The organism is Brevundimonas sp., from assembly GCF_041648055.1.
Taxonomy (GTDB): Bacteria; Pseudomonadota; Alphaproteobacteria; order Caulobacterales; family Caulobacteraceae; genus Brevundimonas.
Genome location: NZ_JBAZPS010000004.1, coordinates 110074 through 164556, shown reverse-complemented (window position 1 = coordinate 164556; position 54483 = coordinate 110074). Strand labels below are relative to the sequence as shown.

Annotated in this window: 59 protein-coding genes (2 of these 59 cut by a window edge); 24 read left to right on the top strand and 35 right to left on the bottom strand. The window is 66.7% G+C overall.

Features of this window, described 5'->3' with window-relative positions:
- From WC585_RS10605 to WC585_RS10590, 4 genes are all read left to right on the top strand, one after another.
- Nucleotides 1-17, top strand: the end of a protein-coding gene (locus tag WC585_RS10605) for a DnaJ C-terminal domain-containing protein (RefSeq protein ID WP_373257950.1). The gene continues 916 nt to the left of window position 1, outside the view; the window shows 17 of its 933 coding nt (coding positions 917-933); the start codon falls outside the window, past its left edge; it ends in the stop codon at nucleotides 15-17.
- Entirely contained in the window at nucleotides 17-1213 is a 1197-nt protein-coding gene (locus WC585_RS10600) for a phosphoserine transaminase (protein WP_373257949.1), read from the top strand. The genes WC585_RS10605 and WC585_RS10600 overlap by 1 nt, the downstream gene beginning before the upstream one ends.
- Before the next feature lie 82 nt (nucleotides 1214-1295).
- Complete coding sequence (locus tag WC585_RS10595) at nucleotides 1296-2591, top strand: adenylosuccinate synthase (RefSeq protein ID WP_373257948.1); 1296 nt, start codon at nucleotides 1296-1298, stop codon at nucleotides 2589-2591.
- Between the two features lie 73 nt (nucleotides 2592-2664).
- Nucleotides 2665-3471: a response regulator gene (locus tag WC585_RS10590; RefSeq protein ID WP_373257947.1), complete on the top strand. Its 807-nt coding sequence runs from the start codon at nucleotides 2665-2667 to the stop codon at nucleotides 3469-3471.
- A 44-nt stretch (nucleotides 3472-3515) separates the two neighbouring features.
- Here the strand turns inward: WC585_RS10590 and rpoH are convergent, their stop codons facing one another.
- The 3 genes from rpoH to WC585_RS10575 form a co-directional block, all read right to left on the bottom strand.
- Nucleotides 3516-4403, bottom strand: a complete 888-nt coding sequence (gene rpoH / locus WC585_RS10585) for an RNA polymerase sigma factor RpoH (protein ID WP_373257946.1) — start codon at nucleotides 4401-4403, stop codon at nucleotides 3516-3518.
- A gap of 206 nt (nucleotides 4404-4609) precedes the next feature.
- Entirely contained in the window at nucleotides 4610-4918 is a 309-nt protein-coding gene (locus WC585_RS10580) for a GNAT family N-acetyltransferase (protein WP_373257945.1), read from the bottom strand.
- Between the two features lie 12 nt (nucleotides 4919-4930).
- Nucleotides 4931-5971 carry an RluA family pseudouridine synthase gene (locus WC585_RS10575; RefSeq protein ID WP_373257944.1) on the bottom strand — a complete coding sequence of 347 codons (1041 nt, stop codon included), beginning with the start codon at nucleotides 5969-5971 and terminating at the stop codon, nucleotides 4931-4933.
- A 118-nt stretch (nucleotides 5972-6089) separates the two neighbouring features.
- On the opposite strand from WC585_RS10575, the gene WC585_RS10570 reads away from it, so the two are divergent.
- Nucleotides 6090-6734: a DUF2799 domain-containing protein gene (locus tag WC585_RS10570; RefSeq protein ID WP_373257943.1), complete on the top strand. Its 645-nt coding sequence runs from the start codon at nucleotides 6090-6092 to the stop codon at nucleotides 6732-6734.
- A 23-nt stretch (nucleotides 6735-6757) separates the two neighbouring features.
- On the opposite strand, the gene fba is transcribed toward WC585_RS10570, so the two are convergent.
- The 4 genes from fba to gap all read right to left on the bottom strand — a co-directional run bounded on the left by fba (nucleotide 6758) and on the right by gap (nucleotide 10576).
- A complete protein-coding gene (gene fba / locus WC585_RS10565) occupies nucleotides 6758-7843 on the bottom strand; it encodes a class II fructose-bisphosphate aldolase (protein ID WP_373257942.1) in 1086 nt (361 codons plus the stop codon).
- A gap of 83 nt (nucleotides 7844-7926) precedes the next feature.
- Entirely contained in the window at nucleotides 7927-9123 is a 1197-nt protein-coding gene (gene pgk, locus WC585_RS10560; RefSeq protein ID WP_373257941.1) for a phosphoglycerate kinase, read from the bottom strand.
- A 2-nt stretch (nucleotides 9124-9125) separates the two neighbouring features.
- A complete protein-coding gene (locus WC585_RS10555) occupies nucleotides 9126-9560 on the bottom strand; it encodes a hypothetical protein (protein ID WP_373257940.1) in 435 nt (144 codons plus the stop codon).
- A gap of 8 nt (nucleotides 9561-9568) precedes the next feature.
- The gene (gene gap / locus WC585_RS10550) at nucleotides 9569-10576 is read right to left on the bottom strand and encodes a type I glyceraldehyde-3-phosphate dehydrogenase (RefSeq protein ID WP_373257939.1); all 1008 of its coding nucleotides are present in this window, start codon (nucleotides 10574-10576) and stop codon (nucleotides 9569-9571) included.
- Nucleotides 10577-10804: 228 nt separating this feature from the next.
- Between gap and WC585_RS10545 the strand changes: the two genes are divergently transcribed.
- Entirely contained in the window at nucleotides 10805-12043 is a 1239-nt protein-coding gene (locus WC585_RS10545) for a S41 family peptidase (protein ID WP_373257938.1), read from the top strand.
- Nucleotides 12044-12052: 9 nt separating this feature from the next.
- On the top strand, nucleotides 12053-13348 hold the full coding sequence (locus WC585_RS10540) for a S41 family peptidase (protein ID WP_373257937.1): 1296 nt from the start codon (nucleotides 12053-12055) through the stop codon (nucleotides 13346-13348).
- Here WC585_RS10540 and purT read toward each other — a convergent pair.
- Genes purT through tkt form a run of 3 tightly spaced genes read right to left on the bottom strand, consistent with a single transcriptional unit; the run spans nucleotide 13319 to nucleotide 16918 of the window.
- Entirely contained in the window at nucleotides 13319-14515 is a 1197-nt protein-coding gene (purT, locus tag WC585_RS10535) for a formate-dependent phosphoribosylglycinamide formyltransferase (RefSeq protein WP_373257936.1), read from the bottom strand. The genes WC585_RS10540 and purT overlap by 30 nt on opposite strands.
- Before the next feature lie 3 nt (nucleotides 14516-14518).
- A complete protein-coding gene (locus WC585_RS10530; protein WP_373257935.1) occupies nucleotides 14519-14911 on the bottom strand; it encodes a VOC family protein in 393 nt (130 codons plus the stop codon).
- A complete protein-coding gene (gene tkt, locus WC585_RS10525) occupies nucleotides 14912-16918 on the bottom strand; it encodes a transketolase (protein ID WP_373257934.1) in 2007 nt (668 codons plus the stop codon).
- A gap of 97 nt (nucleotides 16919-17015) precedes the next feature.
- Between tkt and WC585_RS10520 the strand changes: the two genes are divergently transcribed.
- Both WC585_RS10520 and WC585_RS10515 read left to right on the top strand, forming a co-directional pair.
- Nucleotides 17016-17288, top strand: a complete 273-nt coding sequence (locus tag WC585_RS10520; RefSeq protein WP_373257933.1) for a hypothetical protein — start codon at nucleotides 17016-17018, stop codon at nucleotides 17286-17288.
- The gene (locus tag WC585_RS10515) at nucleotides 17288-17596 is read left to right on the top strand and encodes a cell division protein ZapA (RefSeq protein WP_373257932.1); all 309 of its coding nucleotides are present in this window, start codon (nucleotides 17288-17290) and stop codon (nucleotides 17594-17596) included. Before WC585_RS10520 ends, WC585_RS10515 begins: the two co-directional genes overlap by 1 nt.
- A gap of 6 nt (nucleotides 17597-17602) precedes the next feature.
- Here WC585_RS10515 and WC585_RS10510 read toward each other — a convergent pair whose 3' ends face one another.
- Nucleotides 17603-17977, bottom strand: coding sequence for a PH domain-containing protein (locus WC585_RS10510; RefSeq protein ID WP_373257931.1), 375 nt, complete (start codon nucleotides 17975-17977; stop codon nucleotides 17603-17605).
- Between the two features lie 434 nt (nucleotides 17978-18411).
- Here WC585_RS10510 and WC585_RS10505 point away from each other — a divergent pair, with 434 nt between their 5' ends.
- Both WC585_RS10505 and WC585_RS10500 read left to right on the top strand, forming a co-directional pair.
- Entirely contained in the window at nucleotides 18412-18963 is a 552-nt protein-coding gene (locus tag WC585_RS10505; protein WP_373257930.1) for a 5-formyltetrahydrofolate cyclo-ligase, read from the top strand.
- A gap of 5 nt (nucleotides 18964-18968) precedes the next feature.
- Nucleotides 18969-19793 carry a YmdB family metallophosphoesterase gene (locus WC585_RS10500; RefSeq protein ID WP_373257929.1) on the top strand — a complete coding sequence of 275 codons (825 nt, stop codon included), beginning with the start codon at nucleotides 18969-18971 and terminating at the stop codon, nucleotides 19791-19793.
- A gap of 3 nt (nucleotides 19794-19796) precedes the next feature.
- Here WC585_RS10500 and WC585_RS10495 read toward each other — a convergent pair whose 3' ends face one another.
- From WC585_RS10495 to purL, 3 genes are read right to left on the bottom strand one after another with little or no spacing between them, the layout of a single operon-like run.
- A complete protein-coding gene (locus WC585_RS10495; RefSeq protein ID WP_373257928.1) occupies nucleotides 19797-21386 on the bottom strand; it encodes an alkaline phosphatase in 1590 nt (529 codons plus the stop codon).
- Nucleotides 21387-21437: 51 nt separating this feature from the next.
- Entirely contained in the window at nucleotides 21438-21878 is a 441-nt protein-coding gene (locus WC585_RS10490) for a DUF305 domain-containing protein (protein WP_373257927.1), read from the bottom strand.
- 2 nt (nucleotides 21879-21880) lie between these two features.
- On the bottom strand, nucleotides 21881-24088 hold the full coding sequence (gene purL / locus WC585_RS10485) for a phosphoribosylformylglycinamidine synthase subunit PurL (protein WP_373257926.1): 2208 nt from the start codon (nucleotides 24086-24088) through the stop codon (nucleotides 21881-21883).
- A gap of 124 nt (nucleotides 24089-24212) precedes the next feature.
- On the opposite strand from purL, the gene WC585_RS10480 reads away from it, so the two are divergent.
- Nucleotides 24213-24572, top strand: coding sequence for a SnoaL-like domain-containing protein (locus WC585_RS10480; RefSeq protein WP_373257925.1), 360 nt, complete (start codon nucleotides 24213-24215; stop codon nucleotides 24570-24572).
- 19 nt (nucleotides 24573-24591) lie between these two features.
- Here the strand turns inward: WC585_RS10480 and WC585_RS10475 are convergent, their stop codons facing one another.
- Nucleotides 24592-25389: a hypothetical protein gene (locus WC585_RS10475; protein ID WP_373257924.1), complete on the bottom strand. Its 798-nt coding sequence runs from the start codon at nucleotides 25387-25389 to the stop codon at nucleotides 24592-24594.
- 126 nt (nucleotides 25390-25515) lie between these two features.
- Here WC585_RS10475 and WC585_RS10470 point away from each other — a divergent pair, with 126 nt between their 5' ends.
- Entirely contained in the window at nucleotides 25516-25734 is a 219-nt protein-coding gene (locus WC585_RS10470) for a hypothetical protein (protein ID WP_373257923.1), read from the top strand.
- Nucleotides 25735-25740: 6 nt separating this feature from the next.
- Here WC585_RS10470 and purQ read toward each other — a convergent pair whose 3' ends face one another.
- The 5 genes from purQ to purC are packed head-to-tail and all read right to left on the bottom strand — an operon-like array spanning nucleotide 25741 to nucleotide 28094.
- Nucleotides 25741-26403, bottom strand: coding sequence for a phosphoribosylformylglycinamidine synthase subunit PurQ (gene purQ, locus WC585_RS10465; protein ID WP_373257922.1), 663 nt, complete (start codon nucleotides 26401-26403; stop codon nucleotides 25741-25743).
- A gap of 40 nt (nucleotides 26404-26443) precedes the next feature.
- Nucleotides 26444-26923 carry a YbhB/YbcL family Raf kinase inhibitor-like protein gene (locus tag WC585_RS10460; RefSeq protein ID WP_373257921.1) on the bottom strand — a complete coding sequence of 160 codons (480 nt, stop codon included), beginning with the start codon at nucleotides 26921-26923 and terminating at the stop codon, nucleotides 26444-26446.
- Between the two features lie 48 nt (nucleotides 26924-26971).
- The gene (locus WC585_RS10455; protein ID WP_373257920.1) at nucleotides 26972-27103 is read right to left on the bottom strand and encodes a hypothetical protein; all 132 of its coding nucleotides are present in this window, start codon (nucleotides 27101-27103) and stop codon (nucleotides 26972-26974) included.
- Complete coding sequence (purS, locus tag WC585_RS10450; RefSeq protein WP_373257919.1) at nucleotides 27100-27336, bottom strand: phosphoribosylformylglycinamidine synthase subunit PurS; 237 nt, start codon at nucleotides 27334-27336, stop codon at nucleotides 27100-27102. Before purS ends, WC585_RS10455 begins: the two co-directional genes overlap by 4 nt.
- Nucleotides 27336-28094, bottom strand: coding sequence for a phosphoribosylaminoimidazolesuccinocarboxamide synthase (gene purC / locus WC585_RS10445; RefSeq protein ID WP_373257918.1), 759 nt, complete (start codon nucleotides 28092-28094; stop codon nucleotides 27336-27338). Before purC ends, purS begins: the two co-directional genes overlap by 1 nt.
- A gap of 271 nt (nucleotides 28095-28365) precedes the next feature.
- Between purC and WC585_RS10440 the strand changes: the two genes are divergently transcribed.
- A complete protein-coding gene (locus WC585_RS10440; RefSeq protein WP_292174980.1) occupies nucleotides 28366-28689 on the top strand; it encodes a DUF1476 domain-containing protein in 324 nt (107 codons plus the stop codon).
- A gap of 75 nt (nucleotides 28690-28764) precedes the next feature.
- Here the strand turns inward: WC585_RS10440 and WC585_RS10435 are convergent, their stop codons facing one another.
- The 4 genes from WC585_RS10435 to purB all read right to left on the bottom strand — a co-directional run bounded on the left by WC585_RS10435 (nucleotide 28765) and on the right by purB (nucleotide 32029).
- Complete coding sequence (locus tag WC585_RS10435; RefSeq protein WP_373257917.1) at nucleotides 28765-29370, bottom strand: fasciclin domain-containing protein; 606 nt, start codon at nucleotides 29368-29370, stop codon at nucleotides 28765-28767.
- A gap of 82 nt (nucleotides 29371-29452) precedes the next feature.
- Nucleotides 29453-30010, bottom strand: coding sequence for a DNA-deoxyinosine glycosylase (locus WC585_RS10430; protein WP_373257916.1), 558 nt, complete (start codon nucleotides 30008-30010; stop codon nucleotides 29453-29455).
- Nucleotides 29997-30728, bottom strand: coding sequence for a 2OG-Fe(II) oxygenase family protein (locus WC585_RS10425; protein WP_373257915.1), 732 nt, complete (start codon nucleotides 30726-30728; stop codon nucleotides 29997-29999). The genes WC585_RS10430 and WC585_RS10425 overlap by 14 nt, the downstream gene beginning before the upstream one ends.
- Complete coding sequence (gene purB / locus WC585_RS10420) at nucleotides 30728-32029, bottom strand: adenylosuccinate lyase (RefSeq protein WP_373257914.1); 1302 nt, start codon at nucleotides 32027-32029, stop codon at nucleotides 30728-30730. Before purB ends, WC585_RS10425 begins: the two co-directional genes overlap by 1 nt.
- Nucleotides 32030-32084: 55 nt before the next feature.
- On the opposite strand from purB, the gene WC585_RS10415 reads away from it, so the two are divergent.
- Nucleotides 32085-32753 carry a glutathione S-transferase gene (locus tag WC585_RS10415; protein ID WP_373257913.1) on the top strand — a complete coding sequence of 223 codons (669 nt, stop codon included), beginning with the start codon at nucleotides 32085-32087 and terminating at the stop codon, nucleotides 32751-32753.
- Here WC585_RS10415 and WC585_RS10410 read toward each other — a convergent pair.
- From WC585_RS10410 to WC585_RS10400, 3 genes are all read right to left on the bottom strand, one after another.
- On the bottom strand, nucleotides 32750-33214 hold the full coding sequence (locus tag WC585_RS10410) for a hypothetical protein (protein ID WP_373257912.1): 465 nt from the start codon (nucleotides 33212-33214) through the stop codon (nucleotides 32750-32752). The two genes, WC585_RS10415 and WC585_RS10410, sit on opposite strands and share 4 nt — an antisense overlap.
- Nucleotides 33215-33704: 490 nt before the next feature.
- Nucleotides 33705-35411: a lytic transglycosylase domain-containing protein gene (locus WC585_RS10405; protein ID WP_373257911.1), complete on the bottom strand. Its 1707-nt coding sequence runs from the start codon at nucleotides 35409-35411 to the stop codon at nucleotides 33705-33707.
- A gap of 155 nt (nucleotides 35412-35566) precedes the next feature.
- Nucleotides 35567-36355, bottom strand: a complete 789-nt coding sequence (locus WC585_RS10400; protein ID WP_373257910.1) for a uracil-DNA glycosylase family protein — start codon at nucleotides 36353-36355, stop codon at nucleotides 35567-35569.
- A 198-nt stretch (nucleotides 36356-36553) separates the two neighbouring features.
- Here WC585_RS10400 and WC585_RS10395 point away from each other — a divergent pair, with 198 nt between their 5' ends.
- The 7 genes from WC585_RS10395 (at nucleotide 36554) to WC585_RS10365 (ending at nucleotide 44754) form a co-directional block, all read left to right on the top strand.
- Complete coding sequence (locus tag WC585_RS10395; protein ID WP_373258021.1) at nucleotides 36554-38206, top strand: electron transfer flavoprotein-ubiquinone oxidoreductase; 1653 nt, start codon at nucleotides 36554-36556, stop codon at nucleotides 38204-38206.
- A 56-nt stretch (nucleotides 38207-38262) separates the two neighbouring features.
- Entirely contained in the window at nucleotides 38263-40137 is a 1875-nt protein-coding gene (locus WC585_RS10390; RefSeq protein ID WP_373257908.1) for a tetratricopeptide repeat protein, read from the top strand.
- A 4-nt stretch (nucleotides 40138-40141) separates the two neighbouring features.
- Nucleotides 40142-41014 carry a 4-(cytidine 5'-diphospho)-2-C-methyl-D-erythritol kinase gene (locus tag WC585_RS10385; RefSeq protein WP_373257906.1) on the top strand — a complete coding sequence of 291 codons (873 nt, stop codon included), beginning with the start codon at nucleotides 40142-40144 and terminating at the stop codon, nucleotides 41012-41014.
- A 34-nt stretch (nucleotides 41015-41048) separates the two neighbouring features.
- Nucleotides 41049-41963: a hypothetical protein gene (locus tag WC585_RS10380; RefSeq protein WP_373257905.1), complete on the top strand. Its 915-nt coding sequence runs from the start codon at nucleotides 41049-41051 to the stop codon at nucleotides 41961-41963.
- 69 nt (nucleotides 41964-42032) lie between these two features.
- Entirely contained in the window at nucleotides 42033-43235 is a 1203-nt protein-coding gene (locus WC585_RS10375) for a glycine C-acetyltransferase (RefSeq protein ID WP_373257903.1), read from the top strand.
- Nucleotides 43236-43246: 11 nt separating this feature from the next.
- Nucleotides 43247-44284, top strand: coding sequence for an L-threonine 3-dehydrogenase (tdh, locus tag WC585_RS10370; RefSeq protein WP_373258020.1), 1038 nt, complete (start codon nucleotides 43247-43249; stop codon nucleotides 44282-44284).
- A gap of 23 nt (nucleotides 44285-44307) precedes the next feature.
- Complete coding sequence (locus WC585_RS10365; RefSeq protein WP_373257901.1) at nucleotides 44308-44754, top strand: opioid growth factor receptor-related protein; 447 nt, start codon at nucleotides 44308-44310, stop codon at nucleotides 44752-44754.
- Here the strand turns inward: WC585_RS10365 and WC585_RS10360 are convergent.
- Nucleotides 44751-45758 (bottom strand): DNA topoisomerase IB, encoded by a 1008-nt coding sequence (locus WC585_RS10360; RefSeq protein WP_373257899.1) that lies wholly within the window; start codon nucleotides 45756-45758, stop codon nucleotides 44751-44753. The two genes, WC585_RS10365 and WC585_RS10360, sit on opposite strands and share 4 nt — an antisense overlap.
- 90 nt (nucleotides 45759-45848) lie before the next feature.
- On the opposite strand from WC585_RS10360, the gene rlmJ reads away from it, so the two are divergent.
- On the top strand, nucleotides 45849-46670 hold the full coding sequence (rlmJ, locus tag WC585_RS10355) for a 23S rRNA (adenine(2030)-N(6))-methyltransferase RlmJ (RefSeq protein WP_373257898.1): 822 nt from the start codon (nucleotides 45849-45851) through the stop codon (nucleotides 46668-46670).
- Between the two features lie 7 nt (nucleotides 46671-46677).
- Here the strand turns inward: rlmJ and WC585_RS10350 are convergent, their stop codons facing one another.
- Nucleotides 46678-46980: an antibiotic biosynthesis monooxygenase family protein gene (locus WC585_RS10350; protein ID WP_373257896.1), complete on the bottom strand. Its 303-nt coding sequence runs from the start codon at nucleotides 46978-46980 to the stop codon at nucleotides 46678-46680.
- A gap of 73 nt (nucleotides 46981-47053) precedes the next feature.
- Between WC585_RS10350 and WC585_RS10345 the strand changes: the two genes are divergently transcribed.
- On the top strand, nucleotides 47054-47782 hold the full coding sequence (locus WC585_RS10345; RefSeq protein ID WP_373257894.1) for a type 1 glutamine amidotransferase: 729 nt from the start codon (nucleotides 47054-47056) through the stop codon (nucleotides 47780-47782).
- Here the strand turns inward: WC585_RS10345 and WC585_RS10340 are convergent.
- The 6 genes from WC585_RS10340 to WC585_RS10315 all read right to left on the bottom strand — a co-directional run.
- Nucleotides 47779-48717 carry a homoserine kinase gene (locus WC585_RS10340; RefSeq protein WP_373257892.1) on the bottom strand — a complete coding sequence of 313 codons (939 nt, stop codon included), beginning with the start codon at nucleotides 48715-48717 and terminating at the stop codon, nucleotides 47779-47781. The genes WC585_RS10345 and WC585_RS10340 overlap by 4 nt on opposite strands.
- A gap of 3 nt (nucleotides 48718-48720) precedes the next feature.
- Nucleotides 48721-50478 (bottom strand): homoserine dehydrogenase, encoded by a 1758-nt coding sequence (locus tag WC585_RS10335; protein ID WP_373257890.1) that lies wholly within the window; start codon nucleotides 50476-50478, stop codon nucleotides 48721-48723.
- 293 nt (nucleotides 50479-50771) lie between these two features.
- The gene (gene leuB, locus WC585_RS10330) at nucleotides 50772-51872 is read right to left on the bottom strand and encodes a 3-isopropylmalate dehydrogenase (RefSeq protein ID WP_373257888.1); all 1101 of its coding nucleotides are present in this window, start codon (nucleotides 51870-51872) and stop codon (nucleotides 50772-50774) included.
- Nucleotides 51872-52456 (bottom strand): 3-isopropylmalate dehydratase small subunit, encoded by a 585-nt coding sequence (leuD, locus tag WC585_RS10325; protein WP_373257886.1) that lies wholly within the window; start codon nucleotides 52454-52456, stop codon nucleotides 51872-51874. The genes leuB and leuD overlap by 1 nt, the downstream gene beginning before the upstream one ends.
- Nucleotides 52449-53912: a 3-isopropylmalate dehydratase large subunit gene (gene leuC, locus WC585_RS10320; RefSeq protein WP_373257884.1), complete on the bottom strand. Its 1464-nt coding sequence runs from the start codon at nucleotides 53910-53912 to the stop codon at nucleotides 52449-52451. The genes leuD and leuC overlap by 8 nt, the downstream gene beginning before the upstream one ends.
- Nucleotides 53899-54483 carry the final stretch of a 2-isopropylmalate synthase gene (locus tag WC585_RS10315; protein ID WP_373257882.1) on the bottom strand. The gene runs 648 nt beyond the window's last position, so 585 of the gene's 1233 nt are visible here — the last part of the coding sequence; the start codon falls outside the window, past its right edge — the gene reads right to left on this strand; its stop codon occupies nucleotides 53899-53901. Before WC585_RS10315 ends, leuC begins: the two co-directional genes overlap by 14 nt.

Genomic DNA, 54483 nt, shown 5'->3' with positions numbered 1-54483 from the left:
AGCCGTGGCGCGAGTGATGCCGAACAAGCCGAATGTGAAGCCGGAACGGCCCTGGTTCTCGGCGGGGCCGACGGCCAAGCGGCCGGGCTGGTCCAGCCAGGCGTTGAACCACGATCTGCTGGGCCGAGGCATCCGCGCGCCGGAGGTGGTGGCGCGGTTCGCGCACGGGCTGACGCTGACGCGCGAGCTGTTGCAGGTGCCGGAGGACTGGGTGCTGGTCTATCTGCCGGGGTCTGACACGGGCGCGGTCGAGGCGGCGCTCTGGTCCATGCTGGGCGAGCGGCCGGTGCAGGTGCTGGCGTTCGAGAATTTCGGCCAGGTCTGGGCGACCGATATCCGCGATCACCTGAAACTGGAGCCCGAGGTGATCGAGGGCCCGTGGGGACAGTGGCCGGATGTGTCGGGGATCGATCCGGCCAAGGATCTGGTCTTTCCGTGGAACGGGACGACGGCGGGGGTGAAGGCCCCGAATGCGGACTGGATCGCGGACGACCGCGAGGGTCTGGTGATCTGTGATGCGACCTCAGCGGCGTTTGCCATGGCCTTGCCGTGGGACAAGCTGGATGTCGTGACCTTCAGCTTCCAGAAGGCGCTGGGCGGTGAGGCCGGGCTGGGGGTGGCGGCGATGTCCCCCAGAGCGGTGGAGCGTCTGGATCGCTATGCGCCGCCGCGGGCCGTGCCGAAGGTGCTGAGGCTGAGGACCGGCACCCCCTCCGACCCTGCGGGCCACCTCCCCCAAAATGGGGGAGGAGAAGGCTTCGACCGGGCGCTGGCGTCGGGGTCGATGATCAACACCTTCTCGGTCTGGACACTGGAAGACTGGATCGACGCCGTGGAGTGGGGCCTGGCGATCGGGGGTCTGGACGCCCTGATCGCGCGGACAGACGCCAATGCGGCGGCGCTTGATGCGTGGGTTCAGAAGACGGCCTGGGTCGACTATCTGGCGGAGGACCCGGCGACGCGGTCGACGACATCGGTGTGTCTGAAGATCGTGGACGAGCGGGTCGCGGCGTTGGATGGGTCGGCGCAGCATGCCCTGGTGCTGAAGATCAAGGCGCTGCTGGAGGCCGAGGGCGCGGCCTTCGACGTCGAGAGCCATCGCAATGCGCCGGCGGGTCTGCGGATCTGGTGCGGCTGCACGGTCGAGACGGCGGATGTCGAGGCGCTGACGCCGTGGCTGGACTGGGCGTTCGAGGCGGCGCTGGCGGAATAATCCGCGCACGGGAGGACATCCCCCGATTCCCCCGCTATAGGCTGCGCCCGCGTTCCGGGTTGTCGGTCAGCGGAGAACTATCTTGGCAAATGTCGCAGTGGTCGGTGCCCAGTGGGGCGACGAGGGCAAGGGCAAGATCGTGGACTGGCTGTCCAACCGTGCCGACATGGTCGTGCGGTTCCAGGGCGGTCACAATGCGGGCCACACGCTGGTCGTGGACGGCAAGGTCTACAAGCTGGCCCTGCTGCCGAGTGGCGTGGTGCAGGGCAAGCCCTCGATCATCGGCAATGGCGTGGTGGTCGATCCCTGGCATCTGGTCGGCGAGATCGAAAAGATCGTGGCGCAGGGCGTGGCCATCAGCCCCGACATCCTGACGATTGCGGATAATGCCTGCCTGATCCTGCCCATCCATCCGGCGCTGGATGTCGCGCGCGAGGCGGCGGCGAGCGCGCCGGGGGCGAAGATCGGCACGACGGGGCGGGGCATTGGCCCGGCCTATGAGGACAAGGTCGGACGCCGGGCGATCCGCGTCTGCGATCTGGCCAATGAAGACGACCTGAAGGTCAAGATCGAGCGGTTGCGCTCGCATCATGATCCGCTGCGCGCGGGACTTGGGCTGGAACCGATCGATCCGGGCGCACTGCTGGCGTCGCTGCTGGAGATCGCGCCGAAGATCCTGCCGTTCGTGAAGCCGGCGTGGCGGGTCCTGGATCAGGCCAAGCGCGACGGCAAGCGGGTGCTGTTCGAGGGGGCGCAGGGCGCATTCCTGGACGTGGACCACGGGACCTATCCCTATGTCACCTCGTCGAACACGGTGGCGGGGCAGGCGGCAGCGGGGTCGGGCATCGGGCCGCGCGGCGTCGGCTATGTGCTGGGGATCGTGAAGGCCTATACGACGCGCGTCGGCGAAGGGCCGTTCGCCTGCGAGTTGAACGATGCGGTGGGCGAGCATCTGGCGACCGTGGGCCGCGAGGTGGGCGTGAACACCGGGCGGGCGCGTCGCTGCGGCTGGTTCGACGCGGTGCTGGTGCGTCAGTCGGTGGCGATCAACGGGATCGACGGGATCGCCCTGACGAAGCTGGATGTGCTGGACGGGTTGGAGACGCTGAAAATCTGCGTCGGCTATAGGGTAGATGGCGAGGTTCTGGACTATCTGCCCTCGAGCCTGAAGGCCCAGGCAGCGGCCGAGCCGGTGTTCGAGGAACTGGAAGGCTGGAGCGACACGACGGCGGGCGCGCGGAGTTTCAAGGATCTGAACGCCAATGCGATCAAATACGTGCGTCGGATCGAGGAGTTGATCGGGGCACCCGTGGCGCTGCTGTCGACCAGTCCGGAGCGGGACGACACCATCATGATGCGCGATCCGTTCCAGGACTGAGAGGCTCGCTCGCGCCGTTCAACGGGTCTTAACCGGCGTGCGCTAGGGTTGGCACTTCGCCGGAGACCTGCCTGTGTTTGATATCGATCGCCGCTTGCTGGCCAAGCTGGAGCCCGTCATCAAGCGGGTACTGATCGTCGATCCGAATGCACATGCCGCGCGCATGCTGATGGACATCATGAAGGGCCTCGGGGCCCGGGAAGTGGTTGTCGAGGCCGAGAATGGCCCTGCCATGCGGATGGCCGAGGGGCTGGAGCCCGGCCTGATCTTTACCGAGCGCAGCGGCGACGGCCTGAACGGCGAGGCTCTGACCAAGGCCATCCGCCGCTCTCACATGGCGTGCCGGATGTCGCCCATCATCATGATCACGGGAGAGGCGACGGCCCAGACCATCATCGGCGCCCGAGACGCCGGTGTGCACGAGTTCCTGCGAAAGCCCTATGCCAGCGCCGACCTGTACAAGCGGATCGAGAATGTCGCGGTAAAGCCCCGCGGCTGGGTCGAGGGTGTGGGCTATATCGGACCGGACCGGAGGCGTTTCAACTCGGGTGAATACTCCGGGCCGACCAAACGCAAGAGTGACGTGGCGCTGAAGGGTAGCGCCGCCCTGGCTGAAGCCAAGGATCAGGCCATGCGAATCCTGGCCGCTGCCTTGAACCAGTTCGACGACGATCCGATGCAGGCGACCCGCGCGGTCAAGCAGCAGGCGATGACGCTGAAGGATGTGGCGCTGAAGACCAACGATCCCAAGCTGCAGGTGGCGGTCGGAGCACTGGAGGTCAGTCTGGCGTCGGGGCCGCCCACCAAGGCGACGCTGGCCGCGCCGATCGATGGCCTGCTGGCCATGGTGCATCTGGAGCCCAGCAGAAAGGCCGGCTGACGGATCAGCCGGCCCCTCTGATTGGGTGCGCCACCCGATTGTGGTCAGGCGTCGACCAGGTTGCGATCTTCAGCTGCGGCGCGCATGGCCTTCTGCAGTTTTTCGAAGGCCCGGACCTCGATCTGACGGACGCGCTCGCGCGACACGCCATACTGGCCTGCCAGTTCTTCGAGCGTGACCGGGTCGTCCTTGAGGCGGCGTTCCGTCAGGATGTGCTTCTCGCGGTCGGTCAGTTCCTGCATGGCTTCTTGCAACAGGCCCATGCGCAGGGATTTCTCCTCGCTTTCAGCCAGGGCGGTTTCCTGAGAGACCGCCGTGTCGTCGGCCAGCCAGTCCTGCCACTCGCTCTCGCCATCCGAACGGATCGGGGCGTTCAGCGAGGAGTCGCCGCCGAGGCGCCGATTCATGTTGGTGACCTCTTCCTCCGACACGCCCAGCTTGGTGGCGATGGCGGAGAGGTGCTCAGGATGCAGGTCGCCTTCCTCGAAGGCCGAAATCTGGCTCTTGGCCTTGCGCAGGTTGAAGAACAGCTTCTTCTGGGCGGCGGTGGTGCCCATCTTCACGAGCGACCAGCTGCGCAGGATGTATTCCTGGATCGAGGCGCGAATCCACCACATGGCATAGGTCGCCAAGCGGAAGCCCTTGTCCGGATCGAATTTCTTGACCGCCTGCATCAGGCCGACATTGCCCTCGGAGATCACTTCGCCGATCGGCAGGCCGTAGCCGCGATAACCCATGGCGATCTTGGCCACGAGGCGCAGGTGCGATGTGACGAGGCGGTGCGCGGCCTCGGGATCCTGATGCTCTTCCCAGCGCTTGGCCAGCATGAACTCTTCGTCCTTGGCCAGCATAGGAAACTTGCGGATTTCAGTGAGATAACGCGAAAGGCCCTGCTCGGGCGACATTACCGTTAGTGATCTGGCTACAGCCATATGGTCCCTCCGACCGTAAACGAGCGGGTTCTTCGGAGGCGGCCACCCAATGTGCACCGTCGCCTCACCCCTCAACCGATGAAGTAGTGTCGGGTTTCCGCATTTGTCAGTGGCGGATCGTCACACGAAAGCGTGACCGTTGCCCCGATGCCACGGCATCGAACGAGACTGTATGTAGCAGGATGTCAGTCCTTTATCAAGACGGACTATTGAAGGCCCAAGATCTGGCGATAGGTCGGATGAACGACATCTGCATCGTCGGGATGCTTCTGGAAATATGCGCTGAAGAAGGGGCAGACCGGCAGGATCAGCAAGTTCCGCGCGCGGGCGTCGGCGATGACGTGGCGGGCCAGGCGGCTGGCGATACCCTGACCCTCCAGAGCCTGGGGCACCAGGGTCTCGGTGATCATCAGATTGGGTTCGGACAGGTTGTAGGTCACCACGGCGATCTGGTCGCCGATCGGCAGTTCGTAGCGTTTGGCGTCCGGGTTATCGCGGATGTCGGCTTCGGTCATCGGCTTATCCTTTCAGAGTTCGGCGAGCAGGGCCTCCAGCGCCAGCATATCTGCTGGAGGATCGGTTTCGAAGCGCAGGGTCTGACTCGTGACGGGATGCACGAAGCCCAGGACGGCGGCGTGCAGAGCCTGGCGGGTCAGGCCTGCGGCGGCGATGGCGGCGCGGACGGGGGTGGCGGGACTGCCCGAGCCATAGGTGGCGTCACCCAGGATCGGTGAGCCCTTCGAAGCCATGTGCACGCGGATCTGATGGGTGCGGCCGGTGTGCAGGGTGCAGGCGACACGGGCGGCCATGGGGGCTCCGCCGGGCTTTGCGGGTTGGCCATAGGTTTGCTGGACGACGTAGTCGGTGATGGCGATGCGTCCGGCGGACTTCAGCACGGCCATCTTCTTGCGATCCCCGGACGAGCGGCCGATCAGGGTTTCGATCCGGGCCTTCGACGGACTGGGCGCGCCGCGGGTCAGGGCGATGTAGGTCCGCTCGATGTCGTGGCTGGCGAACAGGGCGGACAGGCCGGCGTGGGCGCGGTCGGTCTTGGCGGCGACCATGACGCCGGAGGTGTCCTTGTCCAGACGGTGGACGATGCCGGGCCGGGCGACACCGCCGATGCCCGACAGGCTGTCGCCGCAATGGGCCAGCAGCGCATTGACCAGGGTTCCGTCCGGGGTGCCGGGGGCGGGATGCGCCGCCATGCCTGCGGGCTTGTCGATCACGATCAGATCGGCGTCCTCGAACAGGACGGTCAGGGGGATGGCCTGCGGCAGGGGTGTGGCCGAGATCACCGGGGGCGGGGTGACGGCATAAAGGCCGGGCAGGGCCTTGGCCGATCCGTTGGACACGGGCCGGCCGTCGCAGGTGACGGCCCCCTCGGCCAGCAGCGCCTGGAGACGGGCGCGGGACAGGGTGGGGAAGGTGACGGCCAGAGCCTTGTCCAGACGCACGCCCTTCAGATCGATCCGGGCTTCAAGCACGGGCTGTGACGCGGCATCTGGCTCGGCGTCGTCCAGAAGATCGTCGGACAGAAGAGGTTCGTCGGACACGCGGGACTCCATCGCCCGCAGGCGTCGAGGCTGTCTAGCATGACGCGACCGGACGGGGCCAATGACGCTCTTGGATACGGCCAAGCTGTGCGGCATTATTGTTAAACCGGGTGGGGGCTTGGAGATGACGATGTTGATCAGAACGATGGTTCTGGGCGCGATGACCGGTGCGGCGGCGCTGGCCCTGGGCAGTTGCGCCACCATGAGCGAGGACCAGTGCCTGGCCGGGGCCTGGGGCGAGCGTGGATACAAGGACGGGCTGGAGGGATTGGCGCAGACGCGGCTGAACGACCATGCCGAGGCCTGTGCGAAGTACGGCGTGGTGCCGGAGACCGAGGTCTACATGTCCGCGCGCGAGGATGGCCTGCGCAGCTATTGCACGCCCAGCGGCGGATTTCAGGCCGGACGGCTGGGGCGCAGCTATGCGGGGGTGTGTCCGGCGTTTGCCGAGGAAGAGTTCATCCCGGCGTTCGAAGACGGGCGGCGCGTCTATGCGGTCGAGCAGGCGGTGTCCTCGGCCGAGACAGAACTCAGCTCCGCCATCGCGCGCATCGAGGACCGCGAGGACAAGCTGGAGGCCAAGCGCCGGGAACTGGATGAGGAGGGCCTGACCAACGAACAGCGCCGGAAAATCCGCGAGCGGATCGACGAAGTGCGCGGCGAGATTCGCGATGCAAGGCGTCGGGCGCGGGAGGCCGAAGACGCTCTGCGCTACGCCCGCGACGAGGCCGACCGGTTGCGGTTCTCGATCGGGAGACGGTACGGCGGCTGGTAGGCCGCCGCAGGATTGTCAGACGATCAGGCTGCTTTGGACTTGGCCGAGCCGAAGTGGGGGTTCAGCTCGCCCTTGGCATAGCGCTGGGCCATCTGGGCGGTGGACAGGGGCTTGATCTTGGAAGCCTGGCCTTCGCAGCCGAACTGGACGAACCGCTCCTGGCAGAGTTTGCGCATCGCCTCCTTGGCGGGCTTCAGATAGGCGCGGGGGTCGAACTCGCCCGGCTTTTCGGCCAGGATCTTCCGGATCGCGCCGGTCATGGCCATGCGGTTGTCGGTGTCGATGTTGATCTTGCGCACGCCGTGCTTGATGCCGCGCTGGATTTCCTCGACCGGTACGCCCCAGGTCTGGGGCATCTGGCCGCCGTACTGGTTGATGATGTCCTGCAGGTCCTGCGGCACCGAAGACGAGCCGTGCATGACCAGGTGGGTGTCGGGCAGGCGGCGGTGGATTTCCTCGATCACATTCATGGCCAGGACGTCGCCGTCCGGCTGGCGCGTGAACTTGTAGGCGCCGTGGCTGGTGCCCATCGCAATCGCCAATGCGTCGACCTGTGTCTCGCGCACGAAGTCGACGGCCTGATCCGGGTCGGTCAGCAGCTGGGAGTGATCCAGCTTGCCTTCGAAGCCGTGGCCGTCCTCGGCCTCGCCCATGCCGGTTTCCAGCGAACCCAGAACGCCCAGTTCACCCTCGACCGAGACGCCGCAGGAGTGAGCCATCTGGACCACGCGGCGGGTGACGTCGACGTTGTATTCGTAGGAGGCCGGGGTCTTGGCGTCCTCCTCCAGCGAGCCGTCCATCATTACCGAGGTGAAGCCGTACTGGATGGCGGTGGCGCAGGTCGCGGGGCCATTGCCGTGATCCTGGTGCATGCAGACCGGGATGTGGGGGTACAGCTCGGCCAGGGCGTCGATCAGCTTGGCCAGGACGATGTCGTTGGCATAGTTCCGCGCGCCGCGGCTGGCCTGGATGATGACCGGGCTGTTGACGGCCTCGGCCGCCTCCATGATGGCCAGGCCCTGTTCCATGTTGTTGATGTTGTAGGCGGGCAGGCCGTAGCCTTCCTCTGCCGCGTGATCGAGCAGTTGTCGCAGCGTGATGCGCGCCATGGGTGTCTCCTGAATCCCTTTTGATTTTGACGCTGGTTTAGCCGCGTCGCGCGGCGAAGTCACGCAATGTTACAACCGCGGCTTCAGCCCTTGAGTGCCAGGACGCCGGGAAGGGGCTTGCCCTCCATCCATTCCAGGAAGGCCCCGCCGGCGGTGGAGACGAAGGTCATGTCATCGCTGACGCCGGCGTGGTTCAGGGCCGAGACGGTGTCGCCGCCGCCGCCGACGGCGACCAGCGATCCGGCCTTGGCGCGGGCGGCCACGTGGCGCGCGACCGCGACGGTGGCGACATCGAACGGGGGCACCTCGAACACGCCTAGCGGACCGTTCCAGATCAAGGTCTTGCAGCCGTCGATGGCGGCCTTCAGGCGTTCGACCGAGGCGGGACCGGCGTCCAGGATCTTGTCATCAGCGGACAGGGTGTCGCCGGCCTTGACGGTACGGTAGTCGGCACCCGGCTTCACCTCGGTGGCAACGATCAGGTCGATGGGCAGCAGCAGTTCACAGCCACGATCCGCCGCCTCCTGCATGATCTCGCGGGCGGTGGCCTCCATGTCCTTTTCGGCCAGCGAGCCACCGATGTCGAAGCCCTGGGCATAGAGGAAGGTGTTGGCCATGCCGCCGCCGATGGCCAGCTTGTCCAGCTGACCGACCAGATTCTTGAGCAGGTCCAGCTTGGTGGAGACCTTGGCCCCGCCGACGATGCCGATGACGGGTTTGGTGGGATTGCCCAGCGCCGCGTCCAGGGCATCCAGCTCGCGGCGCATGGACTCGCCGGCATAGGCGGGCAGCAGCCGGGCCAAGCCTTCGGTCGAGGCATGGGCGCGGTGGGCGGCGGAGAAGGCGTCGTTGACGTAGAGGTCGCCGAGGTCGGCCAGTTGTTGGGCGAAGGCCGGGTCGTTGGCTTCCTCGCCCGCATGGAAGCGGACGTTTTCCAGCAGGATCACGCCGCCCGCGTCGAGGTCGGCGATGGCGGCTTTGGCTTCGTCGCCCACGCAATCGTCGGCGAAGCGGACCGGGGCGCCGATCAGGGCCTCCAGATCATCGACCACGGGCTGCAGTCTCATGGACGGCACGACCTTGCCCTTGGGCCGGTCGAAGTGGGCCAGCAGGGCGACCTTGGCCCCCGCATCGCGCAGCTTCTGGATCGTCGGCAGGGCAACACGCAGGCGGGTGTCGTCGGTGACCTTGCCGCCCTCCATCGGAACGTTGAAATCCACGCGGACAAGGGCGGTCTTGCCAGCGAGGGAGGGGGCGTCGTCGAGGGTGCGGAAGGTCATTTTTATTCCTGAGTAGCGGGCCTTGGCTGGAAAGCAATTTCCGGCGCGGGGCATTCGTCTTTGCGGCAGGCAGCGAAGAAAACCCCGTCAGCGCCCATCCGGGGATCAATAAGCACTTGTGCGAGCACCACAATTTCTTGGCGAGTGCACACGAAGTCCTTCGTTTCACCGGTGCCGACAGTGAATCCGTCTTGAATTCTCGATCCTACTTCATGCCAGTCTTCTGCCCGGCATTGGGACAAGGTTGCGACGGCTTCATTGGCTGAGACCGCGAAGAGCCGATTTGGCTGATATGGAAGATCAACCCAAAATGGATCCGGCCCGCTCGCCCGCATCACGATCAGTTCGACAGGACGAGGTGCTTGTCCGTCGCAGCCCGTCGTGCCGAGAAGGCTGACGGCAGCGAGGAAAGAAATGGCCCTGTGAGCAGACGGCATCTGGCGTCTCAGATGAACTTGCTCATCACCAGCGCCGTGTCCGCCATCCGCGTCGCAAAGCCCCATTCGTTGTCGTACCAGCTGAGCACGCGGGCCAGCTTGCCGTCGACGACCTGGGTCTGGGGCAGGGCGGCGGTGGAGGAGGCGGCGATGTGGTTCAGGTCGCTGGAGACCAGGGCTTCATCGGTGGTGAACAGGACGCCCTTCATGGGGCCGTCGGCGGCGGCCTGAAGCGCGGCGTTGATCTCTTCCACGGTGACCTCGCGGCCGGCGACGACCTTCAGGTCCACGACCGAGACGTTGGGCGTCGGGACGCGGATCGAAGAGCCGTCCAGCTTGCCCTTCAGCGCGGGCAGGACCAGACCCAAGGCCTTGGCGGCGCCGGTCGAGGTCGGGATCATCGAAAGGGCGGCGGCGCGGCCGCGGTACAGATCCTTGTGCATCGTATCCAGCGTCGGCTGGTCGCCGGTGTAGCTGTGGATCGTGGTCATATAGCCGCGCTCGATGCCGAACAGGTCGTTCAGCACCTTGGCGACGGGGGCCAGGGCATTGGTCGTGCACGAGCCGTTGGAGACGATGATGTCGTCGGCGGTCAGGGTGTCATGGTTGACCTTGTAGACGATGGTCTTGTCGGCATTGTCGCCGGGGGCCGAGATCAGGACGCGCTTGGCCCCCGCCTTCAGGTGGGCCTCGGCCTTGTCACGGGCGGTGAAGATGCCGGTGCATTCGAAGGCGATGTCGACGTTCAGATCCTTGTGCGGCAGGTTGGCCGGATCGCGTTCGGCCGTGACCTTGATCTTGCCCAGGCCCACGTCGATCCAGTCGTCGCCGGATGTGATGGTGCCCGGGAATCGGCCGTGCACGCTGTCGTATTTCAGCAGGTGGGCGTTGGTGGCCACGGGCCCCAGGTCGTTGATCGCTACCACCTCGATATCGCGACGGCCATGCTCGACGATCGAGCGCAGGACGAGACGGCCGATGCGGCCAAAGCCGTTGATGGCGACGCGAACGGTCATGGGCGGGCTTCCTTTGAAAGAATTCGTGATCGCGGCTTCAATGGAACCCTGAGCGCCGGGTTTCAACCCCCGGGGTTCAGTTGTGACTTCACACACTGCCAGTGACTGTTACGGCTGCGCTTGCCGAAATCGCCCGCGCATTCGTGAGTTGAATGCCAAGCCGCATCGGCGCATCACCGTTTCATGAGCAGGCGGGGCGTCCTTCACAGGCTGGGACTGAGCGCGGCGATGGGGCTGATGCTCGTCGCCCTGCCCACACAGGCGCGCCAGACGCTGGACACGCCCGATGCCGTGGCGGTGCTGGCAGCGCCGGATCGCGAACGGACGCGGATGAATGCCCGCGTCTTCGACCGGGTCTGGAGCGAGACGCGCAGCCAATATTACGATCCGAACCTGCATGGCGTCGACTGGGGCGCGGCACGGCGCACCTATCGACCCGAGGCCCTGGCGGCGACCGACGACCGGACGCTGTACCGGGTGATGTCGCGCATGCTGGCGCTTCTGGACGACGCCCACGCCGGGGTGATCTCGCCCGCTGCGGCGCGCCGTCAGGATGGCCTGCGTCAGCCCCGGGCGGCGCTGGGCGTCACCCTGCGTGCCGACCCCGAGGACGGCAGCTATCTGATCGAAAAGGTTCGGCCCGGATCGCCTGCAGCCGAGGCGGGTCTGGACGTGGGCTGGCGGCTGCTGATCGATGAGCGGTCGGAATGGTCGCCGGACCGGGATGTGGTCGAAGGCCAGACCCTGAGGCTGAACCTGCGCGATGCGGCCGGTCAGTCGCGGGCGGTGACGGTCATGCCACGCATCCTGCCACCGCTGGCTCCGTTCGTGGCCGACCGGTCGCGCGAGGGCGTTCTGCTGCTGCGGATCGAAGGGTTCGAGGCGGGGTTGGGCCAGTGGATGGGCGGTCAACTGGCCAATCTGGAGCCGGCGACGGAGGTGGTGATCGACCTGCGGGGCAATCCGGGCGGGCGGCTGCATGAGGCGGATGCCGTGCTGAGCTGTTTCCTGCCGGTAAACCGGACCTGGGCGACCCGCACCGTTCGATCAGGGCGGCGTGTACCCCTGCGGACCATGGGGGGGTGCGGAGACCGGCAGATGCCCGCCGACAATCCGGTGGCCATCCTGGTCGATGCCGAGAGCCGCAGCGCCGCTGAGCTGACCCCCGCCGCCCTTCAGGAGGCGGGCCGTGCGGTCGTCGTCGGGGAACAGACGGCCGGGGCAGTACTGATTTCGCAAGAGACGCGCCTGCCGGATGGTGGTCGGTTGACGCTCAGCCGCGCCGACTTCGTGACTTCGGGCGGAGTGCGGCTGGAAAAGCGCGGGGTTCGGCCTGACATCCTGGCTGCGCGCTCGGCCGAGGACAGCCGCGCCGGCCGCGACCCGGTGCTGGAGGCGGCGCTGGCCGCGCTGCGGACGGCGCACGACGCCGCGACTGTCTCGACAGCCGAGGTTCTGGCCCTGTAGCGTCGCGGCATGCTGAAGTCGTCGCTTTCCGTACGTCTGGCCGTCGTCGCGTTTGCGGCTTTGCTGCTGGGGGCCTGTGCCTCCATTCCCTATGCCAGGACCTATGAGCCGCCCGGGATCGCACTGCCCGCCGATGGGTCGCCAGAACGCGCCGAGCTGAACGCAGAAGTCTATGATTCCGTCGTCCGCTATGTGGACAAGCTCTTCTACAAGCCCGAGTTCGGCGGCGTGCCGTTCGAGCAGGAGGCCGAGGCGCGCCGGGCCGCGGCCATTGCCCAGTCGACGTCGGAGGGCCTGCACGGCGACCTTTCGCAGTTGCTGGATCTGCTGGACGACGACCACACCGTGACGCTCAGCCCCCTGCAGCGTCTGCGTTACTTCGAACAGCTGTCTGGCGGGTCGGCGACCGGCTATGGCTTTACCGTCACGCCGCGGGGTGACGACCGGTATGTGGCGAGCGTTCGGCCGGACTCGCCTGCACAGGCCGCAGGGGTTCTGCCGGGCTGGCGGATCGAGAGCGCAGGGGGGCAACCTGTTCTGCTGGCCAGACCCGCCATCCTTGGGCGCGTCGACACACTCGTTTTTGTGGACGAGGCGGGTGATCGCCACAGCCGCGATCTGGAGGGGGTCTCCATGCCCCATCGGCCACGCTTTGCCTCGCAGCGACTGGAAGGCGACATCGCCTATATCCGCTTCGACGACTTCGATGCCGAGCGGTACCGGCTGTATATGGCCGAGTTCGAGGCCATGGCGGATGATCCGCCAGCCGGTCTGATCATCGACCTCAGGACCAATGGCGGCGGGCAGCTTGATGTCACGGGCCAGATGTCAGCCTGGCTCTACTCGGATCGGCGTGACTATGCGGTGATCTATGGCCGGTTCAGCAACACCCGCTTCTTCACACTGCCGGCCCCGAAGCCGTACCTGGGGCCGGTGGTCATGCTGATCGGGCCGGGCTCGGCCAGTGCGGCGGAGCTGTTCGCGGGAGTCGCCCAGGAAAAGGGGCGGGCTATTATCGTGGGCCAGACCTCGCGCGGCGCGGTGACAGGCACCCGACCGATCGAGCTGGCAGACGGCGGCCTTCTGAGGGTCGGGACCATCGTCATGACGACGCCTGCCGGCAAGCAACTGGAGGGCGTCGGGGTGACGCCGGACATCGTCGTGCCGGACGACTGGCAGGCCGTGCGCGAAGGTCGGGACCCGACCCTTGCGGCCGGTATTGCAGCGATAGAAGCCTCAATGATTGAGGCCGCCGCAGGCCCGGCCGAGGTTGCGTCAGCCGCGGACGGGTCGGACCTTCCCTGAGGCCTCGCGCGCGCGTTCGCGGGCCTGTTCGACGGTGTCGCCGCGTGCCGTCGCCACGCCCATGCGGCGCCGCTCATAGCTTTCAGGCTTGCCGAACAGGCGCAGGTCGGCGGTAGGGACGGACAGGGCCTCGGCGACGCCCTCGAAGGCGATACCGACGGCGTCCATGCCGCCATAGATGACCGCACTGGCCCCCGGTTCGCGCAGGGTGACATCGACGGGCAGGCCCAGGATGGCGCGGGCGTGCAGGGCGAACTCGGACTGGACCTGGGTGGCCAGGGTGACCAGACCCGTGTCGTGCGGCCGGGGCGACACCTCCGAGAACCAGACCTGGTCGCCCTTGACGAACAGCTCCACGCCGAAGACGCCGAGGCCGCCCAGCGCATCCGTGACCTTGCCCGCGATATCCTGGGCCGAGGCGAGGGCGGCGGGGGTCATGGCCTGCGGATGCCAACTCTCGACATAGTCGCCCTTCTCCTGACGATGGCCGATGGGGGCGCAAAAGTCGGTGCGGATGGTGCCGTCGGCGGCGCGTGATCGCACGGTCAACAGCGTGATCTCATAGTCGAAGTCGATCCGGCCCTCGACGATGACGGTGGCGGTCTCGACGCGACCGCTCGATTGGGCATATGTCCAGGCGTTGCCGGCGTCCTCCAGTGCCTCGATCATCGACTGGCCCTTGCCGGAGGACGACATCACCGGCTTGATGAAGACGGGCAGGCCGATCCGGTGCGCGGCCTCGGCCAGTTCAGCGGCAGAGGTGGCAAAGGCATAGGGGCTGGTCGGCAGACCCAGCTCCTCTGCGGCCAGGCGGCGGATACCCTCGCGGTTCATGGTCAGCTGGGTCGCGCGGGCTGTCGGGATGACGGTGGCCAGACCCGCCGCCTCGATCTGGGCCAAGACGTCGGTGGCGATGGCCTCGATCTCGGGCACGATGAAGTGCGGGGCCTCGGCCAGGATGACGCCGTTCAGGATTTGCGGGTCCGTCATGGGGATGACGTGGCTGCGGTGTGCCACCTGCATGGCGGGAGCGTTGGGATAGCGGTCGACGGCGATGACCTCGACCCCCAGCCGCTGAAGCTCGATCGCGACCTCCTTGCCCAGTTCCCCTGCGCCCAGCAGCATGACGCGGATGGCGGTGTCGGACAGGGGGGTGCCGAGTTTCATGGGTCAGTCTCCGGTCGCAGGTTCGATCAGGTCCCAGGCGTTGCCGTAGAGGTCCTCGAAGACCACCACCTTGCCATAGGGTTCGTGTCGCGGGGTCTCGCGGAAGACGACGCCGCTGGTCAGCCAGGCGGTGTGGTCGCGCATCAGGTCGTCGGTTTCCAGGAACAGCCAGACCCGGCCACCGGCCTGGTTGCCGACCTGGGCCGTCTGGGCCTCTGTCGTGGCGCGGGCGAGCAGCAGCGAAGTCTCGCCGCCTTTGGGCGTGACCCGGACCCAGCGTTTGCCGCCGCCCATGTCGGTGTCATCGCTGAGCTCAAACCCCAGCTTGCCGACATAGAAGGCGATCGCCGCGTCATAGTCGTGGACGAGCAGGCTGATCGCCCCGATGCGGGCCATTTACAGGCGCGCCTTGGCCGCTGCGACCACGGCCTCGGTGGTGATGCCGAACTTGTCGTACAGAACCTCGGCGGGGGCAGAGGCACCGAAGCCGGTCATGCCGACGAAGGCACCGTCTTCGCCGATGAACCGCTCCCAGCCCTGTTTGATCGCGGCCTCGACGGCGATGCGCACCGTGCCGCGACCGATGACCGAGGCCTGGTAGGCGGCGTCCTGTTGTTCGAAGAGTTCGAAACAGGGGACGGAGACGACGCGGGTCGGGGTGTTGTTGGCCTCCAGTCGGTCGGCGGCGGCCAGGGCCAGCGGAACCTCGGTGCCCGTGGCGAACAGGGTGACCTTGGCCTCGCCGTTGGCGGCCCTCAGTTCATAGGCCCCCTTGGCCGACAGGTTTTCGGACGTCGCGACGGTGCGGACCGCCGGGGTCTTCTGGCGCGAAAGCGCCATGGCCGACGGCTGGCTCTTGGTCTGCAGCGCGATCTGCCAGCACTCCATGGCCTCGATCGTGTCGGCGGGGCGGAAGACGAGCAGGTTGGGGATGGCACGCAGGGCCGCCAGATGTTCGACGGGCTGGTGCGTCGGGCCGTCCTCGCCCAGGCCGATGCTGTCGTGGGTCAGCACGTGGATGGCACGGACCCCCATCAGGGCCCCCAGACGGATGGCCGGGCGGCTGTAGTCCGAAAACACCATGAAGGTGCCGCCGTAAGGGATGACCCCGCCATGCAGGGCCAGGCCATTCATGGCCGCGGCCATGCCGAACTCGCGGATGCCCCAGTTGACGTAGCGGCCTTCATAGGTCGGCGCGTCCAGGATCGGCGTGCCCGACACGAAGGTGTTGTTCGAGCCGGTCAGGTCGGCCGAGCCGCCGATCAGCTCGGGGACGGCGGCGAACAGTTCGTCCAGCGCCGCACCCGACGACTGGCGCGTGGCTTGGGCAGGCTTGGTCTCGACCAGTTCGGCGATCTTCGCCTGAAGCTTGTCGAAGGCCCCGGCGGGCAGCTCGCCCTTCATGGCGCGGGTGAAGTCGGCGGCCTGGGACGAGGCGGCCAGGCGGGCCTCCCACGCCTCGCGCTCCTTGGCACCGCGACGGCCGACCTTCTTCCAGGCCTTGTCGACGGCCTCGGGCAGGTCGAAGGGCTCGTGCTCCCAGGCCAGACCCAGGCGGGTGGCGGCGATCTCTGCGGCACCCAGGGCCGCGCCGTGGGTCTTGTGGCTGCCGGCCATGGTGGCGGCGCCGCGACCGATCTGGGTCTTGCAGGCGATCAGGGTCGGCTTGTCCTGACGCGTCGCCCATTGCAGGGCGGACTTGATGGCTTTCGTGTCGTGGCCGTCGATGGCCTTGACCGCCCAGCCTGCGGCCTTGAAGCGCGCCTTCTGGTCGGTGGTGTCCGAGAGGGACACCTTGCCGTCGATGGTGATCTCGTTGTCGTCCCACAGCACGGTCAGCCTGTTCAGCCGATAGCGACCGGCCAGGGCGATGGCCTCCTGAGAGACCCCCTCCATCAGGCAGCCGTCACCGGCGATGACCCAGGTGCGGTGATCGACGAGGTCGTCGCCGTATTTGGCCGCCAGATGCCGCTCGGCCATGGCGAAGCCGACGGAGGTAGCGAGGCCTTGGCCCAGGGGGCCGGTGGTGACTTCGACGCCCGGCATGTGGCCGAACTCGGGGTGGCCGGCGGTCTTCGATCCCCACTGGCGGAAGTTGGACAGCTCTTCGCGCGTCGCGGCCTTGTAGCCGGTCAGGTGAAGCAGCGAGTAAATCAGCATCGAGCCGTGGCCCGCCGACAGGATGAATCGGTCGCGGTCAGCCCAGTCGGGGCGGCTGGCGTCGAACTTCAGAAACTTCGAGAACAGCACCGTCGCCACGTCGGCCATGCCCATCGGCATGCCGGGGTGGCCGCTCTTGGCCTTCTCCACCGCATCCATCGACAACACCCGGATGGCGTCGGCCATCTGTTTCAGGGAGGCCTTTTCGGGGGCGTTTTTGGATGTGATCTTGGCGTCGGTCACGGCGGGACCTTTCGTCGGAAGGCGGAAAAAGGGAGGCGCGCCGCTTTACCCCGACGCGCGGGCGGGTTCTATACGGATTCTGGAGGATATGACCCGAATGGATGCTGCCTCGGCCGCAAAAGACCGTGTCGACCGCGCTCTGGCTCTGCTGGAGCGCCGTCTGCTGGACCTGAAGGGTCGCGCGGCGGGGACAAGCCGTGTGCCCGACGACGATCTGTTCGCGCCCACGCCGTCCAGCGACACCGACCGCGCCCGCATCCATGAGCTGGAATCGGCGGGCCGCGACGCCGCCGAGGTCCTGGACCGCGCGGCCGAGGCGATCCGCGATGTCCTGGCGGAGAATTCTCTGGCTGAATGGGAGGGGCGCTGATGGCGACCGTCACCGTAGAGGTCAATGGCCGCCCCTATGCCGTCGGCTGTGCCGATGGTCAGGAACAGCGGGTCCAGATGCTTGCCGGGCTGTTCGATACCCATGTGCGTCAGGTGGCGGGCGAGGTCGGCCATGTCGGTGACATCCGCCTGTTCCTCATGGCCGGGCTGATGTTGGCCGATGAATTGCACGAAGCCCGTCAGGGCCTGCCGGTTGTCGAGGTTCCGGGTGCCCCGACCAACGATGGCGTGGCCGAGGCCTTGAATGCCGTCGCCGCGCGGCTGGAAAAGATCGTCCAGGGGCTCTGAGACCCGTCAGACCAGGACGTAGGTCGCCAGCACACGCTGCACCTCCGTGATGTCGACACCGCGCCCGAAGGTCTTGCCGAACATCGCCCCGCCCGAGACGCCGATCTTCATCTCTGCGTCCATGTCGAGGGTACCGGCCGTTTCGACGCTGAAATGGGTGATTTTCGAATAGGGCAGGGACTGGAAGGTGGTCTTCTTGCCCGTCATCCCTTGTTTGTCGACGAACAGCAGCCGCTTGTCGGTGAAGACGATCAGGTCGCGCACCAGCTTGTAGGCATGTTCGATCCGCTCGCCGGGGGTCAGAATGTTGGCCATATCGGCCGCGATGCTCTTGGGATCGACGGTATTCGCATTGCCCATCAGGGCGTTCAGCAGGCTCATGACGCATCTCCGTGTTGCGCCATCGATAACGCTCTGGCGCGACGAACTGAAGACGCTTCGACGCCCTCTGGCGAAAGACCGCGCGAAGGACTATCTTGTTCAGCGGCGGGTCATGCTGTGGCTCTCGTCGAAGGCAACATATCCTCGCGGCCTTAATTCACTCGAAGGGATCTGTCCCTGTTTGACCTCGTGGGGTTGAGCACACGGAGCCCACCTGGCTACCCAGGCTCGAGAGGATTTAAACCGTCCTTCACGGCTCTTACGGCGCCGCCACCCTCTCCCTTTTCAGTGCGCTAACGCTCTCGACGCGGTCGCTCGCTGCTTGAGCGCGTTCTTTTGCGCCATCGCTCGGCTCGCGGAGCGTCGCTGCTTGAGCGCGGTGGTGTAGCGCGCTACGGCTCCTGTGCGTGATCCGCGCGGTCGAGTGTCTTCTCATGACTGACAAGCGCGAGCTTCGATCGGCGATGCGGGCCGAGCGCAAGCGGCTGGCGGGGCTGGATGCGATGGCCGCTGACCGTGCCGCGAGCCATCTTTCACAATTGCCACCATCCGATCTGGTCGCCGTCTATTGGGCTATCGGCTCTGAGTTGGGAGCCGAGCCGATCGCGCGAGTGATGGACGCCGAGCGTCGGGCCGTGTGCCTGCCCGTCGTGATTGCGCTGGATGCGCCCATGATCTTCCGCCGCTGGTCACCCGGCGATCCGCTGGAGCCGGACGCAGCGGGCGTGCCCGCACCGTTTCCGCTGGCCGAGACCGTGGTGCCTGATCTGATTCTAACACCGCTTCTGGCCTTTGATGCCTGGGGCGGTCGGTTGGGGCAGGGCGGGGGGCACTATGACCGCACCTTTGCCGCCATGCCGGATGCCATCCGGATCGGTCTGGCCTACGTGGGTCAGCAGGTCGGTATGCTGGAGCTGGAGTCACATGACATTCGGCTGCATGGCGTTCTGACCGAGGTCGGCTATACCCCGGCGCGAAAGGTCTGAGTTCAATGCGTCTGGCGTTCTTTGGTGATGTGGTCGGCAAGTCCGGGCGGGATGGTCTGAGCGATCATTTGCCGGGGCTGAAGCGCGACCTGAAACTCGACTTCGTGGTGGTGAATGCCGAGAATGCGGCGGGCGGGTTCGGCATCACCGAGAACACCGCGCGCGAGCTGTTCATGGCCGGTGCCGACTGCCTGACCCTGGGCAACCACAGCTGGGACCAGCGGGAAGCCCTGACCTATATCGTGCGCGAGCCGCGGCTGATCCGCCCGGCCAACTATCCGCGCCTGATGGATGCGCCAGGGGCCGGGGCCAATCTGTTCGAGACCCACAGCGGCAAGACGGTGCTGGTCATGAATGTGCTGGGCCGCATCCACATGGACCCGATGGACTGCCCGTTCAGCGCGGTGGAAAAAGAACTGGCCGCCTGCCCGATGGGCATGGCCGCCGACGCCATCATCGTGGACATGCATTGTGAGGCGACCAGCGAAAAGATGGCCATGGGCCACTTCTGCGACGGCCGCGCCAGCCTGGTGGTCGGCACCCATACCCATGTGCCGACGGCTGATGCCCAGATCCTGCCCGGCGGCACGGCCTATCAGACCGACGCCGGCGGCTGCTGCGACTATGACAGCGTCATCGGCAACGAGAAGGAAGAGCCCCTGAGGCGCTTCACCACGCGCATTTCCGGCGGACGCTACACGCCAGCGCATGGTCCGGCGACCATCTGCGGCGTCTATGTCGAGACCGACGACAAGACCGGCCTGGCGACACGGATCGAGCCGATCCGGGTGGGTGGGCGATTGAGCCAGGCCGTGCCGCTGGTCGCCTGACGATCAGGCGGCCACCACCCTTGCATCGCCGCTGGCCACCGCAAACTTGGCGCGAGTCGTCAGCCTGCCGGTCTTGTCCGACACCTTGTCCAGTACCTTGAACTCGGTCTGCCAGCGTTCGGGGGTTATGTCGCAGACGACATAGCCGCGCTGGGCGTTGTTGAACTTCAGGAAGGGGTTGTCGGCCAGATAGCGGCGGCCATCAGCGCGCTGGTCCTGGCCGTCGCCGGACGAACTGATCGAGGTGGTGACGAACTCCGAGGCGATCGGGGCACCCTCCGGATTGCGGCTGTCGCGGTACAGTTCGCCGGCATAGTTCTGGTGCTCGTCGCCGGTCAGGATGACGGTATTGTTGATCCGGCGCTCACGCAGACGATCCAGCAGCCGCTGGCGCGGGATGGCGTAACCGGCCCAGGTGTCCAGGTTGTAGCCGGGCTCTGGCCCCTCCTTGCGGTCCAGGTCCATGACCATGATCTGCTGGGCCAGCACCTTCCAGTGCGCCTGGGTGCGGTCCAGGTTGCGATACAGCCACTGCTCCTGCGCCTCGCCCATGACCTGGGCTGCCGGGTCACGCACCGCATCGCAGGTCGAGGCCCAGGTGCCGTCGCACGGGATGGCGGTCCTGAACTGGCGCGTGTCGAGAAAGTTCAGGTCCAGCAGATTGCCCCAGGTCGCGTGGCGGTAAAGCTGAATCGCCGCGCCCGTCGGGAAGGACGAACGCCGCAGCGGCATGTTCTCGTAATAGGCCTGGGCGGCCGCCTGACGGCGCAGGTTGAACACCTCGGGAGGGGTGCCGTCCTGATCCAGGGCGGCGGTCCAGTTGTTGTCGGTCTCGTGGTCGTCCCAGGTGCAGAACCAGGAGGTGGCGGCGTGGCTGGCCTGCAGGTCGGTATCCAGTTTGTACTGGGCATAGCGGCGGCGGTAGTCGTCCAGCGAGTAGATTTCGCCGCCCAGATGCTGGCGGGGATTGTCCATCGTGCCGCCGGAGCCGGTGTAGGTGCGGTTGCCGCGCCCCTCGTAGATGTAGTCGCCGTAGCAGAAGACGAAATCCAGGTTCTCGTCCGCGATCTTGCGGTGGGCGGTGTAGAATCCCTGCTCATAGGCTTGGCAGCCGACGATGCCGAAGCGGGCCTGTGCGACCTGAGCGCCCGCCGCCGGGGCCGTCTTCGCCCGACCCGAAGGCGAGCGTTCGCGCCCGGCCGTAAAGCGATAGAAATAGTCACGACCGGGCTCCAGTCCCCCGACCTCGACGTGAACGGAGTGAGCCAGTTCGGGGCGTGCAACCGCCTCGCCGCTGCGGACAACGGTGTTGAAGCCACGGTCGGAGGCGACTTCCCAGTTCACCAGCATGGGCTGGCTGGGCATGCCATGGCCGATCTCCAGCGGGCGGGGGGCCAGACGGGTCCAGATGACGAAGCCGTCCGGCAGCGGATCGCCCGAGGCGATGCCCAGCTGGAACGGATATTCGGCGAACACCGGCCCGGCCATGCGCCGGGTGTTTTCCTGGGCCAGCGCACCGCCACTGACCAGGGCACCACCGGCGCCGAGGCTGAGCAACAGGCCGCGACGGGACAGAGAATCGATCGGACGCATGGGCGCACTCCAGGCTGAAGTTGTGCACCTAGCCCGGAAATGTGACGGTCCTTACTGGGCCGGTCGCCAAGCCTTCATCTCCGCGATCTCGCGGGTCTGGGCGTCGATGACGGCCAGGGCCATACGGCGGATCTCGGGGTCCTGGCTTTCGCGCAGGGCCACCTGGGCCATGGCGACGGCCCCCTCGTGGTGGGCGATCATCTTGGCGATATAGGCCTGATCCACCGTCTCACCCGAAGCCTCGGCCATCAGGCGGTGCATCTCGGTTTCGGAGGCGGCGAAGGCCTGGTTGCCGGGTGTCGCAGCAGGGCCGTGGCCCATGGCGGCATGATCGACCGGGGCGGGTCCCGAGACTTCACCATCGACGACGGTCGCCGCTTGACGCTCGGACGAGGCGTCGCGCAGGGCCTGCTGGACCGGATCGCCGCCGCCTTCGCAGGCGGCCAGCGCCAGAGCCAGAAGGGACAGGGCGGAGATGGCGTACGGGCGCATGATCAACCTTCGATCCAGTTTGGCATCCAGCTTTCGTGCATTTCGCGCAGGTGGTCCAGCGGCAGGCGGAACAGGTCGCCGCCCTTGCCGGTCGAGGCGAAGTCGGTACCACGGGCCCGGCCGACGACGGAGGCGTGCAGTCCTGCCTCCTGCGCCCTGGCGATCAGGCTGACCGGGTCGGTGACGGCGACCAGATAGCGGGCCTGGTCCTCGCCAAACAGCAGGAAGTGGGCGTGGTCGTGGCTGGAGGCGTCCAGCTCGACGCCGCAGTCGCTGGCCAGGGCGATGTCCGCCGCCGCGCCGATCAAGCCGCCATCGGACAGGTCGTGAACACAGGTCAGGTCTCCGCCCTCGATCAGGCCGCGCACGAAGTCGCCCGTCTTGCGTTCCAGCGTCAGATCAACCGGCGGCGGTGCGCCTTCTTCGCGGCCCAGCACTTCCCGCAGATAGATGGACGAGCCCAGCTCTCCATGCGTCTCGCCGATCAGCACCAGCACATCGCCCTCGGCCATCGTGCCGAAGCCAGTGACGACGTCGTAGTTGCTCAGCAGGCCCACGGCCCCGACGGTCGGGGTCGGCGGAATGGCGACGCCATTGGTCTCGTTGTAGAGCGACACGTTTCCGCTCACGACCGGGAAGTCCAGCACGCGGCAGGCCTCGGCCATGCCGTCGATGGCGCGGACGATCTGGCCCATGATTTCGGGGCGCTGCGGATTGCCGAAGTTCAGATTGTCGGTGATGGCGATCGGGCGGCTGCCGACCGCGGTCAGGTTGCGCCAGGCTTCGGCCACCGCCTGTTTGCCACCTTCATAGGGGTCGGCCTGAACATAGCGCGGCGTGCAGTCGGAGGTGACGGCCAGACCCTTGTCCGTGCCATGCACGCGCACCACGCCCGCATCGGCCGCCGTGGCGGAATCGTGCAGGGTGTCGGCCATGACGTGGCGGTCGTACTGTTCCCAGATCCAGCGCTTGGAAGCCATGTCGGGGCAGGCCACCACCTTGATCACCGCATCGACCCAGCTGTCGGGCGCGGGCACCTCGGCGTGAGTCAGGCGGGGCTGAAGCTCCGGCTGGACCCAAGGGCGGTCATAGAGCGGCGCATCGTCGAACAGCGGGGCCAGCGGCACATCGCAAACGGTCTCGCCATGATGCTTCAGGACCAGGCGACCCGTGTCGGTCGTCTGGCCGATGACGGCGGCGTCCAGGCCCCATTTCTTGAAGATGCGGTGGCCGTCTTCCTCGCGGCCCGGCTTCAGGACCGCCAGCATCCGCTCCTGGCTTTCCGACAGCATCATCTCATAGGCCGTCATGCCCTCCTCGCGCTGGGGCACGGCGTCCATGTTCAGCTCGATGCCGACGCCGCCCTTGCCGGCCATTTCGACGGAGGAGCTGGTCAGACCCGCCGCCCCCATGTCCTGAATGGCGGCGACAGCTCCCGAGGCCATCAGCTCCAGCGTCGCCTCGATGAGCAGCTTCTCTGCGAAGGGATCGCCGACCTGCACCGTGGGGCGTTTGCTGTCCGACTCATCATCGAATTCGGCCGAGGACATCGTCGCGCCGTGAATGCCGTCGCGGCCGGTCTTGGAGCCGAAATAGACCACGGACAGGCCCGGGGCGGGCGCGGCCGAATAGAACAGGCTGTCGGCCTTGGCCAGGCCGACGCACATGGCGTTGACCAGGATGTTGCCGTTGTAGCCGCTGTGGAAATTGGTCTCGCCCGCCACGGTCGGCACGCCGACGCAGTTGCCATAGCCGCCGATGCCGGAGACGACGCCCTTGACCAGCCGCTTCGTCTTCTCGTGCGACGGATCGCCGAAGCGCAGGGCGTTCAGCAGGGCCACGGGGCGCGCCCCCATGGTGAAGACGTCACGCATGATTCCGCCCACGCCCGTCGCCGCGCCCTGATAGGGTTCGATGAAGCTGGGGTGGTTGTGGCTTTCCATCTTGAAGATGCAGGCGTCGCCGTCGTCGATGTCGATAACCCCCGCGTTTTCGCCTGGCCCACAGATGACGCGCGGCCCGGTGGTCGGGAACTTGCCCAGATGGACCTTGGACGATTTGTAGGAGCAGTGCTCGGACCACATGACCGAGAAGACGCCCAGCTCCACATGGTTGGGCTCACGCCCCAGCCGGTCGAGGACGACCTGGTATTCGTTGGGAGCCAGGCCGTATTCGGCGGCGAGTTCGGCGGTCGTCTTGGATGCGCTCATGGAGCGGGCTTCTAGCGTGGCTTGGCCGCTCGCGCCACTGGGACGAGGGCCGATGTCACGCACGCGTCATGGCAGCGTCAACACCGGGGCGTAGCCTGAGTTCATCACAACGAGCGAGAGTGTCATGGATACCGCAGCCATTGCCCGTGAATTTACCGACATGTGCGCCGCCGGGGACTTTGCCGAGGCGGGCGAAGCGTTCTGGGCCGATGACGTTGTCAGCCTGGAGCCCATGCCCGGTGATATGGCCCGTGTCGAAGGCCGCGACGCCGTGGCTCGCAAAGGCGAATGGTGGTTCGAGAACAACGAGGTCCACAGTTTCGAAGTCGAGGGCCCCTTCGTTTTCGAGAACCAGTTCGCCGTGCGATTCTCCATGGATGTGACGCCCAGCGAGGGTGAGCGCACCATGATGGACGAGGTTGCCCTCTATACAGTCCGTGATGGCAAGATCGTCGAGGAACGCTTCCTGTACGGCACCGAATAGAGAAGCTGCGGGTGTGCCATCAGATGGTGGCACGCTCCACGCCCGACTTCAGACGGAAGGCCAGCAGTACCGCGCCGATCAACACAACGACGCCCGCGGCCAATGCGATCATCGCCAGCGGCATGTTGCGCTCCTGCTCGGCCACGAAGGCCCCCAGCAGGCCCCAGGCGATGGGCAGGGAATAGGCGATGGTGCGCACGCGCCACGTCACCAGCAGTGCGACAGCGACCACAACAGCGATGGCCAGGATGGCCCAGACTGTCGGTGACAGCATGGTCGGCAGGTCGCCGTTGCCGGTCGCCACGGTGATCAGGTTCAAGGGGGCTGCCACGGTCAGCCAGCCCGCCAGCAGGCTGAGCGGCCAGACGGTCATCCAGCGGTCGCGGTCGGCGCGCGACAGGGCGCGGATGGCATGGGCACCGGTCAGCATCGGAATCAGCAGCGCGATCAAAGAGCCGAAGATCAGGACGATGGTTGCCAGCTCCCAGTCGAATGCCGCCGCCACAATCCACCAGCCGATGCCCAGGAAGGCCAGGACAGAGGGCCAGCCGAAGCGGTTGATCATTTCGCTCTCACCCGTCTGGGGCAGGGCCTGGCGGATCGCATAGACCAGCAGCCCGGCGTAGATCACGCCCCAGATGGCGAAGGCATAGCCCGCGACCTTCAGCGTCGTGTCGCTGTCGGCCGCGAACTCCTGCGCCGTCTGACCCCAGCCCATGAACATCTGCACCTGGGAAATGGCGATGGCGAAGACGACCGTCGCCAGCACGATCAGGCGGCGGGTCATCTGGGACGAGCTGGGACGAAGGATGGACATGGGCGCGCTCCGGCGGAGATATCGACGTGCCGCCAATACGCACGGGAACGGCAAAGGTTCACCCCCCGCGCATGCGGAACCGCCCTGTACGCCAGCGGTTAAGGCTGGACACTCAGGAGAACGACCATGGCCGACGAAAAACCCGTCTTCGAAACCGACGAAGTCTCCGCCACCCGAGGCCGCGAACAGGGCCTGGGCATTGGTGCCCGCGAACTGGCCGCCCAGCGGGACGCCGGCGACGTCCAGTCACGCGACGACGAGGACGCGATCACCGAAGCCAATGACGCGGACTACGAAGAGACGGTCCATCCTGCCGGCAATAACGCAAACGGCAAACCGGACTGATCCCGCCTAGGCCGCATCCATGATGCTGCGGAACAGGGTCGCGCCGTCGGCGGAGCCAAGCTCCTCCTCGAAGGCGCGATCCGGGTGTGGCATCATGCCCAGCACATTGCCCCGCGCGTTCTGGAGGCCGGCGATGTCGGCCATTGAGCCATTGGGATTGTCGACATAGCGGAAGACGACCTGGCCCTCGCCCTCGATGCGGGCCAGGGTTTCCGGCTCGGCGAAGTAGTTTCCGTCACCGTTGCCCTGGGTCATGATGACTTCGCGCCGGCCCTGATAGCCAGCAGTGAAGCGGGTCTGGCCGTTGGCGACCGTCAGACTGATCGGCTTGCACACGTATTTCAGCCCGCTGTTGCGTAGCAGGGCACCCGGCAGCATCCCGGCCTCGCACAGGATCTGGAAACCGTTGCAGATGCCCAGCACCGCGACGCCGTCATCCGCCGCCTTCTTCACCGCCTGCATGACCGGCGACTGGGCCGCCATGGCTCCGCAGCGCAGATAGTCTCCGTAGGAAAAGCCGCCCGGCAGGACGATCAGGTCGAGGCCAGACGGCAACTCCGTATCCTGATGCCAGACCATGTCCACGCGCTCGCCTGTGGAGCGTTCGATGGCGACCTTGCAGTCGCGATCACAGTTGGACCCGGGGAAGACGATGACGGCTGCGCTCATGGCGCGGGCGTTTAGCAGGCTTCGCGCGCCCTGTCAGGTGTCAGCCCTTGTTCTCGTAAGTCGCCGTGATCGAGGCCTTCGCCAGGGTGTGGAAATGCAGGTTGAAGCCGAACACCGCGCCGGAATCGTCGGCGGTCACATCCAGCGAGTCCGTGTCGACGGCGAACACCGTGAAGATGTAGCGGTGCGGACCATGACCGGCGGGCGGAGCGGCCCCGCCGAAACCGGCCTGACCGAAGTCGGTGCGGCCCTGAATCGCCCGCATGGGCAGGTGGCCGCCGGATGAGCCCGCGCCGGTCTCCAACTCGGTCACATCCGCCGGAATATTGGCGACCGTCCAGTGCCAGAAGCCCGAGCCGGTCGGCGCGTCGGGGTCATAGACGGTGATGGCGTAGCTTTTCGTGCCCTCAGGCGCACCGGACCAAGTCAGATGCGGCGAGGTATTGCCCTTGGCCTGAACCTGAGCATCTGGCAGCAGGCCGCCGTCAGTGATGTCGTTGGAGGTCAGGGTGAAGGTCATGAGGGCCTCGCGTAAATGTTGGGAACGAACACTAACGCACCAACGCCCTCAGTGTGCCGCATCCTTGGCCTGCTGGGTGAAGGCACGGTCGTCCATCAGCCCACCTGCCAGCGCCCCGGCGAAGATCAGGCACCCGGCCAGTACAAACAGAGCCACCAGAAGTTTGACCCCGCGCTTCACGCCACCTCGATGCGGTAGCTTTCGATGACGGTGTTGGCGAGCAGTTGCTCGCACATCTTCTTGGCCTCGGCGGCGGGATCGTCGACGCCGTCCAGGTCGAACTCGATCAGCTTGCCGACGCGGGCTCCGGACACGCCGGTCCAGCCCAGGCCGTGCAGGGCCCCTTCGACGGCCTTGCCCTGAACGTCCAGCACGCCGGGCTTCAGGAAGATGTGTGCTTTCACCTTGGCCATCAGTGCAGTCCCCCCTGAATCACGGTCGGCATGTCCTTCATGATCCCCAGGCGGCGCGCCACCTCGGTATAACTTTCGATCACACCGCCCAGATCGCGGCGGAAGCGGTCCTTGTCCAGCTTCTCACCCGTCGTGGTGTCCCACAGGCGGCAGCTGTCGGGGCTGATCTCGTCGGCCAGGATGACGCGGCTGAAGTCGTTTTCCCAGATCCGGCCGAACTCGATCTTGAAGTCCACCAGGGTGATGCCGACGGCCCCGAACATGCCCGACAGATAATCGTTCACGCGCACGGTCGTCGCCAGGATGTCATCCAGTTCCTGGGTCGAGGCCCAGTTGAAGGCGGTGATATGCTCTTCAGTGACCATCGGGTCGTTGAGCTCGTCCTTCTTGAGATAGAATTCGATGATCGAGCGGGGCAGGGGCGTGCCCTCGTCGATGCCCAGTCGCTTGCTCATCGAGCCGGCCACGACGTTGCGGCAGACGACCTCCAGCGGGATGATCTCGACCTCGCGGATCAGCTGCTCGCGCAGGTTCAGCCGCTTGATGAAGTGGTTGGTGACGCCGATGCCGTTCAGGCGGCTCATCACGAACTCGCTGATGCGGTTGTTGATGACGCCCTTGCCCTCAAGCTGAGCCTTCTTCTCGCCGTTGAAGGCGGTGGCGTCGTCCTTGAAATACTGGATCAGGGTGCCGGGCTCGGGTCCCTCGTACAGGATCTTGGCCTTGCCTTCGTAGATCTTCTTGCGCTTGACGTTCATTCACCGGGTCCGACGGGGCCTGCCTTAAACGAAAATCGCGCGGCCAGAACCATCGTCTGGGCGGCGCGATCCGGAATCGGCGGGCGGGGATTTGACGCGGGCACCTTTAGCGGAACCCCGGTCCCGATACAAACGCGTCCGCGACGACACGTCCGCCTGTCATCCGTGCGCCTGCATCCGGTTCCGGTTGCGTTCGCAAGCGGGGCGGCTATAGACCACCTCGAATGCGGTCCGAGCTCTGAGGATCGCCTGCCGGAGCCTGACGACCCCCATGACGACCTTCGACGATCGCGAAAAGGGCTTTGAAGCCAAATATGCTCTGGACGCCGAGCAGGAGTTCAAGGCCGTCGCCCGTCGCAACAAGCTGCTGGGTCTCTGGGCCGCAGAGAAAATGGGCCTCAGCGCCGACAGCGCGGATCAATATGCCAGTGCTGTGGTGAAGGCCGACTTCGAACAGCCGGGCGAAGAAGACGTCTTCCGCAAGATCGCCCAGGACCTGGAAGGCTCGGGCATCGCCGTCACTGAGGGCGAAGTGCGCCGCAAGATGGACGAGCTGTCGTCGGTCGCCCGCGAGCAGATCCGCAGCGGCGAATAGGCCGACATCGCAGACATGAAAAAAGGGCCGCTCCGTTGCCGGAGCGGCCCTTTCTGCTGTCCGGGGAGGACGCGGTTAGTTCGGCATCACGACCGTGTCGATGGCGTGGATCACGCCGTTGGTCGCGGCCACGTCGGCCTGGACGACGCGCGAGGTGCCGCCGTTTTCGTCCGTCAGGGTGACGGAGCCGTCAGCACCGGCACGGGCGGTCAGAGTGCCGCCTTCAACGGTGGTCAGGGTGGCGGAGCCGCCACCGGCCGTGATCTGCTCGGTCAGGGCTGCGGCCGTCACGTTACCGGGGACGACGTGATAGGTCAGGATCTTGGTCAGATCCGCCTTGCCGGCCGGCGACATCAGGGTTTCACGCGTGGCGGCCGGAACCTTCTCGAACGCCGCGTTGGTCGGCGCGAACACGGTGAAGGGGCCGGCACCATTCAGGGTTTCGACCAGTTCAGCGGACTGGACGGCGCTGACCAGGGTGCTGAAGTCGCTGTTGCCCTGGGCGGTGGCGACGATGGTGCCCGTGGCTGCGGCCGGGGCCATGCTGTCAGTGGCGGGGGCCATCGCGCCTTCGGCCGACATGGCGTCGGTGGCCGGTTCGGCGGATTCGGGGCTGTTGCAGGCGGCGAGGCCGAGAACGGCCATCGAGGCTACGGTCAAGGTAATCATGCGGGTATTCATGGGCTTCTCTCCTGATCGGCCGCTCTCATAATGGCGGCGTCGGGTAAGAGACGAACCAGCGATCAAAAGGATGCGCGATCGATCACGTTTTCGGGTGCGACATGTGATCACGTGCGGCGTGGGGCATTCGCACATACGGGCTGAGAACGGCCCAGCGTTCCGCCTTCCAGGCCAGCGTCCGCGCCATCGCCGGACTGGATGACGGTAGGGTCAGGCGGACGATCTGCCCCACCTCCGGCCCCAGCACCCGCGCGCCCTCACGTGCCGCCTTGCCGCCATTGAAGGCGATGGCTTTGAGCTGGGGCAGGGCCGCGACCAGACCGTTGAGATCAGCGTGGACAGGTAGGCGGATGGCGGTGTCCAGACTGCCGATTCGCTCCGCCTCGGCGATCACGTCCCACAGGCCAATGCCGTGAGCCTTCAGGATACTCAGCCGTTCCCCATAGGGCTGGCCAGCGAGATCTGGATGGCCGATCACCCCTCCGATCAGACGCCAGAAGCCGTTCTGCGGGTGCGCATAATACTGTCCGGCCTTCAGCGACGCCTCGCCCGGCAGGCTGCCCAGGATCAGCAGGCGGGTGTTCGCATCGACGACGGGATCGAAGGCACGCTTGCGGGCCGACGCCTCAGCGCCCGGCATTTCTCAGCCAGCCAACGACGGACAGGCGCGGCGCTTGCGCATAGGCCGCGACCGGCGCGACCGAATGATACTGCGGCACCGAAAACAGCGTCAGAGTGTTCCAGCGCGGGGCGTGGCCACGGATCACATCGCCCGCCGCATCGTGGAACAGCAACTGCCCGCCCCAGTCGGCCCGCCAGGATCGGGTGAGGCCCAGCGTATAGGCGACCAAGCGGTCGCTGGCCTCGGACCCCACATCGTTGTGCAGGCCGATGAAGTCGCCGGGGCGGTAGCGGGTCAGCTGACCGTCGGCCTTGACGATGTCGGCCCGTCCCGTGATCGCGATGCCCAGCTGCACGAAGGCGTCGTTCAGGAACTCGGTGATGGCGTGCACCGGATGGCCCGGATCGCGCCGTGTCAGATAGGCCGTGATCAGGGGATAGGTCAGGTACAGAAAGCCGTATCCCGTGCCCGCCAGCGTCATCATTCCGCGCAGTTGTTGCTGAAGGGCGGCGTCGCCCTGGGCCACGACCTGCTGGCGGGTCAGGACGGCCGGTCGGCCATCCTCGCCCTGAAAGGCCAGATCCCAGTCGATGCCGGTCTCCAGCATCTTTGCCAGATACTCCGCCGTCTCGCCCTCGAACACATCCGCGACCTGGACCCAGCCGTCACGGCGATAAGCCTCCGCTGCCGCCGCGACATCCAGCTTGGGATTGAGACGGATCGGCGGGTTCGCCATCAGCCCGCGCCGAAGACCCGGTTAAAGACGGTGTCGACGTGTTTGGTGTGGTAGCCGACGTCGAACAGGGCCTCCAGTTGCTCGGTCGGCAGGGTCACCCGGGCGTCGGCCTTCAGGAAGTCCAGGAACCGGCCCTCGCCGCGCCAGACCTTCATGGCGTTCTCCTGAACCGACGCATAGGCGTCCTCGCGGCTCACGCCCGCCTGGGTCAGGGCCAGCATGACCCGCTGCGAGTGAACCAGCCCGCCCAGCAGGTCGAGATTCTTCTGCATGTTCTCGGGATAGACATTCAGCCGCTCGACCACATTGGCCAGGCGATGCAGGGCGAAATCCAGGTGGATGGTCGCGTCCGGCCCGATGCCGCGCTCGACCGAGGAGTGGCTGATGTCCCGCTCGTGCCACAGGGCGACGTTCTCCATGGCGGGCGTCACGGCCGAGCGGACCAGACGCGCCAGGCCGGTCAGGTTCTCGGTCAGGATCGGGTTGCGCTTGTGCGGCATGGCCGACGAGCCCTTCTGGCCCTTGTCGAAGAACTCCTCGGCTTCCAGGACTTCGGTGCGTTGCAGGTGGCGTATCTCGATGGCCAGCCGCTCGACCGAACTGGCCACGACGCCCAGCGCCGCAAAGAAGGCGGCGTGACGGTCACGCGGGATGACCTGGGTCGAGACGGGCTCGACCGCCAGGCCCATCTGATCGGCCACATATTGCTCCACCGCCGGATCGACATTGGCGAAGGTGCCGACCGCGCCGGAGATGGCGCAGGTGGCGATCTCTTCTTTCGCGGTGATCAGGCGGCGCTTCGCCCGCTGGAACTCGGCGTGATAGCCGGCCAGTTTCAGGCCGAAGGTCACCGGCTCGGCATGGATGCCGTGGCTGCGGCCGACGCAGGGGGTGAACTTGTGCTCCTTGGCGCGGGTCTCCAGCGCCGCCAGCACCCGCTCGACACCCTCGATCAGCAGGTCCGACGACCGTGCCAGCTGCACGGCGAAACAGGTGTCCAGCACGTCCGACGACGTCATGCCCTGGTGCAGGAACCGCGCCTCTTCGCCCACGATTTCCGACACATGGGTCAGGAAGGCGATGACGTCATGTTTGGTCGTGCGCTCGATCTCGTCGATGCGGTCGGCGTCAAAAGTGACATCCTTGCCCCTGGCCCAGATGGCCTCGGCCGCACTCGCCGGGATGGTGCCCAGCTGCGCCATCTTCGTGGCGGCATGGGCCTCGATCTCGAACCAGATCCGGTATTTGGTCTCTTGCGACCAGATGGCGACGGCGGCGGGGCGGGAATAGCGCGTGATCATGGGGGCGTCTAAAGGCTGTCGGCAGCAAGCCTGTCAAGGAATCGAGGAGCGAACCATGGAACTGATCGTCGGAAACATCGCCTTTTCCACCTGGTCGCTGCGGCCCTGGCTGGTGCTGAAGCGGTGCGGGGCCGAGTTCACAGTGCGCGAGGTGGCGCTGTATGGCCCCGGCTATCGCGAGGCGCTGGACCGGGTGTCGCCGTCGGGCAAGGTGCCGCTGCTGGTCGTGGACGGCGAGACGATCTGGGATTCCATGGCCATCAGCGTCTGGTGCGCCGAGCGCTATCCGGAGGCGAAGCTGTGGCCCGCAGACGCCCACGCCCGCTGGCTGGCGCGGTCTGTTGCGTGCGAGATGCATTCGTCCTTCATGGCCCTGCGCAGCGAATGCGGCATGGGGCCGGACGCGGCGGGCGTGATCCACACCATGGTCGGCCCCGACCGGGCCCCGGCCCCGATGAGCGAGGCGGTCGCCGCCGACGTGGGCCGACTGGTCGAGATCTTCCGCACCATGCGCGCCCGCTTCGGCCAGGGCGGGCCATACCTATTCGGCGAATGGTCCATCCCCGACGCCTTCTTCACCCCGGTGGCGACGCGGTTCCGCCACTACCAGATCGACCTGGCCGCGCATGGGGATGACGGGACGGCGGCCGAATACTGCGAGACGCTGCTGGCCCAGCCGGACTTTTTGGAGTGGAGCGGGCTGGGCGGGGCGGAGGCGAGTTAAGAACTCACCACGGCATTTGCACGAGCTGTCTCGAGACGAGCCTGAAGCTCAGCTACGATCTGTTTTAGTGAGGCTTTAAACGGTGGGGTCAGGTTGACATCAAAACCTGTGAAGCCTCGCTGGTAGCTCACACTCGCAGCTTCTCGTTTGGCCGGAACAAGATTTACGCCCAAGTAGAGGTGCGACGGCGGTGCCGGCCCGATCACGGCGCGGGCAGCCGGTTGGTCCCAGCCGTCAAAAGCCTTGGATCTCCCGATCCCGATCTCCTCAATCTCGGCCCAGCTGTAAAAGCGAACGGTAAACCACTGCCTCCAGCTTATTCCATGGTCGTCCGCAGTCAGCTCGATCGGCATGACGCCGCAGATAAACGCCAGAAGACCTCCCAGGCCGGTGACGCCGATCCTATGATTGTCAGCAAGCTCGCCCTTAGCAGGTCCCCGTAGCTCAGCGCAGCCGAGCATGTGCTGATGGCCAATGCGGCGGCACCAGCGAAGGCTAGGCCGAGCATACGCCCTTTCAGCCGAAGCGGCGGTCGCGTCGCTGATTGCGAAAAGAGTTCGGTTTGAGCAGCCATGCTTCGTGGCCCCTTCATGGCTTGTCGATCTTGAAGATTGGCGAGCGTAGCGGACTGATCGTACTGCCCGCTAGGGCAGTGGCCATCACTGCTTTCACCGCAATGACGAGGAGGTTTAGGGGCGTCCCTGAGCCGGTCAACGAGTGTGCGTGCTCAACGGCCCCCAAGCTAAACATTAACCGCGCCGACAAACTTGGCCTTAAGAGGGTCACGCTAGGCTGGCACCTTCGCAACGCTTCCGCGTTCAGGTGTCATCATGACCGTCCCCGTGCCTCAGCCCGCCGCCCGTCGCCCCAGCCTGATGGTCTATGGGCTGTTGATCGTGGTGGCCTGCTGCCTGCCGGCGCTTCTGCTGGCGAGCGTGATCTAGAACCGGCTTACTGGCTGCCCGCAGGCACCTGGGCCTGGGCATAGTCGACCGGCTGGGCCGACATCGGCGGCGGGGCTACATAGTCCAGGCTGAGCGGCACCAGCGACGCGCCCGAGGCCACGGCGTCCAGCGTATTCAACGGCCGCCCGTTCATGCGCTGATAGATCCAGTAGGCGGCGACGACCTTTTCGACATATTCGCGGGCCTGGGGCACGTCGATCGTCTCGATCAGCAGCAGGGGATCGGCATTGGGCCCCAGCTTGCGCACCGCCGCCACCATCGGCCCTGGCCCGGCATTGTAGGAGGCTGTGGCGCGCAGCAGGTCGCCGTTGATCGCCGGCATGGCCAGAACCTTGTTCACATAGGCCTGACCCAGTTGGGCGTTCAGATTGGGATCGAACAGCCGGTCTGGGCTGCTGATCAGGCCCCGGTCGCCCGACAGTTCCGCCGCCGTCGCGGGCATGACCTGCATCAGGCCGTAAGCCCCGACCGCCGAACGGGCGCGGGCGTTGAAGTCGGTTTCCTTGCGCGCGATCGCATAGACCAGCGAGCGTTCGATGGTGAAGCCACCGGCGGGCTCGATCACCGGCTGGGGGAAACGGTCGGCATTGATGCGGCGGGCCTCGTCGTCGCGGCCACCCAGACGCGGACCCATCATCCGGCCCAGGGCGCTCCACATCCGGCGGCCGCGCTCGGTGATCGCACCGCGAAGGCCGGTGCGCAGTTCCTCGCGCGCCTCGGAGCCCCGCCCGACCTCGAGCCAGGCGAGGGTGCGCCGCGCCTGGGCGTCCTCGCGCAGGAAGGCCTCCATCTCGGCATTGTCGATGTCGGAGGTGTCGTCGCCGGTCCAGGAGGCCTGACGCACGCTGGCGACGGCGGAGTAGGGGACCGGGCCCATGTTTTCGATCGCCGGTTCCTCGCCCAGCTGGCGCAGGGCGATCTGGCCATAGAAGGTGGCGGGCCACTGGGCGGCGCGGCGCAGATTGGGCTGGATGCGGTTCTGGCGACCGGCCATGCCCGCCGATTTGGCGGCCCAGAAGGCGGCCCCGGCGCGAACCCAGGCATCTTCGGTCGGATCGTCATAGACGCGCTCGAACGCCTCGATGGCGGGGCCATAGTCGCCCAGCCGATACTGGGCCAGGCCGACCGTCCACCAGTCGCCGATCTGGCCACCCAAGGAGATCGCGCCTTGCAGGTCGTCGCGGTTCAGGGCGACGCGGGCGGCGCGGGCCGGATCGGCCTCGCGGTTACCACCGGCGGCGATCAGACTGGTCCAGGTGCGGGCCACGCTGGCCGGGCGGCGCGGCTCGGGCGCACCGTCGGGGCGGCGCTGCATCGCCAGATTATAGACCCGATCTGCCGTGGACAGGTCGGAGTATTGCTCCAGCCAGGCGGCCAGTTCGTCATAGGTGGCGACGTGGTCGCGATGGAAAAGGCTTTCAAACTCGACCTGGCCCAGCAGGACGCGGTCCTGGGCCTGACGGGCGGAGGCGCGGGCGGCATCGATGTCGCCGCGTCGCAGGGCATCGAAGGCGGTGGTGTAGCTGAGACGGTCAGCCTGGCTGAGGGCTGAGGGGCGGCGGTCCTGGCCTTCACCTTCGACGACAGCCTCGTACGGGACTTCGGTGGCATGGACGTGCGCCAGTCCGGTCAGGGCCGACAGCGCGATGGCGAGCGTCGGCGCAAGACAGGCGCGGCGGAAATCTACTGGCACAGGCGGCCCCCCTGGGAGCAGCGTCCGACCCGTCTCTAAACAGGTTCAGCGCACGCTATTCGTTCGGTCGTCAGGCCTGAGGACACTCGCCCTCACGCCACATGTCAATCTGTTACGAGAATCGGGCGGTTTTGAGTCGCCTGTGAGGCGAACCGTCAGTTCGCCGCGTCGAGACGCCCCGCCAGCGCCAGCATGTCGGCCCAGGCCATAGCCTTGGCCTGCGGCTGTTTCAGCAAAAAGGCCGGGTTCAGTGTGACCAGTGCCGGGGCCGACACCGCGCCCTCATGCAGCCGCCAGTCCTGCCAGGTGCCGCGCAGGCCCATCACATTGCCCGTGGCGCCCAGCACCGCCCGCGCCGGGGCCGCGCCTAGCAACAGCACTGCGCGAGGCTTCAGGATTTCCAGCGCGCGCTCCAGAAACGGCAGGCAGGCGGCCTGTTCCTCGGGGGCCGGAGCCCGGTCGCCCGGTGGTCGCCAGAAGACGCTGTTCATCTTCCATGTTTGATCCGCCAGTCCCGATTCGATCAGCATGCGGTCGAACATCCGCCCCGCTCGCCCGGCGAAGACCTCGCCCGAACTGTCCTCCGCCTCGCCCGGTGCATTGCCGATGACCAGCAGGCTGGCGTTGTCCGGCCCCGATCCGACCACGGCCCGCCGCGCGCCCTGACGTTTCAGCCCACAGCCGTCGAAGGTGGCGGCGACGGCGACCAGGGCGTCCAGTGTCATGGCCTCGGCGGCCAGGGCCCGGGCCTGCTGGGCGCACTCGGCGCTGTCGGGCGCAGCCACGACCGCCGAGGTGGCCTTCAGCACCGCCTTGCGGGCAGGCGGCAGCTCGACATGGGTCCGGTCGACCGGGGCGTCCTCATAGCAGCCGTCCACCCCCGCATCGCGCCAGAAGGCGAGCAAGCTTTCGGTCGCGGCAATGTCCAGGGCGGCAGGAGTCATGGGCTCGCAGATAGCGATAGTCCTTGACCACCCTTGCGTCACCTTCCGATAAGCGGAAAACGACAAGACCATACTGACCACGAGGAAATCCCCATGGCCGAAGACGTGATCGAAGGCGGTGCCACCAATGCCTGGCAGGACGCGATCATCGACAAACTGCCCGCCAATGAGGCCCTGACCGGCGTCGAGCGCGAGGTCATGGAGTATGACGTCGTCATCGTCGGCGGCGGCCCCGCCGGCCTGTCCGCCGCTATCCGCCTGAAGCAGCGGGCGGAAAAGGATGGCAAGGAGATCAGTGTCGCCGTTCTGGAGAAGTCGGCCGAGATCGGCGGGCACATTCTGTCGGGCGCGGTCATCGATCCCAAGGCGCTGAACGAGCTGTTCCCCGACTGGAAGGCGCGCGGCGCGCCGCTGGAGACGCCCGTTACCGAGGACCGCTTCATGGTGTTGGGCCCGGCAGGTCAGGCCTCGCTGCCGATGATGATGCTGCCGCCGATGATGCACAATGACGGCTGCTACATCGCCTCGCTGGGCAATGTATCCCGCTGGCTGGGCGAACAGGCTGAGGCGCTGGGCGTCGAGGTCTATCCCGGCATGGCCGCCAGTCATGTCGTCTGGGATGAACCCTCAGGACGTGTGAAGGGCGTTGTCGCGGGTGTCTTCGGCATCGACCGCGAGGGCAAGCCGACCGATGACTTCCAGCCCGGCATCGAACTGCATGGCAAATATGTCTTCATCGCCGAGGGCGTGCGCGGCTCCCTGGCCAAGACCATCATGGCCCGCCACAACCTGTGCGACACTGCCGAGCCCCAGAAGTTCGGCATCGGCCTGAAGGAGCTGTGGCAGGTGCCCGCCGAGAAGCACCGCCCGGGCCTGGCCCAGCACACCACCGGCTGGCCGCTGGACGAGTTCACCGGCGGCGGCAGCTTCATGTACCATTTCGGCGACCGCTATGTGGCCATCGGCTATGTGGTGCACCTGAACTACAAGAACCCGTTCCTGTCGCCGTTCGACGAGTTCCAGCGCTTCAAGCATCACCCGGCCATCGCCGAGCATCTGGAGGGCGGGACGCGCATCTCCTACGGCGCGCGGGCTATCACCGAGGGCGGCTTCCAGTCGGTGCCCAAGCTGTCGTTCCCGGGCGGTGCCCTGATCGGCTGCTCCGCCGGCTTCGTGAACGTGCCCCGCATCAAGGGCAGCCACAATGCGATGAAGTCCGGCATGCTGGCCGCCGACGCCGCCTATGACGCGGTTCAGGCCGGGCGCGAGGGCGATCAGCTGGTCGAGTACCAGGCCGCCTATGAGAAGAGCTGGGTTTACAAGGAGCTGAAGGCGGTCCGTAACGCCAAGCCCTATCTGACCAAGTTTGGCACCACCCTGGGCGGGGCGTTGGGCGTGGCCGAGATGTGGTTCACCGGCCTGACCGGGATCGCCGTGCCCTGGACGATGAAGCACAAGAAGACCGACGCCGCCTCGACCGAACTGGCCTCGAAGCACAAGCCGATCGCCTATCCCAAGCCGGACGGGAAGCTGTCGTTCGACAAGCTGTCGTCGGTCTTTATTTCCAACACCAACCATGCCGAGGAACAGCCCGCGCATCTGAAGCTGCTGGACCCGTCCGTGCCGATCCGGGTGAACCTGCCCAAATACGGCGAGCCGGCGCGGCTGTATTGCCCGGCGGGCGTCTACGAGGTCGTCTATGGCGACGAGGCGGCCAAGACCGATCCGCGTTTCGTCATCAACGCCCAGAACTGCGTCCACTGCAAAACCTGCGACATCAAGGACCCGTCCCAGAACATCGTCTGGACGACGCCCGAGGGCGGCGGCGGCCCCAACTATCCGAATATGTGACGCCGTCGGGATCGCGGGCCTTGCCATTGCCGCATAAGCCGGGAAGGGTCGGGCCCATGATCCTGACCCCGCTTCGCCTGCTCTCGACCGGTTGCGCCTTGGTGGCCCTGATGGTGGCCGCGCCGTCCCTGGCCCAGGATGTCCCGGCGTCCCAAGTGCCGGACGCTGGCGTGCCGACACAGGCCGAGCCCGCTGTCCTGCCGCCTGCCATCGTGGTCGAGGCCCCGCCTATCGACCGGACCGCAGAGCCGGAGGCACCCGCCATTCCCGCGGTCTGGTCGCCGATACCTGAAACGGCCGACGGTCAGTCGGCCTACGGCCTCTACTTGTCGGGGCGTCTGGCCAGTTTTCGCGGCGATCGCACGACGGGGGCTGCCTTGCTGGCGCAGGCCCAGTCGCTGGTGCCCGAACAGCCCGTCCTGGCCGACGAGGCCTTCCGCGAGGGGCTGTTTGCCGGCGATCTGGATGAGGTCGCCCGCCTGACGCCGCTGGTCAGCCAGACCCCGCAACTGGCCGAAGCGGGGCGCTTCACGGATGTGGTTCAGTCGCTGCAGCGCGGAGACGCCCAGCGTGCTCAGGCCATCATCCAGCAGGGCGGGTTCTCCGACTTCTTCGGCGTCGGCGTGCGCTTTCTGACACCGATCGTCGCGGCGGGCGCGGGAGACTGGCTGACGGCCCTGTCCCCCGCTGTCGTTGCGCCGCAAGACCCGTCCGCCTTCATCCTTCGCCTGAACCGCGCCCAGTTGCTGGAGCGCCGCAGGCAGTTCGATGCAGCAGAGGTCGAATACAAGGCGTTGCTGGAGACACCGATCGGGACGCGGTTCGCCGCCGAGGCCTACGGCGCTTTTCTGGAGCGTCGCCGCCGCAAGGACGAAGCCATCGTCGTCTATGACGCCGCCCTGGCCGCCGGACCTGCAGATCCGGCAATCGTCGCCGCCCGTACACGCGCTTCCGGCCGGGGACGCGCGCCCGCCCTGGCCAGCCTTAACGACCTTGCGGCTGATGCCCTGAACTTCATCGCGGGCGGAGCCAGACAGGCCGAGGCCAGCGACCTGGCCATCATCTATCTGAGGCTGGCGCAAAGTTTGCGCCCGGACAATCTGACCGCTTATGAACTGGGCGAGGCCCTGGCCAAGGCGGAGCGCGAACTGCCCGCGCGTGAGGCTTTCGGCTCCGTGACCACCGCCGATCCGCTGATCTATGCCGAGGCGCAGTACAGCATCGGCGAGAGCTTCGTCCGCGACGAGATGCCCGATCAGGCGCTGACGGCTTTCCGCCGCGCCGACGCAGCCGCCCCGGACCAGCCCCGCATGGCCCTGGCGCTGTCGGGCCAGTTGCTGGGCATGGGCTTCACCGAGGAGGCGCTGGGTGTCCTCAATCGTCCCACGATCAATACAGCGGACCAGCACCCCCTGATCCACTTCCAGCGCGGGGCGGCGCTGGAACGTCTGGGCCGTCTGGATGAGGCGGAAACCGAGCTCTGGACGGCGCTTCAGGCCGCCCCGGACAATGCCACCATCCTGAACTTCCTCGGCTATATGTGGGTCGACACCGGTCGCCGGGTCGAGGAGGGGGCCGAGATGCTGGCCCGCGCCCATGCCGCCGCGCCCGAGGACGGCAATATCCAGGACTCCCTCGGCTGGGCCCAGTACCGGCAAGGGCAGTACGAGACAGCGGTTACGACCCTGCAGGAAGCCGTCGAAAAGGAGCCGGGAAACGCCGAGATCAACGACCACCTGGGCGACGCCTACTGGCAGGTCGGTCGCCAGCGCGAGGCCCAGTGGCAGTGGACGCGCGTCCTGACCCTGGATCCCGACGCCGAGCGCCGAGCCGAGGTTGAGCGCAAGCTGGTCGAGGGGCTGACGGAGCCGGCCCTGACGCCCGGTACAGCACCGGCACCCGCAGAGGCCATCGTCGTCGGTGGCGGCTGAGCCTATGCCGCCGCTGACGGCGATCGCGCCCGCCAAGATCAATTTGTTTCTGCACGTCGGGCCGGTGGACGGCGAGGGCTATCACCCTCTGACCAGCCTGGTGGCCTTTGCCGCTGTCGGCGACATTGTCTCGGTCGAGCGATCGGACCGGCTGTCGCTGACCGTCGGTGGTCCGTTCGGGACTGGTCTGGCCAATGATCCGGACAATCTGATCCTGCGTGCGCTGCGTGCCCTGGGCGAAGCGACAGGGATCGGCGAGCCGCCGCTTTACGTCCATCTCGAAAAGCGCCTGCCCATCGCGGCAGGTCTCGGCGGCGGGTCGTCGGATGCGGGGGCGGCACTGAAGCTGGCGCGCAACCTTCTGGGACTGGACCTTGACGATGCTGTCTTGGGCGACATCGCCAGGGTCGTCGGCGCGGACGGCCCCATGTGCCTGCATGCCCGCACGGCCTGGGCCGAGGGGCGGGGCGAGGTCCTGACGTTCGAGCCCAACCTGCCGCCTCTGCATGCCCTGCTGGTCAACCCCGGCGTGCCGTCGCCGACGGGCGCGGTTTACCGGGCCTACGATGCCGAGCCGCGGGCTCTGGAGCCGCGGCCGACGCCGCCTGCGGACTGGAGCTCCGCCGGTGTGATCGACTGGCTGGCAGGCCAGCGCAATGATTTGCAGGCCCCGGCCATCGCGCTCCAGCCCGCCATCGGGACGGCCATGCAGTCCGTCGCCGCGCTACCGGCTGTCCGCCTGACCCGGATGTCGGGATCGGGGGCCACGGTTTTCGCCCTGTTCGACAGACGCGAGGCGGCCGAGGCTGCGGCGCGCCAACTGGCGAGCGAACAGCCCGAATGGTGGATCACACCGACGACGCTGGCTGCCCCTTAACCGTCGGCAAACCCGCGTGCGTTAGGGTCCAGGCATGAACAGCCTGACCCCCGCCTGGATCGCCGCCTTCGAGGCCGTGCTGAACAAAGTCCCGGCGGAGGATCGCGCCCGGATCGCCGCTCTTGCCCCCGCCGCCGCAGAGGCCGCAGCCGACAGCGCCCCGCACTGGGATTTCGACCAGCCGGGGCATCGCGCGGAGGCGGCCCTGTCCGGCACCTTTGGTCCCGCAGTGACCGACGACCACCGCCGCGCCCTGATCGCGCACTGGGCACTGGAGATGCCGGGCCGGATCGCCACCGCCGATCTGCCTCAGGCGTCGCTGGAGCTCTATCCGGAATGGATCGGGCGGTTGGCCGACTTCCTGACAGCCGCGGCCGATCCCTACGACCGCGACTTCTGGGCCAAGGACGTGCGCATCTCGCTGGTGCTGTCGGTGCCGGGCGCGCGCACCCAGATGATCGACCTGTCCTCGCCCATGGGGCCGGGCCAGGTGTTGCGCCATGCGCGCGAGGGCTGGGGCTGGTCGGTTATCCCTTCGTACATCGCCGCCCAGAGTTGGAAGCCCTGGCTGGAGGTCCACACCGAAAGCCGCGAACTGTCCGACTTCAACGAGGCGGGCTGGGATCGCGCCTGGGCGACGGCCGCCGAAATCTGCAAGCGCCGCCCGCAGATGGCGGGCATGTTGGGCTCGTCCTGGTTCTACGACCCGCCGCTGGAGCAGATCAGCCCGCGCCTGGCCTATCTACGGGTCAATCCGCTGAAGCATGGGGCCTTTCTGCTGCATCAGGGACCGGGCGAGATACATACCCAGCGGGCTGCGACCAGTTCGCCCACCCGCGCTGCCCTGATCGAGAAGGGCGAATACACCGCCCGCTCCTGGATCGTCGCCTGGCCCCGTGCGGCCTTGATCCGCTGGGCGGACAGCCGCGCGGCAGTGCCCGCCGGCTGACCCGGTTTCACGACTGGCGGCGACAGGCCGGGCTTTAAACACCCGGCGAAAACGTCTAGCGACAGCGGCATGACCCAAGCCACCAATGCGGCCTTCTACGACCGCGTCTCCGCCGAGCTTTCCGACATAGAGGCGCAGGGCCTGACCAAGCCCGAGCGCGTCATCGCCTCACGCCAGGGCCCTGTCATCAAGGTCGGCGGACGCGACGTCCTGAACTTCTGCGCCAACAACTATCTGGGTCTTGCGGGCGACGAGCGCGTCACCCAGGCCGGTATCAGGGCCCAGGAAAAATGGGGTGCGGGCACCGCCTCGGTCCGCTTCATCTGCGGCACGCTGGAAATCCACAAGGAGCTGGAGCGGGCCACCGCCGACTATCTCGGCTTCGAGGACACTATCCTGTTCGCCGCCGCCTTCGACGCCAATGGCGGCATCTTCGAGCCGCTGTTCGGGGCCGAGGACGCCATCGTCTCGGACGCGCTGAACCACGCCTCGATTATCGACGGGGTGCGGCTGTGCAAGGCCAAACGCTACCGTTTCGCCACCTCCGACATGGACGATCTGGAGGCCCAGCTGAAACAGGCCCGGGCCGACGGCGCGCGCAATATCGTCATCGCTACCGACGGTGCGTTTTCGATGGACGGCTATATCGCCAAGCTGAAGGACATCCGCGCCCTGGCGGACAGGTACGACGCCCTGATCATGGTCGATGATTGTCACGCCACGGGCTTCCTCGGTCCGCAAGGGCGCGGCTCCTATGCCTATCACGGGGTCGAGATCGACTTTCTCACCGGCACCTTCGGCAAGGCGCTGGGCGGGGCGATGGGGGGCTTTATCTGTGCCAAGGCCAATGTCGTGGCCCTGCTGAAACAGCGGGCGCGGCCATACCTGTTCTCCAATGCGCTGAGCCCCGCCGTCTGCGGCTCCTCGCTGGAAGCCATCCGCATCGCCGCCGGGTCGGAAGGCGACGCCTTGCGTACGCAGCTGATGGCCAATGCCGCCCGTTATCGGGCCGCGATGACCGAGGCCGGTTTCACGCTGCAACCCGGCGAGCATCCGATCATCCCGGTCATGCTGGGCGACGCCAAACTGGCGCAGGACATGGCGGCCCGGCTGCTGGAGCTGGGCGTCTATGTGATCGGCTTCTCGTTCCCGGTGGTCCCGCGCGGCCAGGCCCGCATCCGCACGCAGATGTCGGCGGCGCATACCTTTGAACAGATCGATCAGGTGGTCGCGGCATTCACGACGGCCGGTAAAGAACTGGGAGTAATCTGATGACCGATACCATGCAGGCCCTGGCCAAGACCCGTCCCGAAGTCGGGCTGGAACTGATCACGGCTCCGATCCCTGTCGCGGGCGATGAGGACGTGCTGATCAAGGTCCACAAGACCGCCGTCTGCGGCACCGACATCCACATCTGGAACTGGGACGAGTGGTCCCAGAAGAATGTGCCGGTCCCGATGATCACCGGCCACGAGTTCGCCGGCGAGATCGTCGCCATCGGCAAGGACGTGGATCGCAGGCTCAAGATCGGCCAACGCGTCTCGGCAGAAGGTCACGTCATCGACCTGAATTCCGAGGCGGCCCGCGCCGGTCACTTCCACCTGGATCCCGACACCCGCGGCATCGGCGTCAATCGTCAGGGCTGTTTCGCCGAGTTCGTGGTTGCCCCGGCCTTCAACGTCATCGAACTGCCCGACGATGTGCCTTACGAGATCGGCTCGATCCTGGATCCGTTCGGCAATGCCGTGCACACGGCGCAGCAGTTCGACCTGCTGGGCGAGGATGTACTGGTCACCGGGGCCGGGCCCATCGGCATGATGGCCGCCGCCGTCGCCCGTCACGCAGGCGCGCGGACCGTCGTCCTGACCGACATCAACGACTTCCGTCTGGAGCTGGCCCAGAAGGTCGCGCCGGGCGTGCGGACGGTGAACACCACCCGGGAAGACCTGCACGACGTCATGCACGAGCTGGGCCTGAAGGTCGGCTTTGACGTGGCGCTGGAAATGTCCGGTTCGCCCATTGCCTTCAAACAGTGCGTCGACACCCTGATCATGGGCGGTGGCCTGGCCCTGCTGGGTATTCCGTCCAAGCCGATGGAGACGGACTGGGGCGCGATCATCCTGAAGGCCCTGACCATCAAGGGCGTCTATGGGCGCGAGATGTTCACGACTTGGCGCAAGATGCTGGGCCTGTTGAAGGCCGGCCTGGACCTGACGCCGCTGATCACCCACCAGATGCCCTATCAGGACTTCCAGAAGGGCTTCGAGGTCATGAAGGCCGGTCAGTCGGGCAAGGTCGTTCTGGACTGGTCCAGGGCCTGACGCTCCTCCGTCCGGCAAAAGGCATGGCCGCCATCGTCGATTTTCTGAAGGGGGCGGGCACCGACGGGGCCGGCCGCACGGTCTTCGACGTGGTGGCCATGGATGACCGGGCAATCGAACGCACCCACGACTTCATCCAGTGGCTGTTTCCGCTGGCCGAGCTGTCCGGGGCCAACCGCCGCGCGCCGGTCCTGAGCTCGGCGGACGTCGAGGAGGTGCAGGCCTGCGGCATGTGCCAGGTTGCCCTGGCCGCCGCGACGGACCGGATGAGCGCCTTCTACAGCCACAACACCCACTGGCTGGTGCCGCACGACCACAACCATCTGCGGATCACGCGGATCATCAAGTCGCTGCGCCTGCTTAGGGGCGACGATGAGGCTGATGAGTTCCGCGCCATGATCCTGGGTCTTGATGAGGCCGCGGATCGGCCCGCCAGCGTGGACAGCCGCCGCTACTGGACCACGGCCTAGGCCTTCAGCAGCTTCATCAGCGCGGGCTCGAACCCCTTGGTCTCCGCGCCGGGCAAGACGTCCAGCAGCTTGCCCGCTTCGAACAGTTCGAACACCTGTGGATGCACATAGGAGCTGCGGCACACGGTCGGGGTATTGCCCAGAAGGCCCGCGACAGCCTTCACGCAGACCGTGATCTTGCGCTTGGCATCAGTGGGTGAGGTCGGGGCTTCCGTATCGCGCAGCGCCCGGGCCGCCGACACCGTCCCGGCCCAGGTGCGGAAATCCTTGGCCGAAAAGTCCTCGCCCATGGCCTCGCGGATATAGGCGTTCACATCGTCGGAAGTGATGGGACACAGGTCGCCGTCGGCGTCGCGGTACTTGAACAGCTGCTGGCCCGGCAGGTCGCGCAGGGAGCGGACCACGGTGGCCAGCCGCCGATCCTGCACCCGCACGGCATGCTCGACCCCGCTCTTGCCCTTGAAGGCGAAGGTCAGCCGCGTGCCGTCGACCTCCAGATGGCGCTTGTTCAGCGTGGTCAGACCATAGGACCTGTTCTGCTTGGCATATTGCGCATTGCCGACGCGGATCAGGGTGATCTCCAGCAGGCGCACCGCCGTGGCCAGCACCTTGTCGCGCGACGTGCCTTTCTTGTTCAAATCGGCCTCGATCCGTTCGCGCAGCCGGGGCAGGGCGCGGGCGAAGGCGGGCAGGCGCTCGAACTTGGTCTGGGAGGCGTGGCTGCTCCAGTCGTTGTGATAGCGATACTGTTTGCGACCCTTGGCGTCGCGACCCGTCGCCTGAATGTGGCCGGTCCCCTGGGGGCAGATCCAGACGTCGGTCCAAGCCGGCGGGATGGCCAGCATGCGGATGCGGTCAAGCACGGCCTTGTCCTTGATGACCTTTCCGGTCTTGTCCCGATAGGAAAATCCCTTGCCCGAGCGGGCGCGGGTCAGGCCGGCATGATCATCGCTGCACCAGGTCAGGCCGGTGGGTATCTGGGCGTGATCGGCGGTCGAGGTCATGTCGGGCGTATCCGGGTGCGGACAGGCCGAACGGCGAAGACCCGGCGCGGTTCCTCTTGACCCCGGCGTCCAGCGGGGGGATGCGGGGCCATGAACTATCGCCACAGCTTTCACGCCGGGAATTTCGCGGATCTGGTCAAGCATGCCCTGGTGCTGTGGCTACTGGAGCGGCGTCAGGCCTCGGGGCCGGTCACGGTGCTCGACACCCATGCCGGTGCCGGTCTGTATGACCTGACCGGAGACGCTGCGCGCTCGCGTGAGGCCGAAGCCGGGATTGCCCGGCTGATGGCCACCGATGGCCGTCCAGCGCTGATCGAGGCCCTGGCGGCCGAAGTCGCCGCGATGAACCCGGACGGTGGTGTCACCTTCTATCCAGGCTCGCCGCTTCTGATGGCGCAGCACCTCGGGCCCCAGGACCGATATGTCGGCTTCGAGTTGAACCCGCCCGTTCTGGACCTTCTGACCCAGGCCCTCGCACCGTTCGCTGCCGCCGATGCCCGTGGCGGTGACGGCTTCGATCAGGCGGTGGTCGAGGCGAAGCGTACCCCCGGCCCTTTGGTCCTGATCGACCCGCCGTTCGAAAAGCCCGACGACTATCACCGCGCCGCCGATACGGGGGCCGCCATCGTGAAGGCCGATGCGCGGGCGACGGTGGCGATCTGGACCCCGCTGAAGGACATGGAGACTTTCGACGGCTTCCTGCGTCGGCTGGATCAGGGCGGCGCGCGGCGCGTGCTGGTGGCCGAGGCGCGGTTGCGGCCCCTGACCAACCCCATGAAGATGAACGGCTGTGCCATGGTCGTGCTGAACCCGCCCAGCGGAGCCGAGGCGGCGGCGCGCGAAATCTGTGGGTGGGTCGTCGATACCTTGGGCGAGGCGGGCGCGAAGTCCGAAGTCTGGATGGCCGACTGACGGCGGATCAGTCGATCACTTCGCCGGGCTCATACAGGTGCGGCTCGAAGGTCGCGATGGCCATGATCGGGTCCATGCGGATGGCGATGGAGGGATGGCGCGACATGGCCTTCCAGTCCTCGCGCGATCGCCACAGTGAATGCACCGCCGCGACCTTGCCGTCGATCCCGCGATGCAGCGTGGCCGAGATATAGCCCTCCAGATCGCGCTGCGCCCGAACCAGCGAGGTCAGATGCTCCATCAAGACATCCAGCTTGTCCGGCTGGCAGCGATAGACATTGATCAGAACGACAGGTTCAAGCTCGGCCATGACGGCGGCATAACCTATCGGGCTTGGCGCGTCTTGCGTGATCGCCCATATCGGTAGGCCAGCCGGAGCCGTCATGACCCGTATCGCCATTCTTGAGACCGGCCACCCGCCCGAGGCGCTGAAGAACGACTTCGACGACTATCCGGCGCGGTTTCGGGCCTTGCTGGGCGAGGGCGTGGCCACCACCCGGTTCGATGTCCAGGCGGGCGTGCTGCCGGACGATCCATCTGCCTTTACCGGTGTGATCGTCACGGGCTCGGCGGCGGGGGTCTATGACGATCTGCCCTGGATCCCGCCGCTGGTCGACTGGTTGCGGGCTGCCAGAGGCCGGACCCGGCTGGTCGGCATCTGCTTCGGCCACCAGATCATGGCCCACGCCTTTGGCGGGCGGGTCGAGAAGTCGGACAAGGGCTGGGGCATCGGCTTGCACCGCTACCAGGTGACCGTCACCGAGGACTGGATGCATCCGCGTGCGCCCAGTATCGCCATCCCTGTCTCGCATCAGGATCAGGTCGTGGCCCCACCTCCGGATGCCCGAGTGATCGCCACTTCCGACTTCACCCCCTATGCGGGCCTGGCCTGGGATGACGCCATCAGCTTCCAGTGCCACCCGGAGTTTCAGCCGGACTATGCCGCCGCCCTGATCGAGACCCGGCGCGGGCACCGCATTCCTGAAGCCTTGGCCGTCGAAGCCCTGGACACCCTGCGCCAGCTCAATGATCGCGCCGTCCTGACCGCCTGGATCCGGGCCTTCCTGCTGCTGACCCCGCCTTCCGTCGAGGGCGAGGGCTCCGGGATCTAGGCCGCGAGCGGCACCCGCGTCCACCAATCCAGTCGGCGTACGAAGGGGGCCGGGTCCTTGGGGGTCACGAGAGCCGACGGGTCGTGGTACAGTTGATCGTGCAGACGGGTCAGGGTGAAGCGCGTCGCGGCGACGGCTCCCAGCGCAGGCAGCGCGCGCAGCTCAGCAGGACTGAGCGGGCGCAGGCTTTCATATCCCGCTTGAAACGCCTCCAATGCAGCGGGGATGGCAACCCCTTCCGCATCGAACCCCCAAGCCGACAGGGCGATGGCCAGGTCATAGGACAGGGCGTCGTTGCAGGCGTAATAGAAGTCGATCACTCCGCTGATGGCGTCGCCTTCGAACAGGACATTGTCGGGGAAATAGTCGGCATGGATCGGCCCTTGCGGCAGGTCGCGGCCGGGATCGGCCTCGACCCAGGGGCTGCAGCGATCGAGGATGGCGCGGTCGGTTCCGCTGGTGCGACGGGCGCAGGCCTCGAACAGATCGCGGCGGGCTGAGGGTCCCACGGGGTTTGGCCTGACGCCTTTGAAGTCCAGTGCGGACAGGTGAAGCCGCGCCAGCATCGCGCCGGCGGCTGTATGGTTGGCCAGCGACGGCTGACGCTTCCACGCCCCGCCCAGCCATTGCAGGATGGCGGCAAGCCGATCGTTCAAGTGTTCCACCGTCAGTCCCGCACCGTCGCGCAGCGGCTGCGCCGTCGGCAGGCCGCGCGTGGCCAGATGGTCGGTCAGGTCCAGGCAAAAGGGGAGGGACGCCACCTCCGTTCGTGCCTCGAACAGGGTCAGGACAAACCGCCCCTGGTCGGTATCGACCCGGTAGTTGGTGTTCTGAATGCCCTCGGCGATCGGTGTCAGGGCGTGAAGCTGGCCTGCGCCGAAGCGTCTAATGAAGGGGTCGGCGTCGGCCTCCTCGACGGGTGTGAAGACGGCCATGGGTCAGCCGTGTCCGCGCGCGCGCAGGGCGGCGCGGTGCGCGGCCAGTTCCGACAGATCCGCCAGCAGGCTTTCCGCCGTGGCCCAGCGGCCGGCACCGCGTCCCTTGCACCGCACGACCGATCCGTTCTGACCGATGACCTTCATGGCGTTGCCCTCTCCTTTCAGCGTGGCGAACAGCGGGTCCATCGGACCGCAGGCCAGCCGCACTTCGGCGATCAGCTTGCCCTCTTCCAGACGACAACGACAGAGCTGACGTGCGCCCGCCGCATCAGGTCGGCCGGCACTCAGGATATCGCGAGGGATATCGGCCTGATCCGGCATTCGCCCGAACGCCTCGAACGCCAGCAGACGTACCTTGGCGGCGGCATCCAGGCCTTCCAGGTCGGACGAGGGGTCTTCCTCGGCGAAGCCCGCCGCACGGGCTTCGCTCAGGGCGGTCTCGAACGACGCCCCGTCGCCGATCCGCTCCAACATGAAGTTGACGGTGCCGTTCAGCACGGCCTCGAAGGCGACAACCGGCTCCTGCGCCCGTGCGGCCCTCAGCGTCTCGACCATGGGCACCCCGCCACCGATGGAGGCCGACCACAGCAGCCTGGCACCGTTGGCCTCGGCCAGGGCCAGCAGTCCGGAAGGGTCGCTGCTGACCGCCTGTTTGTTGGCGGTGGCGACATCGACGCCGTGCTCCAGCGCGGTACGGATCAAGGCATAGCCCGCCTCGGCCTCCGACAACGCCTCCAGCACGATATGCGGCTGTCTGGCCAGCAGGGCGGCGGCGTCGGACACCAGAAGCGCCTTAAGCGTCTCGGGCGCGGCCCCCGGCACGTCGCGCGGCTTGGACGGATCGCGGACCAGAACGCCGACGACGTCGACTCGGCTGTCGCCCAGCAGCCGGGCAAGGGCTCCGCCGCCGACGACGCCGCACCCGGCCACGGCCACGCGCAGTCTTTCATGCGGCACGGGGCGGCGTGGTGGCTGGCCGTCGGCACCGATCACCGTGCGGTGGCCGTCGGCATGGTTGCGGACCTCGATCTTGAGCTGCCTCGCCTGGGCCATGTCCAGCGCATCGGGCTGAACCAGGCCGCCGCCCAGCGCCTTGGCCTCGGCCCAGCTGGCCTGGTCGTAGCGTTTCGCGTCGGGGTCGAGGTTCGGGTCGCGGTCGTACAAACCATCGACGTCCTTAAGTAGCTGAACGCTGTCCAGACCCAGTTCCGCCGCCAGGAACAGAGCCGTCAGATCGGACCCGCCTCTGCCCAGCAAAACGACCTTGCCGTCGGGCGACAGGGCCCCGAACCCTGGCACCACCACCACCTCATGCCGTTGCAGCGCCTGATCCAGAGCCGCGCGTTTCAGCGCCACGGGGGTCGCATGCTCGCATGGGCCCTCCGCCAGGATGCCGACCTCGCGTACCGTCAGCGTCACGGCATCCAGCCCGATCCGGTCGCAGGCCAGGGACACCAGTGCCGCCGACCGCTCCTCGCCCTGGGCCACATAGGCGGGCAGAAGGTGGTTGTCGTGGGCAAGCCCCAGCGCCCGCGCCTCGGCCAGCAGACGGTCGGTTTCACCCTCGAAGGCGGACACGACCGCCAGGACCCGGCGGCCCTGGCGCACTTGGGCATAGATGTCGGACGCTACCGACGGCGCGTCGGTGGGGTTACGCAGAACCGAACTGCCGAACTTCATGACGACGACGGGGGCGACCGCAGCGGGCGCTGCGGCGCTGTGCGGTCTGGGTTTTTCCAGGATGGCGAGGTGGGGCATGGCGGGGTCTTTCGGATGGGGCGATGAAGAGGGGAGGGGGACATGAAAAACCCCGCCCGGGGGTCCGGGCGGGGTTGGGTTTGTGCGTTCCTGTCATATCGGTGCGCGCTAACCTGTCCCCGCCGTGGGCGTGGTGGTCATGGTCATACCGGTCGAAATGCCGCGCACGTCTGCGCCGCCGCGAGGTGCGGTCATCGGCGAGACGGAAAGGGCGACAGTCTGGATCACAGCGATCACTCGTTAGGTTCAAAGGCAGGCTGACGGACAAACGGGCCATCCGTCAAGCCTCAAGCTCACGCCCAGTGCATCTGGACGCGGTGGGCGGCGGCCCAGTGGATGGCGCGGATGCCGTCGATCACCGCCTCGCCCGCCGCCCGCGTGCCCAGTGTGCCGCCCAGGTCGGCGGTGACGGCCCCGGCCGAAACCACGGCAGCGACAGCGGCCTCGATCGAGCTGGCCTCGTCCTCCAGACCCAGGCTGTGGCGCAGCAGCAGGGCGGCCGACAGGATGGTACCGACGGGATTGGCCTTGTCCTGACCGGCGATATCGGGTGCCGAGCCGTGGATCGGCTCGAACAGACCCGGTCCGCCCGACCCCAGCGACGCCGACGGCAACAGGCCGATGGAGCCGCCCAGGACCGAGATTTCGTCCGACAGGATGTCGCCGAACATGTTCTCGGTCAGGATGACGTCGTACTCACGCGGCTTGCGGATCAGATGCATGGCCATGGAATCGACCAGGGCATGTTCCAGCTCGACACGCGGGAACTCCTCGGCATGGATGCGGGTCACGACCTCGCGCCACAGACGGCTGGTTTCCATGACATTGGCCTTGTCGACCGAGGTAACCTTGCCGCGACGCTGCTGGGCGGTCTGGAAGGCGGCACGGGCGACACGCTCGATCTCGGGTACCGTATATTCGCACAGGTCCGTGGCGCGGTCGGCGGTCCGGGTCTTTTCCCCGAAATAGATACCGCCGGTCAGTTCGCGGAACACGATCAGGTCCACGCCCTCGACGATCTCCTTTTTCAGCGGAGAGCGATGGGCCAGCACCGGCGAGACCTGCAACGGCCGCAGGTTGGCGAACAGACCCAGGGCCTTGCGCAGACCCAGCAGGCCCTCTTCCGGCCGACGCTGGCCACCGTCCCATTGCGGCCCGCCGACCGCCCCCAGCAGGACGGCGTCGGACGCCTTGCAGGCCTCGACGGTTTCTGGCGGCAGGGGATCACCCGTGGCGTCGATGGCCGCGCCGCCGATCAGATGCTCGTGAAAGCGGAAGGTGTGACCATAGAAATCGCCGATGACCCGCAGCACATCGGTGGCGGCGGCAGTGACTTCCGGGCCCACGCCGTCACCTGGCAGGACAACGATGTCGAAGGATTTGGTGTGGGGCATCAGACGGTTTCCGTTCGGTGTTCAAAGGCTTCGATGGCGGGCAGTTGGGATTGCAGCCAGCCCAGGGTGTCGACCCCGTCCAGCAGGCAGCGTCGCGCGAACCGTTCCACCTCGAAGGTGACAGGCTGTGCATTGCCGCGCCGGATCGTGGAAGATTCCAGGTCGACCGTGATGGGCTGTTCCGTATGGGCGGCCAGATCGTCCCAGGTCGCCTGATCGACGACGATGGGCAGCAGGCCGTTCTTCAGGGCATTGGAGGTGAAGATGTCGGCGATCCCGGTCGAGACCACAGCCCGGAAACCATAGTCCAGCAGGGCCCAGGGCGCATGCTCGCGCGACGAGCCACAGGCGAAGTTCCGGCCCGCCAGAAGGATGCGATGCTCGGTCGGATCGATGCGGTTCAGCACGGCCTCGGGCTTCGGCGTGCCGTCGCCCTCGTAGCGCCAGTCATAGAAGGCCTGGGCCCCCAGACCCTTGCGGGTGGTGGTGCTGAGAAACCGTCCGGGAATAATCTGGTCGGTGTCGATGTTCGACTGCGACAGGACTACGGCTTTCGACGTCAGGGTTTTCAGAGGCTCAGGCATTCTCGACCCCTATCGTCTCGCGCGCGGCGCTCGCCTGCTTGAGGGAGGCACCCTCCTTCATGAACACCCTTGGATCGGTCAGCACGCCCATGATGGCCGTCGCTGCCGCCGTCGCCGGACTGGCCAGGATGGTGCGGGCCCCCGGCCCCTGGCGGCCCTCGAAGTTGCGGTTGGAGGTGGACACCGCCAACTGGCCTGGCGCGACCCTGTCGCCGTTCATGGCCAGGCACATGGAGCAGCCCGGAATGCGCCATTCGGCCCCGGCGTCGATGAAGACCCGGTCCAGCCCTTCGGCCTCCGCATCGCGCCGCACGGCCTCCGACCCCGGCACGACCAGAACCCGCACACCCGGCTTGACCTTGCGCCCGCGCAGCACCTCGGCGGCGGCCCTCAGGTCGGGCAGACGGCCGTTGGTGCAACTGCCGATGAAGACTACATCGACCGGATAGGCGGTCGTCGCCTCTCCGGCGGTAAAGCCCATATAGGCCAGGGCCTTCTCGCCCGAGGCGTCGTGCGGCACGGGGACGGCCTCGCCGATGGGCGATCCTGCATCGGGCGTCGTGCCCCAGGTCGCCATGGGCCGGATCGCGCTTCCGTCGATCCTGACCTCTGCATCGAACACCGCATCGGCATCCGACTTCAGCGTCAGCCAGTCCGCCGCGGCCCGCCCGAAGGCTTCGCCCTGGGGCACATGTTTGCGCCCCTGCAGCCAGGCGACGGTGGTTGCGTCGGGTGCGATCATTCCGGCCCGCGCTCCGGCCTCGATCGACATATTGCAGACGGTCATCCGCCCTTCCATGTCCAGCGAGCGGATAGCCTCGCCGGCATATTCGATGACGAAGCCGGTGCCGCCGCCAAAACCCAGACGCGCGATGATGGCCAGGGCCACGTCCTTGCCCGACACACCCGGCTGCAACCGCCCGTCGACCGTCACCCGCATGGCCTTGGCCTTGCGCTGCAACAGGCATTGCGTCGCCAGCACATGGCCGACCTCGGACGTCCCGATGCCGAACGCCAGGGTGCCGAAGGCTCCGTGGGTCGCCGTATGGCTGTCGCCACAGACGACCGTCATGCCCGGTTGGGTCAGACCCAGTTCCGGCCCCATGACATGGACGACGCCGCGATCGGCGCTGTCCCATCCGGCAAGCGATACGCCATGCCGCGCACAGTTGGCCTCCAGCGTCTGGACCTGGGCCTTGGACGCTGGCGTATCGTACGGCCGCTCGCCATCCGCGCCTGCCGGCAGGGTCGGGGTGGAATGATCCAGCGTTGCAAAGGTCCGGTCGGGGCGGCGCACCCTCAGGCCCCGGCTCTCGATCTCGGCAAAGGCCTGGGGGCTGGTGACTTCGTGAACCAGATGGAGGTCGACATACAGGACCGCCGGAGTGTCCTCGGTCTCGGCGGCCACGACGTGCCGGTCCCAGACCTTGTCGAACAGGGTGCTAGGCCGCGACATGGGTACGCTCCCCAGTGGCGAACGGGCGGGTCGCCTCGATGATGGCCAGCAGTTCGCGATCGTCGATCTCGCCGATCTGGTCCGCGCGATGCTTGAAGCCCGCAAAGGCGTCCAGCAGGTGCTGCCCCTCGACCGAATGGCCCAAAGCCGCCGCCCGTTTGGCCACCGCATGGCGACCCGAATGCTTGCCCAGTACAAAGGAGGTGCCGTCAAACCCGACGTCCTGGGGCCGCATGATCTCATAGGTGCGGGCGTCGGCCATCATGCCGTGCTGATGAATGCCGGCTTCGTGGGCGAAGGCGTTCATGCCGACGATGGCCTTGTTGCGTGGCGTCGGCGTGTGGGTGATCTCGCTCAGCATCCGGCTGGCGCGCACCAGCTGTGTGCTGTCGGCGGCGGTGTGCAGGCCATAGCGGTCCGCGCGGGTGCGGATGGCCATGATGATCTCCTCGACCGAGGCATTGCCGGCCCGCTCGCCGATGCCGTTGATCGCCCCCTCGACCTGCCGCGCGCCCGCCTCCACGGCCGACAGGGTGTTGGCGACGGCCAGGCCCAGGTCGTCATGGCAGTG

Bases quoted from the DNA above. Each gene is read 5' to 3' on its own strand.
- purL (WP_373257926.1), bottom strand. From the start codon at position 24,088: ATGAGCGCATCCAAGACGACCGCCGAACTCGCCGCCGAATACGGCCTG.
- WC585_RS10480 (WP_373257925.1), top strand. From the start codon at position 24,213: ATGGATACCGCAGCCATTGCCCGTGAATTTACCGACATGTGCGCCGCC.
- WC585_RS10530 (WP_373257935.1), bottom strand. From the start codon at position 14,911: ATGGCCCGCATCGGGGCGATCAGCCTGCTCGTCCACGACTATGACGCG.
- purC (WP_373257918.1), bottom strand. From the start codon at position 28,094: ATGAACGTCAAGCGCAAGAAGATCTACGAAGGCAAGGCCAAGATCCTG.
- rpoH (WP_373257946.1), bottom strand. From the start codon at position 4,403: ATGGCTGTAGCCAGATCACTAACGGTAATGTCGCCCGAGCAGGGCCTT.
- WC585_RS10515 (WP_373257932.1), top strand. From the start codon at position 17,288: ATGGCGACCGTCACCGTAGAGGTCAATGGCCGCCCCTATGCCGTCGGC.
- WC585_RS10440 (WP_292174980.1), top strand. From the start codon at position 28,366: ATGACGACCTTCGACGATCGCGAAAAGGGCTTTGAAGCCAAATATGCT.
- purB (WP_373257914.1), bottom strand. From the start codon at position 32,029: ATGATCACGCGCTATTCCCGCCCCGCCGCCGTCGCCATCTGGTCGCAA.
- WC585_RS10575 (WP_373257944.1), bottom strand. From the start codon at position 5,971: ATGGAGTCCCGCGTGTCCGACGAACCTCTTCTGTCCGACGATCTTCTG.
- WC585_RS10435 (WP_373257917.1), bottom strand. From the start codon at position 29,370: ATGAATACCCGCATGATTACCTTGACCGTAGCCTCGATGGCCGTTCTC.
- WC585_RS10365 (WP_373257901.1), top strand. From the start codon at position 44,308: ATGGCCGCCATCGTCGATTTTCTGAAGGGGGCGGGCACCGACGGGGCC.
- WC585_RS10400 (WP_373257910.1), bottom strand. From the start codon at position 36,355: ATGACTCCTGCCGCCCTGGACATTGCCGCGACCGAAAGCTTGCTCGCC.
- WC585_RS10600 (WP_373257949.1), top strand. From the start codon at position 17: ATGCCGAACAAGCCGAATGTGAAGCCGGAACGGCCCTGGTTCTCGGCG.
- gap (WP_373257939.1), bottom strand. From the start codon at position 10,576: ATGACCGTTCGCGTCGCCATCAACGGCTTTGGCCGCATCGGCCGTCTC.
- pgk (WP_373257941.1), bottom strand. From the start codon at position 9,123: ATGACCTTCCGCACCCTCGACGACGCCCCCTCCCTCGCTGGCAAGACC.
- WC585_RS10430 (WP_373257916.1), bottom strand. From the start codon at position 30,010: ATGCCGGGCGCTGAGGCGTCGGCCCGCAAGCGTGCCTTCGATCCCGTC.
- WC585_RS10345 (WP_373257894.1), top strand. From the start codon at position 47,054: ATGACCCGTATCGCCATTCTTGAGACCGGCCACCCGCCCGAGGCGCTG.
- WC585_RS10505 (WP_373257930.1), top strand. From the start codon at position 18,412: ATGACTGACAAGCGCGAGCTTCGATCGGCGATGCGGGCCGAGCGCAAG.
- WC585_RS10545 (WP_373257938.1), top strand. From the start codon at position 10,805: ATGGGGCTGATGCTCGTCGCCCTGCCCACACAGGCGCGCCAGACGCTG.
- WC585_RS10540 (WP_373257937.1), top strand. From the start codon at position 12,053: ATGCTGAAGTCGTCGCTTTCCGTACGTCTGGCCGTCGTCGCGTTTGCG.
- WC585_RS10410 (WP_373257912.1), bottom strand. From the start codon at position 33,214: ATGCTCGGCTGCGCTGAGCTACGGGGACCTGCTAAGGGCGAGCTTGCT.
- WC585_RS10335 (WP_373257890.1), bottom strand. From the start codon at position 50,478: ATGCCCCACCTCGCCATCCTGGAAAAACCCAGACCGCACAGCGCCGCA.
- purQ (WP_373257922.1), bottom strand. From the start codon at position 26,403: ATGAGCGCAGCCGTCATCGTCTTCCCCGGGTCCAACTGTGATCGCGAC.
- WC585_RS10385 (WP_373257906.1), top strand. From the start codon at position 40,142: ATGCCGCCGCTGACGGCGATCGCGCCCGCCAAGATCAATTTGTTTCTG.
- WC585_RS10495 (WP_373257928.1), bottom strand. From the start codon at position 21,386: ATGCGTCCGATCGATTCTCTGTCCCGTCGCGGCCTGTTGCTCAGCCTC.
- WC585_RS10460 (WP_373257921.1), bottom strand. From the start codon at position 26,923: ATGACCTTCACCCTGACCTCCAACGACATCACTGACGGCGGCCTGCTG.
- purT (WP_373257936.1), bottom strand. From the start codon at position 14,515: ATGAAACTCGGCACCCCCCTGTCCGACACCGCCATCCGCGTCATGCTG.
- WC585_RS10350 (WP_373257896.1), bottom strand. From the start codon at position 46,980: ATGGCCGAGCTTGAACCTGTCGTTCTGATCAATGTCTATCGCTGCCAG.
- WC585_RS10415 (WP_373257913.1), top strand. From the start codon at position 32,085: ATGGAACTGATCGTCGGAAACATCGCCTTTTCCACCTGGTCGCTGCGG.
- WC585_RS10500 (WP_373257929.1), top strand. From the start codon at position 18,969: ATGCGTCTGGCGTTCTTTGGTGATGTGGTCGGCAAGTCCGGGCGGGAT.
- WC585_RS10425 (WP_373257915.1), bottom strand. From the start codon at position 30,728: ATGGCGAACCCGCCGATCCGTCTCAATCCCAAGCTGGATGTCGCGGCG.
- rlmJ (WP_373257898.1), top strand. From the start codon at position 45,849: ATGAACTATCGCCACAGCTTTCACGCCGGGAATTTCGCGGATCTGGTC.
- leuD (WP_373257886.1), bottom strand. From the start codon at position 52,456: ATGCCTGAGCCTCTGAAAACCCTGACGTCGAAAGCCGTAGTCCTGTCG.
- fba (WP_373257942.1), bottom strand. From the start codon at position 7,843: ATGGCGCGCATCACGCTGCGACAACTGCTCGATCACGCGGCAGAGGAA.
- WC585_RS10375 (WP_373257903.1), top strand. From the start codon at position 42,033: ATGACCCAAGCCACCAATGCGGCCTTCTACGACCGCGTCTCCGCCGAG.
- WC585_RS10475 (WP_373257924.1), bottom strand. From the start codon at position 25,389: ATGTCCATCCTTCGTCCCAGCTCGTCCCAGATGACCCGCCGCCTGATC.
- leuB (WP_373257888.1), bottom strand. From the start codon at position 51,872: ATGCCCCACACCAAATCCTTCGACATCGTTGTCCTGCCAGGTGACGGC.
- WC585_RS10510 (WP_373257931.1), bottom strand. From the start codon at position 17,977: ATGAGCCTGCTGAACGCCCTGATGGGCAATGCGAATACCGTCGATCCC.
- WC585_RS10340 (WP_373257892.1), bottom strand. From the start codon at position 48,717: ATGGCCGTCTTCACACCCGTCGAGGAGGCCGACGCCGACCCCTTCATT.
- WC585_RS10380 (WP_373257905.1), top strand. From the start codon at position 41,049: ATGAACAGCCTGACCCCCGCCTGGATCGCCGCCTTCGAGGCCGTGCTG.
- WC585_RS10520 (WP_373257933.1), top strand. From the start codon at position 17,016: ATGGATGCTGCCTCGGCCGCAAAAGACCGTGTCGACCGCGCTCTGGCT.
- WC585_RS10580 (WP_373257945.1), bottom strand. From the start codon at position 4,918: ATGACCGAAGCCGACATCCGCGATAACCCGGACGCCAAACGCTACGAA.
- WC585_RS10390 (WP_373257908.1), top strand. From the start codon at position 38,263: ATGATCCTGACCCCGCTTCGCCTGCTCTCGACCGGTTGCGCCTTGGTG.
- WC585_RS10490 (WP_373257927.1), bottom strand. From the start codon at position 21,878: ATGCGCCCGTACGCCATCTCCGCCCTGTCCCTTCTGGCTCTGGCGCTG.
- WC585_RS10470 (WP_373257923.1), top strand. From the start codon at position 25,516: ATGGCCGACGAAAAACCCGTCTTCGAAACCGACGAAGTCTCCGCCACC.
- WC585_RS10570 (WP_373257943.1), top strand. From the start codon at position 6,090: ATGTTGATCAGAACGATGGTTCTGGGCGCGATGACCGGTGCGGCGGCG.
- tdh (WP_373258020.1), top strand. From the start codon at position 43,247: ATGCAGGCCCTGGCCAAGACCCGTCCCGAAGTCGGGCTGGAACTGATC.
- WC585_RS10360 (WP_373257899.1), bottom strand. From the start codon at position 45,758: ATGACCTCGACCGCCGATCACGCCCAGATACCCACCGGCCTGACCTGG.
- leuC (WP_373257884.1), bottom strand. From the start codon at position 53,912: ATGTCGCGGCCTAGCACCCTGTTCGACAAGGTCTGGGACCGGCACGTC.
- purS (WP_373257919.1), bottom strand. From the start codon at position 27,336: ATGGCCAAGGTGAAAGCACACATCTTCCTGAAGCCCGGCGTGCTGGAC.
- WC585_RS10395 (WP_373258021.1), top strand. From the start codon at position 36,554: ATGGAGTATGACGTCGTCATCGTCGGCGGCGGCCCCGCCGGCCTGTCC.
- WC585_RS10555 (WP_373257940.1), bottom strand. From the start codon at position 9,560: ATGCCGTCTGCTCACAGGGCCATTTCTTTCCTCGCTGCCGTCAGCCTT.